The organism is Pseudoclavibacter sp. JAI123 (assembly GCF_013409665.1).
In the GTDB taxonomy this organism is placed as follows: Bacteria; Actinomycetota; Actinomycetes; order Actinomycetales; family Microbacteriaceae; genus Pseudoclavibacter.
Genome location: NZ_JACCCM010000002.1, coordinates 572040 through 628395, shown reverse-complemented (window position 1 = coordinate 628395; position 56356 = coordinate 572040). Strand labels below are relative to the sequence as shown.

Annotated in this window: 54 protein-coding genes (2 of these 54 only partly in view); 13 read left to right on the top strand and 41 right to left on the bottom strand. The window is 67.9% G+C overall.

Annotated features, from left to right (window positions below):
* From HDC34_RS15015 to HDC34_RS15005, 3 genes are all read left to right on the top strand, one after another.
* Nucleotides 1-468: the 3' portion of a glutamate ABC transporter substrate-binding protein gene (locus HDC34_RS15015; RefSeq protein WP_104311531.1), read on the top strand. 441 nt of this gene lie to the left of the window's left edge; only the last 468 of its 909 coding nucleotides appear in the window; the start codon falls outside the window, past its left edge; its stop codon occupies nt 466-468.
* Nucleotides 469-559: 91 nt separating this feature from the next.
* Nucleotides 560-1213: an amino acid ABC transporter permease gene (locus tag HDC34_RS15010; protein ID WP_104252996.1), complete on the top strand. Its 654-nt coding sequence runs from the start codon at nt 560-562 to the stop codon at nt 1211-1213.
* Nucleotides 1210-2211, top strand: a complete 1002-nt coding sequence (locus HDC34_RS15005; protein ID WP_104252997.1) for an amino acid ABC transporter permease — start codon at nt 1210-1212, stop codon at nt 2209-2211. Before HDC34_RS15010 ends, HDC34_RS15005 begins: the two co-directional genes overlap by 4 nt.
* A gap of 91 nt (nt 2212-2302) precedes the next feature.
* Here the strand turns inward: HDC34_RS15005 and HDC34_RS15000 are convergent, their stop codons facing one another.
* From HDC34_RS15000 to infC, 4 genes are all read right to left on the bottom strand, one after another.
* The gene (locus HDC34_RS15000) at nt 2303-3103 is read right to left on the bottom strand and encodes an RNA methyltransferase (protein ID WP_151424830.1); all 801 of its coding nucleotides are present in this window, start codon (nt 3101-3103) and stop codon (nt 2303-2305) included.
* Between the two features lie 197 nt (nt 3104-3300).
* The gene (rplT, locus tag HDC34_RS14995; protein WP_104252999.1) at nt 3301-3687 is read right to left on the bottom strand and encodes a 50S ribosomal protein L20; all 387 of its coding nucleotides are present in this window, start codon (nt 3685-3687) and stop codon (nt 3301-3303) included.
* A 40-nt stretch (nt 3688-3727) separates the two neighbouring features.
* Entirely contained in the window at nt 3728-3922 is a 195-nt protein-coding gene (gene rpmI, locus HDC34_RS14990; protein ID WP_068481113.1) for a 50S ribosomal protein L35, read from the bottom strand.
* Nucleotides 3922-4593 (bottom strand): translation initiation factor IF-3, encoded by a 672-nt coding sequence (infC, locus tag HDC34_RS14985; protein ID WP_104253000.1) that lies wholly within the window; start codon nt 4591-4593, stop codon nt 3922-3924. Before infC ends, rpmI begins: the two co-directional genes overlap by 1 nt.
* 292 nt (nt 4594-4885) lie before the next feature.
* On the opposite strand from infC, the gene HDC34_RS14980 reads away from it, so the two are divergent.
* Nucleotides 4886-5260, top strand: a complete 375-nt coding sequence (locus HDC34_RS14980; RefSeq protein ID WP_104311528.1) for a DUF1844 domain-containing protein — start codon at nt 4886-4888, stop codon at nt 5258-5260.
* A gap of 50 nt (nt 5261-5310) precedes the next feature.
* On the opposite strand, the gene HDC34_RS14975 is transcribed toward HDC34_RS14980, so the two are convergent.
* The 12 genes from HDC34_RS14975 to HDC34_RS14920 all read right to left on the bottom strand — a co-directional run bounded on the left by HDC34_RS14975 (nt 5311) and on the right by HDC34_RS14920 (nt 16591).
* On the bottom strand, nt 5311-6852 hold the full coding sequence (locus HDC34_RS14975; protein WP_179557571.1) for an NAD(P)/FAD-dependent oxidoreductase: 1542 nt from the start codon (nt 6850-6852) through the stop codon (nt 5311-5313).
* Nucleotides 6849-7688, bottom strand: coding sequence for a carotenoid biosynthesis protein (locus HDC34_RS14970; RefSeq protein ID WP_211891564.1), 840 nt, complete (start codon nt 7686-7688; stop codon nt 6849-6851). The genes HDC34_RS14975 and HDC34_RS14970 overlap by 4 nt, the downstream gene beginning before the upstream one ends.
* Nucleotides 7689-7770: 82 nt before the next feature.
* Nucleotides 7771-8463: a monooxygenase gene (locus HDC34_RS14965; protein ID WP_104311526.1), complete on the bottom strand. Its 693-nt coding sequence runs from the start codon at nt 8461-8463 to the stop codon at nt 7771-7773.
* A complete protein-coding gene (gene crtI, locus HDC34_RS14960; RefSeq protein ID WP_179557570.1) occupies nt 8460-10028 on the bottom strand; it encodes a phytoene desaturase family protein in 1569 nt (522 codons plus the stop codon). Before crtI ends, HDC34_RS14965 begins: the two co-directional genes overlap by 4 nt.
* The gene (locus HDC34_RS14955; protein ID WP_104311524.1) at nt 10025-10894 is read right to left on the bottom strand and encodes a phytoene/squalene synthase family protein; all 870 of its coding nucleotides are present in this window, start codon (nt 10892-10894) and stop codon (nt 10025-10027) included. The genes crtI and HDC34_RS14955 overlap by 4 nt, the downstream gene beginning before the upstream one ends.
* Nucleotides 10891-12012, bottom strand: coding sequence for a polyprenyl synthetase family protein (locus tag HDC34_RS14950; protein WP_179557569.1), 1122 nt, complete (start codon nt 12010-12012; stop codon nt 10891-10893). Before HDC34_RS14950 ends, HDC34_RS14955 begins: the two co-directional genes overlap by 4 nt.
* Before the next feature lie 99 nt (nt 12013-12111).
* Entirely contained in the window at nt 12112-12969 is an 858-nt protein-coding gene (locus HDC34_RS14945; protein WP_179557568.1) for an SseB family protein, read from the bottom strand.
* 18 nt (nt 12970-12987) lie between these two features.
* Nucleotides 12988-13731: a bifunctional 1-(5-phosphoribosyl)-5-((5-phosphoribosylamino)methylideneamino)imidazole-4-carboxamide isomerase/phosphoribosylanthranilate isomerase PriA gene (priA, locus tag HDC34_RS14940; protein ID WP_104286150.1), complete on the bottom strand. Its 744-nt coding sequence runs from the start codon at nt 13729-13731 to the stop codon at nt 12988-12990.
* Between the two features lie 121 nt (nt 13732-13852).
* On the bottom strand, nt 13853-14506 hold the full coding sequence (gene hisH / locus HDC34_RS14935; RefSeq protein WP_179557567.1) for an imidazole glycerol phosphate synthase subunit HisH: 654 nt from the start codon (nt 14504-14506) through the stop codon (nt 13853-13855).
* A complete protein-coding gene (gene hisB / locus HDC34_RS14930) occupies nt 14503-15111 on the bottom strand; it encodes an imidazoleglycerol-phosphate dehydratase HisB (RefSeq protein ID WP_179557566.1) in 609 nt (202 codons plus the stop codon). The genes hisH and hisB overlap by 4 nt, the downstream gene beginning before the upstream one ends.
* A 9-nt stretch (nt 15112-15120) precedes the next feature.
* Complete coding sequence (locus tag HDC34_RS14925; RefSeq protein ID WP_179557565.1) at nt 15121-16209, bottom strand: histidinol-phosphate transaminase; 1089 nt, start codon at nt 16207-16209, stop codon at nt 15121-15123.
* Between the two features lie 67 nt (nt 16210-16276).
* Nucleotides 16277-16591 carry a LysM peptidoglycan-binding domain-containing protein gene (locus HDC34_RS14920; RefSeq protein WP_179557564.1) on the bottom strand — a complete coding sequence of 105 codons (315 nt, stop codon included), beginning with the start codon at nt 16589-16591 and terminating at the stop codon, nt 16277-16279.
* Between the two features lie 225 nt (nt 16592-16816).
* Between HDC34_RS14920 and lexA the strand changes: the two genes are divergently transcribed.
* A complete protein-coding gene (lexA, locus tag HDC34_RS14915; protein ID WP_104253014.1) occupies nt 16817-17470 on the top strand; it encodes a transcriptional repressor LexA in 654 nt (217 codons plus the stop codon).
* 96 nt (nt 17471-17566) lie between these two features.
* On the opposite strand, the gene hflX is transcribed toward lexA, so the two are convergent.
* Nucleotides 17567-19090, bottom strand: a complete 1524-nt coding sequence (gene hflX / locus HDC34_RS14910; protein ID WP_104311517.1) for a GTPase HflX — start codon at nt 19088-19090, stop codon at nt 17567-17569.
* 36 nt (nt 19091-19126) lie between these two features.
* On the opposite strand from hflX, the gene HDC34_RS14905 reads away from it, so the two are divergent.
* Nucleotides 19127-19738 (top strand): class I SAM-dependent methyltransferase, encoded by a 612-nt coding sequence (locus HDC34_RS14905; RefSeq protein ID WP_104311516.1) that lies wholly within the window; start codon nt 19127-19129, stop codon nt 19736-19738.
* On the opposite strand, the gene dapF is transcribed toward HDC34_RS14905, so the two are convergent.
* Genes dapF through miaB form a run of 3 tightly spaced genes read right to left on the bottom strand, consistent with a single transcriptional unit; the run spans nt 19707 to nt 23107 of the window.
* Nucleotides 19707-20618 (bottom strand): diaminopimelate epimerase, encoded by a 912-nt coding sequence (dapF, locus tag HDC34_RS14900; RefSeq protein WP_179557563.1) that lies wholly within the window; start codon nt 20616-20618, stop codon nt 19707-19709. The genes HDC34_RS14905 and dapF overlap by 32 nt on opposite strands.
* 51 nt (nt 20619-20669) lie before the next feature.
* Nucleotides 20670-21587: a tRNA (adenosine(37)-N6)-dimethylallyltransferase MiaA gene (gene miaA / locus HDC34_RS14895; RefSeq protein ID WP_104311514.1), complete on the bottom strand. Its 918-nt coding sequence runs from the start codon at nt 21585-21587 to the stop codon at nt 20670-20672.
* Complete coding sequence (gene miaB / locus HDC34_RS14890) at nt 21584-23107, bottom strand: tRNA (N6-isopentenyl adenosine(37)-C2)-methylthiotransferase MiaB (RefSeq protein ID WP_179557562.1); 1524 nt, start codon at nt 23105-23107, stop codon at nt 21584-21586. Before miaB ends, miaA begins: the two co-directional genes overlap by 4 nt.
* Nucleotides 23108-23174: 67 nt before the next feature.
* On the opposite strand from miaB, the gene HDC34_RS14885 reads away from it, so the two are divergent.
* A complete protein-coding gene (locus tag HDC34_RS14885) occupies nt 23175-24116 on the top strand; it encodes a hypothetical protein (RefSeq protein ID WP_179557561.1) in 942 nt (313 codons plus the stop codon).
* Here the strand turns inward: HDC34_RS14885 and HDC34_RS14880 are convergent.
* The 10 genes from HDC34_RS14880 to lepA form a co-directional block, all read right to left on the bottom strand.
* Complete coding sequence (locus HDC34_RS14880) at nt 24078-24710, bottom strand: regulatory protein RecX (RefSeq protein WP_179557560.1); 633 nt, start codon at nt 24708-24710, stop codon at nt 24078-24080. The two genes, HDC34_RS14885 and HDC34_RS14880, sit on opposite strands and share 39 nt — an antisense overlap.
* 227 nt (nt 24711-24937) lie before the next feature.
* Entirely contained in the window at nt 24938-26020 is a 1083-nt protein-coding gene (gene recA / locus HDC34_RS14875; protein WP_104311510.1) for a recombinase RecA, read from the bottom strand.
* A 258-nt stretch (nt 26021-26278) separates the two neighbouring features.
* Nucleotides 26279-26509 carry a DUF3046 domain-containing protein gene (locus HDC34_RS14870; protein ID WP_104311509.1) on the bottom strand — a complete coding sequence of 77 codons (231 nt, stop codon included), beginning with the start codon at nt 26507-26509 and terminating at the stop codon, nt 26279-26281.
* Between the two features lie 90 nt (nt 26510-26599).
* Complete coding sequence (locus HDC34_RS14865) at nt 26600-26911, bottom strand: helix-turn-helix domain-containing protein (RefSeq protein WP_104253024.1); 312 nt, start codon at nt 26909-26911, stop codon at nt 26600-26602.
* A 170-nt stretch (nt 26912-27081) separates the two neighbouring features.
* Nucleotides 27082-27621 (bottom strand): CinA family protein, encoded by a 540-nt coding sequence (locus HDC34_RS14860; RefSeq protein WP_179557559.1) that lies wholly within the window; start codon nt 27619-27621, stop codon nt 27082-27084.
* Nucleotides 27618-28247 carry a CDP-diacylglycerol--glycerol-3-phosphate 3-phosphatidyltransferase gene (gene pgsA, locus HDC34_RS14855; RefSeq protein WP_179557558.1) on the bottom strand — a complete coding sequence of 210 codons (630 nt, stop codon included), beginning with the start codon at nt 28245-28247 and terminating at the stop codon, nt 27618-27620. Before pgsA ends, HDC34_RS14860 begins: the two co-directional genes overlap by 4 nt.
* Nucleotides 28248-28261: 14 nt before the next feature.
* The gene (locus HDC34_RS14850; protein ID WP_257023302.1) at nt 28262-31117 is read right to left on the bottom strand and encodes a DNA translocase FtsK; all 2856 of its coding nucleotides are present in this window, start codon (nt 31115-31117) and stop codon (nt 28262-28264) included.
* Between the two features lie 85 nt (nt 31118-31202).
* Complete coding sequence (locus HDC34_RS14845; protein ID WP_104311506.1) at nt 31203-32876, bottom strand: ribonuclease J; 1674 nt, start codon at nt 32874-32876, stop codon at nt 31203-31205.
* Nucleotides 32877-32921: 45 nt separating this feature from the next.
* A complete protein-coding gene (gene dapA / locus HDC34_RS14840; protein ID WP_104311505.1) occupies nt 32922-33896 on the bottom strand; it encodes a 4-hydroxy-tetrahydrodipicolinate synthase in 975 nt (324 codons plus the stop codon).
* Between the two features lie 46 nt (nt 33897-33942).
* The gene (gene lepA / locus HDC34_RS14835; protein ID WP_104253030.1) at nt 33943-35787 is read right to left on the bottom strand and encodes a translation elongation factor 4; all 1845 of its coding nucleotides are present in this window, start codon (nt 35785-35787) and stop codon (nt 33943-33945) included.
* 109 nt (nt 35788-35896) lie between these two features.
* On the opposite strand from lepA, the gene HDC34_RS14830 reads away from it, so the two are divergent.
* The 3 genes from HDC34_RS14830 (at nt 35897) to HDC34_RS14820 (ending at nt 38501) form a co-directional block, all read left to right on the top strand.
* Nucleotides 35897-37498: an ABC-F family ATP-binding cassette domain-containing protein gene (locus HDC34_RS14830; RefSeq protein ID WP_104311504.1), complete on the top strand. Its 1602-nt coding sequence runs from the start codon at nt 35897-35899 to the stop codon at nt 37496-37498.
* Nucleotides 37499-37639: 141 nt separating this feature from the next.
* On the top strand, nt 37640-37900 hold the full coding sequence (gene rpsT, locus HDC34_RS14825) for a 30S ribosomal protein S20 (RefSeq protein WP_068493103.1): 261 nt from the start codon (nt 37640-37642) through the stop codon (nt 37898-37900).
* 10 nt (nt 37901-37910) lie between these two features.
* The gene (locus HDC34_RS14820) at nt 37911-38501 is read left to right on the top strand and encodes a DUF1697 domain-containing protein (RefSeq protein ID WP_179557557.1); all 591 of its coding nucleotides are present in this window, start codon (nt 37911-37913) and stop codon (nt 38499-38501) included.
* Between the two features lie 151 nt (nt 38502-38652).
* Here HDC34_RS14820 and holA read toward each other — a convergent pair whose 3' ends face one another.
* The 8 genes from holA to HDC34_RS14780 all read right to left on the bottom strand — a co-directional run bounded on the left by holA (nt 38653) and on the right by HDC34_RS14780 (nt 51683).
* Nucleotides 38653-39666 (bottom strand): DNA polymerase III subunit delta, encoded by a 1014-nt coding sequence (gene holA / locus HDC34_RS14815; protein WP_179557556.1) that lies wholly within the window; start codon nt 39664-39666, stop codon nt 38653-38655.
* A 3-nt stretch (nt 39667-39669) separates the two neighbouring features.
* On the bottom strand, nt 39670-42225 hold the full coding sequence (locus tag HDC34_RS14810) for a ComEC/Rec2 family competence protein (RefSeq protein WP_179557555.1): 2556 nt from the start codon (nt 42223-42225) through the stop codon (nt 39670-39672).
* Entirely contained in the window at nt 42222-42896 is a 675-nt protein-coding gene (locus tag HDC34_RS14805; RefSeq protein ID WP_308807362.1) for a ComEA family DNA-binding protein, read from the bottom strand. The genes HDC34_RS14810 and HDC34_RS14805 overlap by 4 nt, the downstream gene beginning before the upstream one ends.
* A gap of 281 nt (nt 42897-43177) precedes the next feature.
* Entirely contained in the window at nt 43178-45727 is a 2550-nt protein-coding gene (gene leuS, locus HDC34_RS14800; RefSeq protein ID WP_179557554.1) for a leucine--tRNA ligase, read from the bottom strand.
* A gap of 150 nt (nt 45728-45877) precedes the next feature.
* Nucleotides 45878-47557, bottom strand: a complete 1680-nt coding sequence (cydC, locus tag HDC34_RS14795) for a thiol reductant ABC exporter subunit CydC (RefSeq protein ID WP_179557553.1) — start codon at nt 47555-47557, stop codon at nt 45878-45880.
* Nucleotides 47554-49224 (bottom strand): thiol reductant ABC exporter subunit CydD, encoded by a 1671-nt coding sequence (cydD, locus tag HDC34_RS14790; RefSeq protein WP_179557552.1) that lies wholly within the window; start codon nt 49222-49224, stop codon nt 47554-47556. Before cydD ends, cydC begins: the two co-directional genes overlap by 4 nt.
* 3 nt (nt 49225-49227) lie before the next feature.
* Entirely contained in the window at nt 49228-50256 is a 1029-nt protein-coding gene (cydB, locus tag HDC34_RS14785; protein WP_179557551.1) for a cytochrome d ubiquinol oxidase subunit II, read from the bottom strand.
* Complete coding sequence (locus HDC34_RS14780; RefSeq protein ID WP_104311496.1) at nt 50256-51683, bottom strand: cytochrome ubiquinol oxidase subunit I; 1428 nt, start codon at nt 51681-51683, stop codon at nt 50256-50258. Before HDC34_RS14780 ends, cydB begins: the two co-directional genes overlap by 1 nt.
* A 248-nt stretch (nt 51684-51931) precedes the next feature.
* Here HDC34_RS14780 and HDC34_RS14775 point away from each other — a divergent pair, with 248 nt between their 5' ends.
* Together HDC34_RS14775 and HDC34_RS14770 are read left to right on the top strand one after the other, a co-directional pair.
* A complete protein-coding gene (locus HDC34_RS14775; protein WP_104311495.1) occupies nt 51932-52663 on the top strand; it encodes a DedA family protein in 732 nt (243 codons plus the stop codon).
* 4 nt (nt 52664-52667) lie between these two features.
* Nucleotides 52668-53843: a phosphatase domain-containing protein gene (locus HDC34_RS14770; RefSeq protein ID WP_308807361.1), complete on the top strand. Its 1176-nt coding sequence runs from the start codon at nt 52668-52670 to the stop codon at nt 53841-53843.
* Here the strand turns inward: HDC34_RS14770 and HDC34_RS14765 are convergent.
* Entirely contained in the window at nt 53840-54346 is a 507-nt protein-coding gene (locus tag HDC34_RS14765) for an HtaA domain-containing protein (protein WP_104311493.1), read from the bottom strand. The two genes, HDC34_RS14770 and HDC34_RS14765, sit on opposite strands and share 4 nt — an antisense overlap.
* 53 nt (nt 54347-54399) lie before the next feature.
* The gene (locus tag HDC34_RS14760) at nt 54400-55329 is read right to left on the bottom strand and encodes an AEC family transporter (protein ID WP_179557549.1); all 930 of its coding nucleotides are present in this window, start codon (nt 55327-55329) and stop codon (nt 54400-54402) included.
* A gap of 251 nt (nt 55330-55580) precedes the next feature.
* Between HDC34_RS14760 and HDC34_RS14755 the strand changes: the two genes are divergently transcribed.
* Nucleotides 55581-55925, top strand: coding sequence for an Lsr2 family protein (locus tag HDC34_RS14755; protein WP_104311491.1), 345 nt, complete (start codon nt 55581-55583; stop codon nt 55923-55925).
* A 102-nt stretch (nt 55926-56027) separates the two neighbouring features.
* Here HDC34_RS14755 and HDC34_RS14750 read toward each other — a convergent pair whose 3' ends face one another.
* Nucleotides 56028-56356, bottom strand: partial view of a universal stress protein gene (locus HDC34_RS14750; protein WP_179557548.1) — the end only. It continues 514 nt past the right edge of the window; only the last 329 of its 843 coding nucleotides appear in the window; its start codon lies off the right edge, out of view; the stop codon is at nt 56028-56030.

The following is a 56356-nucleotide window of genomic DNA, read 5'->3' as shown; positions in this document are numbered from 1 at the left end:
ATCGACTTCGCCGGTCCGTACTTCGAGACCGGACAGGGCCTCCTCGTCGGCGCCGACTCCGAGATCACGGGTGTCGACGACCTCGTCGCCGGCGTCAACGTCTGCTCCGCGACCGGCTCGACGCCGATCCAGAACATCCGCGACAACTACCCAGAGGTCACGACCACCGAGTTCGACACGTACTCGCAGTGCGTCGAGGCGCTCCTCAACGGCCAGGTCGATGCAGTGACGACCGACGAGGCCATCCTCATCGGCTACGCGGCTCAGGACCCTGAGCAGCTCAAGGTCGTCGGCGAGCCCTTCAGCGAAGAGCTCTACGGCATCGGCCTCGCCAAGGGCGACGACGCGCTCCGCGACCACTTCAACACGACCCTCGAAGAGGGCGGCGACGTGTGGCAGTCGATCTTCGACTACAACCTCGGCTCCTCCGGAACCACGGTCTCGCAGCCAGCGGTCGACCGCTACTAATCCCACAGGCGAGCGGCGGCGAGACTCACTCTCGCCGCCGCTCGTTCGCACCTAGGGCGCCTCGCGCCCTGTCTCAGAAAGGAAGGCGAGCGTGTTCGATATCTTCACGAACCACCTCGACCTGTGGAGTGAGGCCCTCGTCGGGACGCTCATCCTCTTCTTCGGGGGCGCGCTCCTCGCGCTCGTCCTCGGCTTCATCGTGGGTGCCATGCGGGTCTCGCCGGTCCCGATCGCTCGGGCCGTCGGCGCCGCCTACGTCAACATCGTGCGCAACACGCCACTCACGCTGGTGTTCTTCATCTTCGTCTTCGCCGTGCCCGTCCTCATCCCGATGGGCCGCACCGACTACCTGCTCCTCGGCATCCTCGCGCTGGGCGTCTACACCGCCACGTACGTCGCCGAGGTGCTTCGAAGCGGCATCAACACCGTGCCTGTCGGCCAGGCAGAGGCCGCGCGGGCCATCGGCCTTCCCTTCGGGCAGGTCATGACCCTCATCGTGCTCCCACAGGCAGCACGCGCCGTCGTCCCGCCCATGATGAGCGTCCTCATCGCACTGCTGAAGAACACCACCGTCGCTGCTGGGTTCTCGGCCGTCAACCTCGGCATCATCCGCGCCAACATGAGCGAGCGGGGTGAGAACGCGATGGAGGTGCTCATCTGGGTCGCCATCGTCTTCATCGTCCTCGTGCTCCTGCTCTCGTGGGTGCAGAACGCGCTCGAACGCCACTGGAAGGTTGCCCGATGAGCCAGACCTCAGTTCTCTACGACGTCCCGGGACCCCGCGCGCTCGCTCGCAACAAGCTCCTCGGGATCATCACGGTCGTCGTCATCGTCGGCCTCGTGGCGTTCCTGATCTACCGCCTCGGCGCAACGGGCAACCTGAGCGCCAACAAGTGGCAGATCTTCGGCTACGCGGCCATCTGGACGCAGATCGCGCAGGCGCTCTGGGCCACGCTCAGCGCCTTCCTGGTCGCCGCCGTCGGCGCGCTGGCGCTCGGATTCGTCCTCGCCATCGGCCGCCTATCGGACCACGCGTGGGTCCGCATCCCGTTCACGGTGGTCGTCGAGGGGCTCCGCGCGATCCCCGTCCTCATCCTCATGATGCTCATGTACTACGGCCTGCCCGCCATCGGCATCAAGATGGAGCCGTTCTGGGCCGTCGTCATCGCGCTCATCGCGTACAACGGCTCGGTACTCTCCGAGGTCATCCGAAGCGGCGTCCAGTCGCTGCCGAGCGGACAGGCCGAGGCCGGCTACGCCATCGGCCTCCGCAAGAGCGGCGTCATGCAGATCATCCTGCTCCCGCAGGCCATCCGCGCGATGCTGCCCGTCATCATCGCGCAGCTGGTCGTGACGCTCAAGGACACGGCCCTCGGCTCGATCATCACCTACAACGAGCTCCTCTACATGGCGAAGCTCATCGGCGGCCAGGCAGACTATGGCCGCCCGTACATCCCGGTGACGATCGTGATCGGCGCCATCTACATCGCGACCTGCGTGCTGCTCTCATGGCTCGCGACCATCGTGCAGAAGCGCATCTCGCAGAACCCGAAGGTCATCGCGGGGGCGGCGCCGGAGCCGCTCACCAACGCGGGCAACGTGACCGACACGGAGCTCATCCTGGTCCAGCAGTCGGACGTCCTCGAACTCGAAGAGGACGAGCGGCAGAAGGCCAAGCACGATCTCGCCGAAGCGCAGCGGCAGAGCGATCTCCGCAAGCGCGACGACGGCGATCGCGTCTAGACGCACCAGCGACAAAACGCTCCCCGCTTGCAGGTACCGAGTCTCTCGGTCCTGCCAGCGGGGAGCGTTTCGTTACTGCGGCTCGCGGGCGCTACGCGCGCTGCGCGAAGGCGCTCTCGTACAGGCAGACGGATGCGGCGGTCGCGAGGTTCATCGACTCCGCCTGACCGTAGATCGGCACGCTCATCGTCGCGTCAGCGTAGGCCAGCTGCTCCGCATCGAGGCCACGGGCCTCGTTGCCGAAGAGCCACGCGGTCGGCTGAGCCAGCTCGCCCGACTCGCGCGCGGAGAGCAGATCCGAACCGTCGATGTCGGCGGCCACGACGCGCAGTCCCGCGTCACGAGCGCGCGAGGTCGCGACGTCGAGCGTCACCTCGACAGCGATCGGAAGGTGGAAGATCGAGCCGGTGCTCGAGCGGACGACCTTCGAGTTGTAGAGGTCGACCGTGCGACCCGTGAGGATCACGGCGTCAGCACCCGCAGCATCAGCTGCCCGGATGATCGTGCCCAGGTTGCCAGGGTCGCGCACCTCCTCGAGGATGGCGACGAGCTTCGGGGAGCCGCTCAGCGCATCCCGGATGGAGGCCGGGAACTGACGGCAGACCGCGATCACGCCCTGGGGCGTGCGGGTGTCCGCCATCGCGTCGATGGCCTCCTCGCTCGCGAAGTCGACCTCGAGCTGCGCCTCCTCGGCGAGGCCGCGCAGCTCGGAGTGACGCTCGAGCGCCGTGGGCGTGACGAACAGCTCCTCGATGAGCTCGGGGCGCGAGACGAGCGCCTCACGGACGGCCTGCGGGCCCTCGATGACGAACAGGCCAGTCTCCTGGCGCTCGGACTTCTGCGAGAGCTTCCTGACTTCCTTGACTCGCGCGTTCCGCGGACTCTCGATCATGGTGTCGACTTCTTCCTGCGCACGGGGCGCTGCTTGGCTGGAGTGATGGTTCAGGGGCCGATCTCATGCGGGGCGGCACCGTCCCGATGCGGGCGGCTGCGGAGCTCGAGGCAAAAGAAAATGCGGCCGAGAGCTGGACTCTCGGCCGCATGTTCAGACGGCCGCTGACTGCATATCGAGTCGGGCCGCGGAGTTCGCTACGCTGCTGCGCGCGGGGCCGACGTGTCGGCCGGGAGGGCCTGCTTGGCGGCCTCGACGAGACCCGCGAACGTCGCGGGCTCGTTCACGGCGAGCTCAGCGAGGATGCGGCGGTCGACCTCGATGCCGGCAAGGCCGAGGCCCTGGATGAAGCGGTTGTACGTGAGGCCGTTCGCGCGGGACCCGGCGTTGATGCGCTGGATCCAGAGGCGACGGAACTCGCCCTTCTTCGCGCGACGGTCGCGGTACGAGTAGACCATCGAGTGGATGACCTGCTCCTTGGCCTTCCGGTACAGGCGCGAACGCTGTCCGCGGTAGCCGGATGCGCGCTCAAGGATGACGCGACGCTTCTTCTGGGCGTTAACCGCCCGCTTTACACGTGCCATGTGTGTTGATTCTCCTCAGTAAGTTCGTGTGCGGGGCGGCTTAGTGGCCGAGCAGCTTCTTGGCGACCTTGGCGTCGGCCGGGGACAGGAGCTGGTCCTGGTTCAGGCGAGCCTTGCGACCGGGGGACTTGACCTCGAGGTTGTGGCGGAGGCCAGCCTGCTGCTTCATGATCTTGCCGCTTCCGGTGACCTTGAAGCGCTTCTTGGCGCCCGAGTGGGTCTTCTGCTTCGGCATTACTTCTCCTCTGTTGGTGCAGACTCTGCTGCAGACTCTGTCGCAGCTTCATTTACAGCTGGTTGTGCAGCTTCGTCTGGTGACGGCTGCCCGTGCTTGGCCGCCCGCGACGCCTCGCGAGCGGCGTTCCGCTTTGCGGAGGCATCGGCCTTCACGTCGGACTTGTTCCGGAACGGGCCGATGATCATGACCATGTTGCGGCCATCGATCATGGGGTTGGACTCGACGGTGCCGTACTCCGAGACCTCTTCAGCGAAGCGCTGGAGAAGACGCACGCCCATCTCCGGGCGCGACTGCTCGCGACCGCGGAACTGGATCATGGCCTTGACCTTGTCGCCGTCTTCGAGGAAGCCGATAGCGCGCTTGCGCTTGGTCTCGTAGTCGTGGGCGTCGATCTTCAGGCGGAAGCGGACCTCTTTCAGGACCGTGTTGGCCTGGTTGCGGCGGGCTTCTTTGGCCTTCTGGGCGGCCTCGTACTTGAACTTCCCGTAATCCATGATCTTGGCGACGGGTGGCTTCGAGTTAGGGGCGACCTCGACGAGGTCGAGCTCAGACTCCTGCGCGAGGCGCAGGGCCATCTCGAGCTTGACTACTCCGACCTGCTCACCGCCCGGGCCGACAAGGCGGACTTCACTGGCACGGATGCGGTCATTGGTACGTGGTTCGCTGATGGAAGGCTCCTGACTTCACTGAATGTGGAAAGGAGGCGTCACACCAACAGCACTGCGCTCGCAGCGTGTTTCCACCCGACGTCATGGAGTCTGCAGATCGCGCAACTCGTGCACGTCCTGCAGGCTCTGTGACCTCTTCCCGCCCAGCCGTGAGGCCGAACTGAGGAAGGGAGTGGAGCAACCCGGTAACCTACGTAGAGCGGTTTGCGCGGGTGGGACGAATCCTCTTTCGCGGTCTCTGCACAGCAGAAACCGATCGCTACATTACCAGAACTTCGCACAAAGGACCAGCGTGACCGACGCCTCACTCGAAAACCCCTCCGCCACCGATCCCGAGTACGGCGACCTGCGCCGCGACATCGGCGAAGTGCCCGCGGTGGAGCTCATCACGACCACTGCAGTCCACCTCATGAGCGCCGCAGCGGTCGCGTGCGGACTCGATGAGGACAGCGGTGAGGACGAGCTCGACCTCGACGAGGCCCGCAAGCTCATCTCAGCACTTGCCGGCCTCCTCACCGCGAGCCTCCCGTACCTCGGCGACCACCACGCGCGACCGCTCCGCGACGGTCTTCGCTCGCTGCAGCTCGCGTTCCGCGAAGCGTCGGACCACCCCGACGCCGTCGGCAAGGGGCCGGGCGAGGACCTCACGGGTCCCGTCTACGGCTAGTCGTTCGCAGCCGCCTGCCGGATCGCCGCACGTCGCGGTGGGCAGGCGGCTCAGGGAGCGGTCGAGCCTCGCCCCTCAGCCGGGCCGATCATCTCCGCCACGATGGCCGCGGAGAGGGTCACGAGCGGCAGGCCGCCCCCGGGATGCGATGACCCCCCGACCAGGTAGAGTCCCTCGACCGGCTGCCGGTTCGCAGGACGCAGGAACGACGCCTTCGCCCCGTTCGACGCCGTGCCATAGATCGAGCCCCCTGGTGAGCGCGTCTCCCGCTCGAGGTCGGCGGGCGTGCGGATGCGCATCCACCGCACGTGGTCGCGCACGTCCACGCCACGTTCGGCCATCAGCTCGAGCAGCGACTCCGCATACTGCTCGGCGAGGCCGGGCTCATTCCAGTCGACGCCGTGCTCGGGGTCGTGGCGAGGCGCGTTGACGAGCACGAACCAGGCACCGCTGCCTGGACCGGGAACGATCTCCGGGTCCTCGGGTGCGGCGATGTAGATCGTGGGCCGCTCGACCGGCTTCGGCCCCGACTGCGCCTGCCCTCCGATGCCGAAGATCGCGTCGAACTCAGCGTCGTAGTCCTCGGCGAAGAGCACCCGGTGGTGCGTGGCTTCGCCGTGTTCGAAGGCGACCTCGTCCAGCCCGTCGAGCGCAAGCAGCAGGACGAACCCGGACAGCGACGGGTCGAGCTTCGCGTGGCTCCTCGCCGCGCGCCGGGCGCCCTCGCTGCTGAGCAGCTTCCCGTAGACCGTCTCCGCGTCTGCGTTCGAGACCACGACGTCGGCGGCGATGCGCTCGCCGTCCGCCGTCTCGACGCCCGATACCCGCGCACCCTCCTGCAGGATGCGGGTCACATCCACCCCCGTCCGGATTCGCGCACCGCACTCGCGGGCCCGGTCGGCGATGGCTGCGCCCAGGCGCCAGAGACCACCAGGCACGTACCAGGACCCGTACGCCTGCTCTGCAAACGGGACGGTCGCAAGGGCCGACGGCGCCCGCCTCGGGTCCGAGCCGGTGTAGGTCGCATAGCGGTCGAGCAGCGCGCGCAGGCGCGGGTCGGCGAGGTCCTGCTCGCCGAAGCCGCGGAGGCTCCGCCACGGGGCGACCTTCGCGAGCGACAGCGGGTTCGCGGCGAGCCTCGCGATACCGGCCGCGGTGATGGGCGACTCGAGGAACGGGCCACGGGCGATGTCCCACACCTTTCCGGAGCGCTCGAGGAACCTCGACCACTGCCGCCCAGATCCTGAACCGAGTGCCGCATCCAGCGCACCGGGGATCTCCTCGACGCGACCGGGCATGTCGAGCTCGGTGCCGTCCGCGAATCGATACCTGCACGCGACCTCGAGGCGCCGGAGCTCGAGCACCGACTCGAGCGGCGCACCCGTCTGACCGAACAGCTCGGCGAAGACGTACGGCATCGTCACGAGCGATGGCCCAGTGTCGAAGAGGAAGCCATCGTGCTCGATGGTGCCGAGCTTCCCGCCGATGACGTCGGACTGCTCGAGAACCGTCACGTCGTGACCGAGCGACGCGAGGCGCGCCGCCGTGGCGAGCCCGCCGACGCCCGCGCCGATCACGACGACACGGCTCATCGCGGAGCGTCCCCGCTGCGAGCGCCGGTTGTCACGAGGTCATCTGTCGACCTGCGCGCACGCCAGTCGCGCAGCAGCACGACGACAAGCGGCACCGCGATAGCGCCCATGATGATGCCGCCGACGAGAGCGACGCTCGGACGCTCGAAGAAGGTCAGGTTGCCGACGACGCACGTCGCATAGGTCCACAGGTAGACCGTGAACGGAACCGCGTCGCCCGGTGCGCCCTCGATCCGCTTCGACCTCGCGGCCACGGCATCGATGAGCCCGCAGATGATGAGGGAGACGAGGTACCAGCCGAGGAAGTTCGTGAGCGGGATGCCGTCGACGCCGGGGATGCCGGGATCAGGGTGCTTCCAGCCCCAGTGCCCCGAGTCGACCATCTGCGGGTCGAGGAACACGTCCCAGGCGGTCAGCGCCCACGCGGCGACCGCGACGCGCGCGATGCGGCGCAGGACCCCGGGGGCCGTGCCGACGAGGCGCCGCGCGATGATGACCGCCGGGTAGGCGATCGTCACCCACGCGAGGGGCACGATCAGGGGCACCTCGAAGAGCGAGAAGCCCAGCGACGGGGTATAGATGTACTGCCCGAACGGGAAGCTCGTCGCGACGCCGACGACCTCGGCGAAGAAGCCGATCGCGGCCGCTGCGAGCAGCACGGACGCGAACTTCGGCCCCCTCGTCGCCCAGGCGTGCAGCACGCCGGTGGCAGCCAGGAGCGCGACGCTCGCGATCGTCAGCGGTATCGTTCCCCCACCCGTGAAGGCGAAGAGACTCTGCACGAACATGCCGGCGGCAAGGGTCACCCACATGAGTCGTCGTGTGATGGCGTTCATCTTGAGTCCGTTCCTCTCGGTCGTGGCTCTGGATCTTCGTCGTCTGGTCCCGTGGCCCGTGGTGGGTCTCGCCGCACGGAGCTCATCCCGTCTCGCCCGCCCACCCTTCGACCGCATCCACTGCGAATCTGGCGAAGAGCTCTTCCGCGAACCACTCGCCAGCCCTGCTGTCGAGCATCGCCGCGCGGTGCGACGGCGCACCGGCGATGAACTCCCGAAGCGCTGGCGCCGACTCCCACAGCGTGAAGGTGCCCAGCAGGCCCGCCGGGAGCTCCCCCATCCCGAATCCGAGCCGCAGACCACGCGACCTCGCCTGCATCAGCTCGGCGGCGATGGGCGGCACGGTCCCAGAGAAGCGGTGCACCGCCGAGGGACGGATCCGGGCGCGAGTGATCACGGCGACCCGCTGCCCCTCGGCTGCTTCGGCAACCGCCGGGCCGAACGGCTCGCGGCCGCCCCACAGCCCGACGGAGCGGATGGCGCGCATGCGAACCCTGACCCGCTCCCGCGCGCTCGCATCCCAGGCGGCGACCAGTGGCCCACGGTCGAAGGCATCAGCCGCCTGCTGCGACTCCCAGGAGGCGACCAGCGCCCAGTGCCCGAGGTCGGCGTCTCGGGACGAGAAGCTCGTCCCCTTCGCCGTGCCGAGGATGCGGGAGAAGCGCAGCCCCTCCGGCCTGCGGCGCCCGAGCAGCTGCAGCGTCGTCTTCGCCGTCAACCCGAGGCCGGTGCTCGCGCTACCGGTTCCCCAGAGGTGGACGGTGGCGACCGTCACCGGTTCTCGACCCCCAGCGGCCCGGCGCTGCGGTCGCCCCGCACATGCTTGAGGACGAGCTCCGCGCTGATCAGGCACATCGGCACACCGACACCGGGGTTGACCGTCGCACCCGCGTAGTACAGCCCCTTGACCTTCGGGGAGGCATTGCCCGCTCGGAGCATGGCCGACTGGGCGAGCTCGTGCGACGGGCCGAGGATGCCGCCGCGCCACGAGTTGTAGTCGTTCACGAAGTCCGCGGGCCCGAGCGTGCTCCGAACGACGATGCGGCTGGCCAGATCGGGAGCCCCGGTCCACTCGGCGAGCTGGGCGATCGCGAGGTCGGCGATGCGCTCGACCTCCGCGTCTCCCCGGCCGTCCGCTCCTCCCCCGCCGATGGCGGGATCCCCCTTCACCGGGATGAGCATGAACAGGTTCTCGTGCCCGTCTGGCGCGACCTCGGGATCGGTTGCGCTCGGCTTGCACACGTAGACGGAGACCGGGTCCGGCAGCGCAACGCCAGTCCCGAAGATGGCGTCGAAGTTCTCGCCCCACTCCTTCGTGAGGAGCAGCGAGTGGTGCGGGAGCGTCGGCAGCTCGCCTTCGACACCGAGCATCACGAGCACGGCGCCCGGACCGGAGTCGGTCTTCTGCCACACCCGCTCCGGGTAGCTGCGGTACCGCTCCGGCAGCAGCTGCGTCTCCGTGTGGTGCAGGTCAGCCGCCGAGACGACCACCTCGACGTCCTCGAAGTGCCGCTTGCCCGCCGCGTCCCGCCAGTGCACACCACGGCTCCACCCGTGCGAGACGGCGATGCCCGTGACCTCGGCCTCGAGCCTGAACTCGACTCCGGCCTCGACCGCGAGGCCGTGCAGCGCATCCACCACGGCCGTGAAGCCACCCATCGGGTACTGCACGCCCTCGACGAGATCCATGCGGCTCATGAGGTGGTAGATCGCCGGCGCGCGGCGCGGGTCGGTTCCGAGGAACACAGCCTGGTACGCGAGGATTTGGCGAAGCAGCGGATGCGTGAAGGACTCCTCGACGAACTTCTCGAGGGGCGTGGTCAGCCAGGTGAGGAGATCCGGCAGCTCGCGGCGGACTCGCTCGCCGACCAGGGACAGCGGGTTCGCGAACGTGTTGTAGAGGAAGACGTCCTCGGCCATGTCCATGGCGCGTCTGGCGGTCTCGAGGTAGTCATCGAACGCGGAGAGCGCGTCAGGCTCGAGCTCGGCGACCAGCTCACGCACGGCGTCCTGGCCGTACGGGATGGAGATGGGCTCGCTGCGTGCGCCGTCGGCGGTCGGCTCCGGGAAGACGCGGTAGCCGGGGTCGAGCATCCTGAGGTCGAGCTGCTCCTCGGTGCTCGTGCCCGCCAGTGCGAAGTAGTGGTCGAAGACGCTCGGCATGAGGTACCAGCTCGGGCCGGTGTCGAAGCGGAACCCATCGACTTCAAGAAGACCGGCTCGGCCTCCCACCCTGTCGTTCTTCTCGAGCACGGTCACGGCGAAACCGTCCCGCGCGAGGAGGATCGCCGTGGCGAGCCCCGCCATTCCAGCGCCGACGACAACTGCTCGAGTGCTCATGATCGTGTCTCCAGAAGGACTCGTGCTGCGATACGCGCCTTCTCGGCGCCGGGAACCCTGACTCGCGTCGTGCGCAACTGCTCCGCTGGCGTCGCCGCGATGCGGTCGGCCAGGGCGGAGAAGAGCGCGCTCGCGAGCGCGACACCCCTCCTGCAGTCTCGCGGAAGCAGCGGGATGCCCGCATCCGCCGTCTCGATATCTGCGCGGATGCGGTCGAGCCAGATGAGCTTGCGACGCTCGTCGAGCGGCGCCGACTCGAGCCCCTCCACCGGGAGGTAGTCCCGGCCGAGCCGATCGGCGTCATCACCCACGTCGCGCAGGAAGTTCACGTTCTGGAAAGCCGCGCCGAGCGCGCACGCAGCCGCGTCTATCCGCTCGCGTTCCTCGTCCGTGCGAGAGACGCCCGTCAGGAAGACGCGGACGCACATCAGGCCGACGACCTCGGCGGAGCCGTAGACGTACCGCCGCTGCTCCTCCACGTCGAGGGACTTCGGCTCCAGGTCCATGCGCATCGACGCGAAGAAGGGGACGACCAGTTCGGCCCCGAACCCACAGCGTCGCGCCGTCACCGCGAACGCGTGCACCACCAGGTTGGTGCTGAATCCGGATTCGATCGCCTCCAGCGTCTGCGCCTCCAACCCGTCCAGCGCAGCGTGCTGCTGTTCGAGCGAGAGGCCGGCGAGCGCTCCCACACCGTCGACGATCTCGTCGGCGACCCGGACGAGCGCGTAGATGCTGCGCACGGGCTTCACCGTGCGGCGGCCGAGCAGCCGCGTGGCCGCCCCGAAGGAACTCGAGTACGCGAAGATGACCTCTGCCGCAGACTTCTCCGCCGTGCGCGTGTACTGCTCGAGCGGAGAGATCATGAGGTGCGCCGCTCCAGCAGCATGAGCAGCCGCTCCATCATCTCCGCAAGATTCCTATCGCCCTCGCGGCCCGAGGCGCCAACGGCACGGGCCGCGGCGCTCGCCCTCGCGAACTGCGCCGCGAGCTCCTGCTCGACAGCCGCACGTGAACCGGACGCGTCGATGAGGTCGCGCGCCTTCGCTCCGTCGATCTCGCTGAGCTGCGGGTCGCCGAGCAGCGACTCGAGCTCGTTCCATACGGGTGTCCCGCACGCGAGCGCGATCAGTGCCGTGAATTTGCCCTCGCGAATATCCGAGTACGGCGCCTTCCCGAGCTTGTGCTGATCTCCGAAGACGCCGAAGAGATCATCCTGGAGCTGGAACGCCAGGCCAGCCGCATCGGAGAACTGTGCGATGAGCCGCGCGTCCACGAGGTCTTCTCCACCCGCCGCTATCAGGCCGAGTTCCAGCGGAAGCAGAACGGTGTACGCCGACGTCTTGTTCGAGCTCATGGACAGCACCTCGGCGAGCGCGGGATGGTCTGCCCGGACCGACAGGCTGACATCGCTGAACTCTCCGGCCACAGACACGGAGAGCGCACGCTCGATGGCGTCGAGCACACGGAGGCGCACCGCATGCGGCAGGTCGATGCGCGCGACGCGCAGGTGGGCTTCCGAGAGCAGGAGGTCACCGACCAGGATCGCGGCGGCCTGGCCGAGACGGTTCCCGCGTTCGTCATCGAACTCCGAACCGCCGACGATCTCCTCGACGCTCCCAAGCAGGTTCCGCACACCACGGCGCATCGTGTCGTTGTCGATGACGTCGTCGTGCGTCAGGAACGCAAGATGGAGGAGCTCGGTCGCCGTCGCCAGCTCGATCACCGCATCCGGTACCTCTTCCGCGCCCGTGTAGGCGAGGTAGCTCTGTACGACCAGGGCCGGCCGAAAGAGCTTGCCGCCCTCCGCACTCCGAGCCGTAATGCGCCAGAGGGTCGCGAGGCCTTCATCGATGACACTGGCCGCCTGGACGCGCCCGTCGAGGAACTCCTCGATGCGCCGTCGCACCTCGAGCAGCTGCTTCGCTGCAAGCTCGAAGTCCGAACCCTGGCCACGGGGGCTCGCCAGAGGCTCACGAATCACTCGGCACCACTCCCTTTAGTTCGGTTGGCTAGCTATAAGAGTATCTAATTACTTCTCGGTGAGCCTACAGGCAAGCCTTGCCCGACATGCTGAGCCAGGTCAATCCCCTCTGCGACGCCACCAGGACCGCTTAGAATCGAGGCCCGTACGGCCCTGCGCCTCCCCCGCGTGAGACCCGGCGGCACGGGAGAAGGAGATGCCGAGGGAATCGACCTCGGTGCGGAACGCTTCACTCCCCTGCAGCAGCTCACTGGCCCGCCGCGACAGGTCGGCGAGCTCATCGCGGCCGACCGCTGGCCCCACATGGAGCACCACCCGCAGCTCCGGTCCGGTCAGCCGGGCCTCCGGATCGCCAGGCACGAGGTCGACACCGAGCACCTCGACCAGCTCTGCCATGACCCGAGAGAGCTCATCGGCGACCACGGGGTTGACCCACGGAGCGACCCACTCTTGCTCTTGCGCGATCGCCCACACCGCAGGTCGACGGACGACGAACTCCGTGTCACTCGTCGCGTCGACGACGATGAGGTCGCTGCCCTCGGCCGCAGCGGAGATGGCGGCACGTTGCATGAGCGCCGGGACCGGGCGGGCGGTCGGGTTCCACCGCTTCATCGCATCAGCCGACGTGAACACGGGAAGGACGGTGCGACCATCCGGACCGGCGACGGTCACGATCGAGAGATCGGCGCTCTTGTCGACGGTGGCACCTTGCTCGTTGACACCGGCCTCGCCGAGCTTCGCGACGAGAGGGATGAGCACTCTCGCTTGACGGAGAGCGTCGACGACGGCGTCCGGCCCGGCCTCGCGTGCGCGAAAGCGCTGCATCGCGGCGAGGAACGCTGCCGGCGCAGTGCCGTCGTCGTCACGGAAGGGGTTGTCGCCGAAGCTCCGCCCCGACCAGCTCTGGCCGGCCGAGTCAGCTTCGCTCGGGTGGAAGTGCTCAGGCAGGGACGGCATGGGTCGGCGCCTCTCGATTCAGGACGAGACGTCGAGCGCTTCGACCAGCGTGAACGCCCCGGAGTAGAGGGCCTTGCCGATGATCGCACCTTCGAGCCCCTGCGGGACCAACCCACGGAGAGCGACGAGGTCATCGAGACTCGAGACGCCGCCGGAGGCCACGACAGGTCGATCGGTGCGGTCGAGGATGTCGCTCAGGAGCTGCAGGTTCGGGCCCTGCAGCGTGCCGTCCTTGGTCACGTCGGTCACGACGTAGCGAGCACAACCGGCTTCTTCAAGACGCTCGAGCACTGTCCAGAGGTCGCCGGCATCGCGCGTCCAGCCGCGGGCCGCGAGCGTCGTGCCCCGCACGTCGAGACCCACGGCGATCAGCTCGCCGTAGCGGGCGATGACGCTGGCGGCCCACTCCGGGTTCTCGAGCGCCGCCGTACCGAGGTTGATGCGGCTCGCACCGGCTTCGACCGCACGCTCGAGCGACTCGTCGTCGCGGATCCCGCCGGACAGCTCGACGTTGACGTGCTTGGCGGCCCGGATGACGCGCTTGATGACGCCGCGGTTCTCACCGCGCCCGAAGGCGGCGTCGAGGTCGACGAGGTGGATCCACTCGGCGCCCTGCTCGATCCAGTCCTCGGCCGCATCGACGGGGTCGCCGTAGTTCGTGGCCGAGTCTGCTTCCCCCTGGACCAGGCGGACGGCCTTACCACCCGCGAGGTCGATTGCGGGGAAGAGCACGAGCTCCGGTGACGTGTTGAATTCGCTCACGAGCGTTGGTTCCTTGTTCTCGTTCAGAGGCGCCTGGACGTCGACGCCGGAAGGTCAGGCCCTGGCCGTCCGGGCAATAGCGTATCGGCAGGCAGTCGCGCCGCGCGCCGAGGCGATCGGCCTAGGCCCGCGTCGGGAGCGTCTCGATCCAGTTGCGGAGCAGGCGAACGCCGGCCTCGCCAGACTTCTCGGGGTGGAACTGCGTGGCGGAGAGCGGGCCGTTCTCGACGGCCGCGATGAAGCGCTCGCCGTGCTCCGCGTATGTGACGAGCACCGGGCGGGCCTTGGGATGCGGCTCGAGCGGGAGCTCGTGCGCCGCGTACGAGTGCACGAAGTAGAAGCGCTCATCGGCGATGCCCGCGAAGAGCTTGGAGTCGGTCGGCGGCTCGACGAGGTTCCAGCCCATGTGCGGAAGCACGTCGGCGTGGAGCTCGGTCACTTCCCCTGGCCACTCGCCGAGACCCTCGGCGCGCTCCCCGCCCTCGATGCCGCCGTCGAAGAAGATCTGCATGCCGACGCAGATGCCGAGGACCGGGCGACCGCCGGCGAGGCGCCTGCCGACGATCTCGCCGATGCGCTGCCGGTTGATGGCTTCCATGACGTGCGCGAAGCTGCCCACGCCCGGGACGACATAGCCGTCGGCGTCGTAGGCTGCGGCGCGGTCGGCGGTGAGCTCGACGTCGGCTCCCGCCGCTTCGAGCGCCTTGACTGCCGAGTGCACGTTGCCTGAGCCGTAGTCGGCGACGACGACGCGCGGACGGGCGGGTCCGGTCACAGGGCGCCCTTCGTCGAGGGGATGCCGACGACCTCGGGGTCGACGCGCTTCGCAGCGCGGAACGCCCTGGCGAATGCCTTGAACTCTGCCTCGGCGATGTGGTGGGGGTCGCGCCCGCGGATGAGTTCGACGTGCACGGTCAGACCGGCGTGGAAGGTGATCGCCTCGAAGACGTGGCGCACCATCGCCCCCGTGAAGTGACCGCCGATGAGGTGGTAGACGAACGCGTCCGGCTCCCCCGTGTGCACGAGGAACGGTCGCCCTGAGATGTCGACGACTGCCTCAGCCAACGACTCGTCGAGCGGAACCCGCGCGTCGCCGTACCTGGCAATACCGGACTTGTCGCCGAGGGCCTGCCGGATCGCCTGACCGAGGACGATCGCCGTGTCCTCCACCGTGTGGTGCACGTCGATCTCCGTGTCGCCCGTGGCGCGGACCGTGAGGTCGGTGAGCGAGTGCTTCGCGAAGGCCGTGAGCATGTGGTCGTAGAACGGCACCGACGTCTGGATGTCGGCGATGCCGGTGCCGTCCAGGTTCAGGCTCAGCTCGATGGAGGACTCGCTCGTTGCTCGCGAGAGCGTCGCAGTGCGTGGCGTCGTGGTCATCCCTCCAGCCTAGGCCTTTCCGGCGTTCGTGATCTCGGCGAGAGCGTCCAGGAACGCGGACGTCTCCGCCCGTGTACCCGCCGTCACCCTGAGCGTGTTCGGGATGCCGACGTCGCGGACCAGGATGTCGCGTTCCAGCAGCCGAGCGAAGGTGTCTGCCGGGTCATCGACGCCCCCGAAGAGCACGAAGTTCGCCCCGGACTCCCAGGGCGTGAAACCGAGCGCCGGGAGCTCTGCGAGAAGGCGGTCCCGCTGCTCGCGGATGGCGTCGACCTGCTGCAGCATGATCTCGGAGCACTCGAGTGCGGCGGTTGCCGCGGCCTGGGTGATTGCAGACAAGTGGTAGGGAAGGCGGACCAACCGCACGGCATCCACGACGGCAGAGTCGGCCGCGAAGTACCCGACTCGAGCACCCGCGAACGCGAATGCCTTGCTCATGGTCCTCGAGACGACGAGCCGCTCGCGCCCGGGAAGCAGCGAGAGCGCGGTCTCCTCGCCGTCTGGGAGGAACTCGGCGTAGGCCTCGTCGACGATGAGGATGCCGTCGGTCGCTTCGTAGGCCGCGGCGATCACGCTGAGGTCGGTCGCGGTGCCCGTCGGGTTGTTGGGCGAGCAGATGATCGTGATGTCGGGCTGCTCCCGCTCGATGGCCTCGGTGACGAGCTCTGCGGTGATCGTGAAGTCACCGGCGCGCGGCACGGGCACCCAGGTGGACCCCACACCTTGGGTGAGCAGCGGGTACATCGAGTAACTGGGTGTGAAGCTGAGCACACTCCGGCCTGGCCCCCCGAAGACCTGCAAGAGCTGCTGCATGATCTCGTTGGAGCCGTTCGCCGCCCACACCTGCTCGGGAGAGATGCCGTGACCCAGGTAGACACTCAGCCGCTCCCGGAGTGCGGTGAACTCGCGGTCCGGGTACCGGTTGAGACCCGGGAGCTCGCGAGCGATCGCTTCGATGATGCGTCTTGCGACGACCTCTGGAACCTGGTGCGGGTTCTCGTTGACGTTGATGGCGACGCGCACCGGTTGCTGAGGCGCACCATATGGGGTGAGTCCGCGAAGGTCGTCGCGGATGGGCAGGTCTTCGAACGAGGTCACCGGACAAGCCTACGACGAGGCCCCCACCACGCCCCGGCCGAGGTGTTCGTCGACGACATGTACGACGTCAGTCGAGCGGGAGCGCGAGGCGCTGGCCGGCCTGAACCGTGCCGTTCTCGAGCGCGTTGAGCTTGGAGATCTCGACGATGACGTCGCGGACATCTGCGTCGCCCGCGACCTCCTCGGCGATTCCCCAGAGAGTGTCGCCCGCGCCGACCGTGACGTACTCGAACTCGACATCGGCTGTCTCGTTCGATGCCGCTGCAGAGGTCATGTGCGTGGCCCCGAGCGCGATGGCGGCGGCGACGGGCAGCGCGGCGAGCGCCAGGACGACCCGGCGGCCTCGAGTGGTGAGGCGGAGCGGTGCGGCAGTGTTGTTCATGATTCCTCCTGATTCGTCCACATCTTCGAGTGGTCGAATGTATGTACTGAATATAGCTACGAACAAAGTGTCAAGTCAAGGTCGAACGTTCGAATCTGTCGAACTTTCCTCCACAACACTCGAAGAAATGTTTCGTAGCTGCGTGCACCCTCGGTAGGGTTGGCGCTATCAGGCAGTGCATCACCTGCCACCGACATTCCGTGTCGGAGAGCGGACGGAGACGACATGGCCAAGAAGCCAGCGAGTGACATCTACAGAAAGCTGACCGAGAAGCAGGAGCGCATCCTGACCTGCATCATCGAGTCGGTTCGCACTCGCGGGTACCCGCCGAGCATGCGGGAGATCGGCGATACGGTCGGGCTGGTCTCGCTCTCGAGCGTGACCCATCAGCTCGGGCAGCTTGAGAAGTTCGGCTACATCAAGCGGAACCCGGGCATGCCACGCGCCCTCGAGGTGCTCGTGCACTTCGACCATGCCGACGATGGCGACTCGAACGACACGGCGGAGGCCGCCTTCGTACCCGTCGTGGGTCGCATCGCAGCCGGCATCCCGATCACGGCTGAGCAGCAGGTCGAGGATGTCTTCGCGCTCCCCCGCCAGATCGTTGGCAAGGGCGAGCTCTTCCTGCTCCGCGTGGTCGGCGAGTCGATGATCGACGCCGCCATCTGCGATGGCGACTGGGTCGTGGTGCGGTCACAGCGCACTGCCGAGAACGGCGACATCGTCGCCGCCATGCTCGACGGCGAGGCCACGGTCAAGACCTTCCGCAAGCGGGACGGACACATCTGGTTGCTCCCCCGCAACAGCGACTTCGAGCCGATCCTGGGCGACGAGGCTGAGATCCTGGGCAAGGTCGTCGCGGTGCTCCGTTCCATCTGATCCTCTCCACAGAAGACCCGCCTGAACGCAGAAGAGCGGCAAGCCCATCGGGCTTGCCGCTCTTCTGCGTTCAGTGCTCAATCGCGCTGCAGCGACTCAGCCCGCGACGGTGAACTCCTCGAACAGGCCGAGCTGGTCGGGATTCACTCGCGCCTTGAGGCGCGTGCCACCCTCCTCGTGACCCAGCTCGAGCACAGCACCGCGCTCGTGGAGGTAGGAGACGAGGTCGCCGCGTTCGAACGGCACGAGCACGTCGATCGTGACCTCCGGCGTCGGAAGCAGTTCTGCGATTCGAGCGAGCAGCAGGTCGATGCCCTCGCCGGTGTGCGCAGACACGAAGATGCCGTCATTCGCGAGGCCCTGCAGTTCAAGGCGTCGATCGCTGTCGACGAGGTCGGCCTTGGTGAAGACGACGATCTCCGGGACGTCGTGCGCCTCGACCTCGCCGATGACGTCACGCACGGTGGCGAGCTGGGCGGCCGGGTCCGGGTGCGAGGCGTCGACGGCGTGCACGATGACATCGGCAGCCTGCAGCTCCTCGAGCGTCGATCGGAAGGCCTCGACAAGCTGGTGAGGCAGGTTGCGCACGAACCCGACGGTGTCGGCGATCGTGTACGGGCGGCCGTCTTCCGTGGATGCCTTGCGCACCGTCGCGTCGAGCGTCGCGAAGAGCACGTTCTCGACGAGCACACCCGCGTGGGTGATGCGGTTGAGGAGGCTCGATTTGCCGGCGTTGGTGTAGCCGACGATGGCGACGGCCGGCACCTGGTTGCGCTCGCGAGTCGCGCGCTTCACGTCGCGCGCGTCCTTCATGTCCGCGATCTGGTGCCGGAGCTTGGCCATCTTCGTGCGAATGCGGCGACGATCGAGCTCGATCTTCGTCTCACCGGGACCTCTCGAGCCCATACCGGCTCCGCCGCCGACCTGCCCACCGGCCTGGCGGGACATCGACTCACCCCAGCCTCGGAGGCGCGGGAGCATGTATTCCATCTGCGCCAGCTCGACTTGAGCCTTGCCCTCTCGGCTCTTCGCGTGCTGGGAGAAGATGTCGAGGATCACGGCCGTGCGGTCGATGACCTTGACCTTGATCTCGTCCTCGAGCGCACGCCGCTGGCTTGGCGCGAGCTCCGTGTCCGCGACGACCGTGTCGGCTTCGAGGGCCGCGACGATCTCCTTGAGCTCAGCGACCTTGCCTCGGCCCAGGTACGTGGCCGGGTCCGGGTTGGGTCGCCGCTGGAGCACGCCGTCCAGGACGACGGCGCCCGCCGTCTCCGCGAGAGCGGCCAGCTCCTGCATGGAGTTCTCGGCCTCCTCGAGGGAGTTGCGACGGTAGACCCCGACCAGGACAACCCGCTCAAGACGCACCTTGCGGTACTCGACCTCGGTGACGTCCTCGAGTTCCGTGCGCAGGCTCTCGACGCGCCGCAGGGATTGGCGCGCCTCGCGTTCGAGCTGGTCACCATCGGATTCGCCGTCGTACCCCGTGCTCGCACCGTCCTGCAGTGCCTGCGCACGCCCGGACGAGAACAGGGTCATGGTGGCGCCCGGCTCTCTCGCCGCTCGCAGGATTCGGTCGATCGCGTCGTTGCTCTCGCCTGGAGGAGTTTCAGAATCTCGCATATTCGTACGATTCTACGCCGGTGCTAGCGTCTAGGGGTGACCGCTCAGCATTACTTCTCAGCAACCCCAGACGGCCCGCTCGAGCGGCGAAGCATCCAGGTCAGGCTCAGGGGGCACGCCGCGACCGTCACCACGGCCGGAGGCACCTTCAGCCCGGAGCACCTCGACCGAGGCACGCAAGCTCTCCTCGCCGCCGCCCCGAAGCCTCCAGCAACTGGCACGGCGCTGGATCTCGGCTGCGGCTGGGGCGCGATCAGCCTGGCCCTGGCGCTCGAGTCGCCCGAACTCGATGTGTGGGCGGTCGACGTCAACGAGCGAGCGCTCCTCCTGACCCGTGAGAACGCGGAGAACCTCCGCCTCGATCGGATCAGGACGTCCCTGCCAGCCGATGTCCCCGCTGACGCCCGCTTCGACCTCATCTGGTCCAATCCGCCCATCAGGATCGGCAAGGACGCGCTTCATGAGCTGCTCATGGACTGGCTTCCCCGCCTCAGCGCAGACGGGGAGGCATGGCTCGTCGTCGCGAAGAAGCTCGGCGGCGACTCGCTGCAGGCCTGGATCGCGAAGCAGTTCGGCCCGGAGCTGTCGGTCGAGCGCCACTCGACGGACGCCGGATTCAGAGTGCTGCGGGTACGGCGAGCTCAGTAGCGAGGTCGTCCTCGACAACGCCGGTGAAGGCGATCTCGGCCGGCCCGGACAGGAACACGTGCTCGACGCCGTCGACAGGTGCGACGGTGACGTTGAGGACGCCACCCGGGACTCGCACGGACCACACGTCCGGCGCGCCTGCGCCAGCCCAGGAGCGGACAGCAAGCGCCGATGCGACGGCGCCTGTCCCGCAGGAGAGCGTCTCGCCGACACCGCGCTCGTGGACGCGCATCCGAATGTGCCCGACCCCGTCCTGGACGAGCTGGTCGTGCGGCACCACGAACTCGACGTTCGCGCCGAGCTCGGGGGCAGGCTCGATGAGCGGGGCGTGGAAGAGCTCGAGGCGATCCAGCTCCTCCTCACTCGAGAGGGCCACGACGACGTGAGGGTTGCCGACATCGATGCCGAGGCCCGGGCGGGACACACCGATGTGCGGCACGGTCACCAGCGGCTCTCCGCCATCCAGACGCCACGGACCCATGTCAACGCGGAAGCCGTCGCCCTCGCGCTCGACGATCCGGAGGCCAGCGCGGGTCCCGATCTCGAGGCGCTCGCCCTCCGCGAGCGTCGCCAGCCCGGTCTCGGTGAGGAATCGAGCGAAGGCGCGGACACCGTTGCCGCACATCTCGGCGATGGATCCGTCGCCGTTGCGGTAGTCCATGAACCACTCTGCACCGGGGTTCACGGCCTGCAGCTCGCGGCCCTCTGCAAGGTGGGCGGAACGGACGGCGCGGATGAGCCCATCGCCGCCGACGCCGAAGTTGCGATCGCACAGCCGCGCCACCCGCTGAGGCCCGAGCTCGAGTTCGCCATCCGGGTCGGAGACGAGGACGAAGTCGTTGCCGGTGGCCTGCGCCTTGGTGAACGCGAGTTGTGTCATGGCGTCAATGCTACGGACATCTGACCCGGCCCGTGCGCAGCGGACACGGCGTCAGAGTCCGGCTGCTTCGATGATGCGCTGGGCGGCGAAGCTCTCGCCGCTGTGCGCGCGGACGGCTCTGCTGTAGCGACGGAACCACGAGACCTGTCGCCTCGCGTACTTCCGAGTGAGCAGCTGCGCCTCCGCGATCGCCTCGGCCCGAGACGACTGGCCTCGAAGTTGCGCGAGCGCCTGCTGGTAGCCGATGGCTCGTCTCGCGGTGGTGCCGCGTTCGAGGCCCGCTTCCGCCAGCATCTCCGTCTCTTCCAGGAGTCCGCTCTCCCACATCCGCTCCACCCTGGCGTCCAGCCGCGGCGTGAGCACTTCGCGGTGCTCTTCGACGACGGCGAAGGTCACGTCCCGCCAGGTCGCCTCCTGGTCGGGCAGCTGCGCGCTGAATGGCTCGCCGGTGACCTCGATCACCTCGAGCGCGCGGACGAGACGACGGCCGTTCCGCGCGTCCATCGTGGCTGCGGCGGTCGGGTCCAGCTCGCGCAGACGTGCGAACAGCGGGCCAGGTCCGGCACTCTCCAGCTCGGCCTCGAGTCGCGCGCGGACCTGCGGGTCGGTTCCAGGGAAACGCAGATCGAAGCACACGCCGGCGATGTAGAGACCGGATCCGCCGACGAGGATGGGCACGTCCCCCTCGGCCTCGATCTGCTCGATGAGCGCCCGCGCACGTTCCTGGTACCAGGCGACGCTCGCGTCCTCGGTCACCTCTAGGACGTCGAGGAGGTGGTGCCGAACTCCCTCGCGTTCCTCGAGGCTGAGCTTCGCGGTGCCGATGTCCATGCCGCGGTACAGCTGCATGGCGTCGGCGTTGATGATCTGCGCTCCTCGACCCGTGGCGCGAAGCCGCGCGGCAACTTCGAGCGAGAGCCGCGACTTGCCCGTACCGGTCGCTCCCCCGATCGTGATGAACACGGTCAGGCTCGCCGGAGCGTCGGGAGACCGAGCGAGACGCGGCTCTGGGCACCTCCCGGCGCGGGTACCGAGCAGCTCTCCGCGAGCGAACGATCCCAGGCATCCCCCGCCGTCGTCCGGCGGACGTCGAGGTGGGATGAGCGAGCGTCGGCCACGAGATGGAAGGAGGCCGCGGCCGTGATCTCGGCGGTCACGACGTCACCGGGTCGCGGACGCTCCACACCAGTCGGCACAGAGAAGTGCACGAGCCGGTTGTCTTCGGCTCGCCCGGACATGCGGTGTGTCTCGCCGTTCTTCTTCCCCTCGCCGGCGCTGACCAGGATCCGCTGCACCGAGCCGACGAGCTTCTCGTTCTCCTCGCGGCTGATGCGGTCCTGCAATGCCATCAGCCGCTCGTAGCGCTCCTGCACGACGGCCTTCGGCACCTGATCCGGCATCGTCGCGGCGGGCGTGCCCGGCCGGATCGAGTACTGGAATGTGAAGGCGCTCGCGAACCTCGAGGCCTCGACGACGCGCATGGTCTCGGCGAAGTCCTCTTCGGTCTCGCCCGGGAAGCCGACGATGATGTCGGTGGTGATGGCAGCGTGCGGCATCTGCTCCCTCACCTTGTCGAGGATGCCGAGGAACTTCGTGCTGCGGTACGAGCGCCGCATGGCTTTGAGGATGCGGTCCGAGCCGGACTGCAGGGGCATATGCAGCTGAGGCATGACGTTGGGCGTCTCCGCCATGGCATCGATGACGTCCTGCGTGAAGGCGGCGGGGTGGGGGCTCGTGAAGCGCACGCGCTCGAGGCCTTCGATCTGGCCGGCAGCGCGAAGGAGCTTGCTGAATGCCCGGCGGTCGCCGAACTCGACCCCGTAGGAGTTGACGTTCTGCCCGAGCAGCGTCACCTCGATCGCGCCGTCGTCGACGAGCGCACGCATCTCGCCGAGGACGTCGCCCGGCCTACGGTCCTTCTCTTTGCCACGGAGAGACGGGACGATGCAGAAGGTGCAGGTGTTGTTGCATCCCACAGAGATGGACACCCACCCGGAGTAGGTCGAGTCGCGCTTGGTCGGCAGGGTCGACGGGAAGACATCGAGTGACTCGAGGATCTCGAGCTGGGCCTCGTCGTTGTGACGTGCCCGCTCGAGCAGGCTCGGCAGGGCCCCCATGTTGTGTGTTCCGAAGACCACGTCGACCCAGGGGGCCTTTTCCAGGATCGTTCCGCGGTCCTTCTGGGCCAGGCATCCACCGACGGCGATCTGCATGCCTTCGTGTTCTCGCTTGATGGCCGCCAGCTGCCCGAGGTTGCCGTAGAGACGGTTGTCCGCGTTCTCTCGGACGGCGCACGTGTTGATGACGACGACGTCTGGTTCGAGGCCGTCGGCTTCGACGTACCCAGCAGCTCGCAGCGAACCGGACATGCGCTCGGAGTCGTGCACGTTCATCTGACAGCCGAGCGTGCGCACTTCGTAGCTCCTCGGCGACCCGTCTGGTCTGCGTGCAGCTGGGGAGGGTGCGATGGGTGTGGCTGTCTCGCTCATGATCCGCCAATTCTACGTTCGCTTCACGATGGCGCACTGCCACCGCTACGCTGGCGGGATGCGAGCCATGACCACTGATGACGGCGTCACACCGGCGACTTCTCTTGCTCTCCAGAGGGGGCTGCTGCAGACCGACGCTGGCCGCGTTGAGGCGCGCGGGGACCGTTCGGCTGTCATCTCGGCGCCGAGCGGGGCCCTGTATGTCGGTCCGGCGGGCGGTGAGAACGGAGTCGACGGCCTGGTGCTGAAGGTGGGCGGCGGTCCGCTGCAGGCCGTGACCACGGTGGTCATGGATGAGTTGGGAGCCTCGCGCCTCGAGGCTCTGACGATCTCGATGCATGACGAACCGGAGCGCTGGAGGGACGCCCCTCGCGATGAGGCGTACTGGCATTCCCTGCCGAGTGAGCTCCAGGGCGAGGTCCCGGTTGTCGAGCCGCGGCATGGGCTGCTGATCGTCTGCGACGCGGGGCTGCGCGATCAGTACCGGCAGAGCGAGTTCGCGTGGGATCGGTGGGTGGACGAGGTGGTCGCTCCGGCCGCGGCGTCGGACGGGGGGCCCGTGACGGCCGTGGAGTTCGCTGGGCGGACCGAGATGCTCCTGGCCCTCGGGGCGACGTCGTTCCCGTCGGGTGCTGCGGTGTTCGCTGGTTTCGATGCCAACCTGCAGATCGCGGCACTGCACCTGGCGCCCGTTGCCGAGCGGGAGCAGGAGGCCGCGATCGTGGCGGTACGCCGTGCTCGCGCGGCGCTTCGGGACGGCGAGCCGTCACGTGCGGCGACGCAGGCGATGGCTGCCATCTCGGCCCTGGAAGCGGAACGCGACTTGCGCGCGGCAGGTCGCGTGGGCTTCGTGCTGGCTGAGGCACACGATCGGGCTGGTGCTCCAGCCGCAGCCCGGCGAGCCCTCGAGGAGGCTCTGGTCCGCCTCGAGGTCGCCCGCGACGCTGAGGGGCAGCGCGTTGCGCTGGCGCTACTCGACGGGAGTGACGCCGAAGAACACGCCGGCTGAGCCGCTCGACGGGCGGCGCGTCCTGGGACCTCCCTGGACGGCTTCCCTGGCGGCGGTGAACGCGACGCCTGCAGAGTAGCCGCGCCTGGAGAGGAACCCGGCGATGCGTCGGATTGCCGCGTCGGGCTCGACTCCCGTCACCCTCCTGGCACGCTCAGTGGCGAGTTCGGTGGCACGTTCGAGTTCATCGTCGCGATCGATCTCGGCGAGCGCCTCCTGGATCGCTTCCGTGGAGAGGTGCCGGTCGCGAAGTGTCCGCTCGACGCCCTGGATGCCCGACCGCTTCTTGTCTCTGGCCTTGTGCACGAGCAGCTCGGCGAGCCTGAAGTCGTCGAGGTAGCCGAGCTCAGTGCAGCGTTCGATCACCTGCTCGGTCTCGTCGTCGTCAAGACGAAGCGACGCCTCATAGTCGGCGGCCTCCTCGGAGCCGTCCTCGGGAGCCTGCGCGCCCTGAGGGTCCTCGCCCCGCCAGTCGCGGAGCAGGCGCCGCGCCTCCTCGATGGACCGGTCGCTGCGAGCGAGCGCTCGGACCAGTGTCTCCTGTGCCTCCTCGACCAGCCGTTGCCGGGATTCCGCGTCCATCCCAGCGGGCACGACGGCCGTGAAAGCCTGTGTTTCGCCTTGCCCGCCTGGGATGGAAACGAGTCTCGGGGCTCCGCCGGTCGAGGGGCGGGACTCTGCCGCAGAGCTGGCAGCGTCTCGCCTCCCCGGACTCGACGGAGCTTGCTCTGTGGCCGGGGCCACCACGTCAGCCTCAGACGCTGACTGGTCGCTCGCCGGTGACGACCCGAAGAGCGGTGTCACCGGAGCGAGCTCGTCGGTCATGCGCCGCGCCGCTGAGCGACCTTCGCCTCGGCGGCGACAGGCGCGAGCGGTGCCTCGACGGCCTCGGCAGGCGAGTCGGCTGGCTGGCCGACACCGAGCTTGGCGAGGATCTTGCGCTCGATCTCCTCGGCGATCTCGGGGTGCTGGATGAGGAAGTTGCGGGCGTTCTCCTTGCCCTGCCCGAGCTGGTCGCCCTCGTAGGTGTACCAGGCGCCCGACTTGCGCACGAGGCCGTGCTCGACCCCGAAGTCGATGAGCGAGCCCTCACGGGAGATGCCGACCCCGTAGAGGATGTCGAACTCCGCCTGCTTGAAGGGCGGTGCCATCTTGTTCTTGACGACCTTCACGCGGGTGCGGTTGCCGACGGCGTCCGTGCCATCCTTCAGGGTCTCGATGCGACGGATGTCGAGGCGGACCGAGGCGTAGAACTTCAGCGCCTTTCCACCGGCGGTCGTCTCGGGGCTGCCGAAGAAGACGCCGATCTTCTCGCGGAGCTGGTTGATGAAGATGGCGGTGGTCTTCGTCTGGCTGAGCCCACCCGTGAGCTTGCGGAGGGCCTGCGACATGAGGCGCGCCTGGAGTCCGACGTGGCTGTCGCCCATCTCCCCTTCGATCTCAGCCTTCGGCACGAGGGCCGCCACGGAGTCGATGACAACGAGGTCGACGGAGCCAGAGCGGATCAGCATGTCCGTGATCTCGAGCGCTTGCTCACCGGTGTCTGGCTGGGCCACGAGGAGAGCGTCGATGTCGACGCCGAGCTTCTTCGCGTACTCGGGGTCGAGCGCGTGCTCCGCGTCGATGAAGGCCGCGATGCCACCGGCACGCTGCGCGTTCGCGATGGCGTGGAGCGTCAGCGTGGTCTTCCCCGAGGACTCCGGCCCGTAGATCTCGACGATGCGGCCGCGAGGGAGCCCCCCGATGCCGAGCGCGACGTCGAGTGCGACGGATCCGGTTGGGATGGTCTCGACGGGTGCGCGCTCGTCGCTCCCGAGGCGCATGACCGACCCCTTGCCGAACTGGCGGTCGATCTGGGCGAGTGCGGCGTCAAGAGCCTTTTCGCGGTCTGCTGGGTTTGGCATGGTGGTGGTCCTCTCGGAATGTGGCGGTCGCCTCTCGGCTGTCGCGCGCTGATGGAGAGCGCTGACGACAAGGCGGATCGGGTTCCTTGGCTACTCGACAATCACGCTAGAGGCGACCACCGACATTCCGTGATCGAGGTCCCTCATCTGTGGACAAGTCTCCGAGGAGTCCGACATGAACACCCTACGCGCTTCGAACACGACTTCGAACATCCGACAGGCGTGTCGGATGGAAGGCAGTGGCTCAGGAGGTCGAGGTCAGTCCCGAGTCCGGGGATCTATCGTGCCGACGCCGTGACGCCTGGACTCTGGCACTCCCGTGTCCGCGCAGAGCGCGAGCCAGATGTCGCGCGGCTCGACTCCGTCGTCAAGCGCCTGCAGCGCCGTGCGGTCCCCGACAGCCCCGAGCACCAGGTCGCGCATCAGGGAGCGCCCGTAGGCGTCACCGAATTCATCGACCACGGCCCTGTCGAACTCGCTTTTGCGCATCCCCCAAGCGTACGCCGACGGCGCCGCAGCTGATGCTGCGGCGCCGTCGGTCGCTTCTCTCGACCAGGAGAACCCTGCGAGAGCGTCGCGCTAACGCGTGACGAGTGGCTTGCGAACTCCGAGCAGGAGGTCGTCCGGAACGGTGTCCGGGATGCTCGTGTCGAAGCGTTCGTGGACGGCCAGACGGTCGCCCACTTCGCGATAGATGGTTGAGAGGGGGGTCTCGAGGGCTTCCGCCACCGACGCGAGAATCTCGCTCGAGGCTTCCTTTTGCCCGCGCTCGACCTCACTCAGGTAGCCGAGTGCAACCGAGGCGCGACCCGCGACCTGCCGGAGCGTGTGCCCCTTACGCAGGCGCACATCGCGCAGGACTTCACCGATCTCTTGACGCGCTAGGACCATAGCGGGGTCCTCCTTACTGCCGTATGCCAAGAACTGTAACTTACGAGACTTCGTGGAGACTTCGTCACGCTGAGAACAACCAAGCAAACATCGATGGTATTCCTGAAAGAAAGCCGAATGTTGAGGCGATTCGACTCAACCTTCGAGGAAGCTTCGCTCACGATACCGCGTCAGTGTTCCACGAGCATTTCCAGCACGTTGTGAACGGCTGCCTCGACGGTGGCGCCGCGGACCCGCTGCCGGCTGCCGGCGGGGTCGTCGAGACGGACCAGCGAGGAGAAGTCGAGTTCGACGACCTTGTCGCCGAAGAGCGAGGAGATGCCGACGAAGACCACGCCGGGAGCTCGGCCGGCCTGCGCCTGCGGGCCTGCGACGCCCGTGGTCGAGAGTCCGATGTCGAGGCGCTCGCCACGACCAGCGGCAAGAGCGGTCCGCGCGCCGAGTGCCATGGCGGCGGCGACATCAGGGTCGACCGGTCCCCGCTCGGCCAGGAGGTCCTCGTCGACCCCGAGCAGCGAGTGCTTGAGCTCGGTGCGGTAGGCGACGATGCCGCCCGCGAGCGATGCGGAGATGCCAGGGATCTTGACGAGCTCTGCGACGAGTGCGCCTCCGGTGAGGGACTCGGCGACGCCGATGCTGAGGCCGGCCTCGAGCAGCACCCGCCCCAGCTCGATCGTCTGCGGCAGTGCTGGGGTGATTCCGCCGGTCATCGCTGGGTCCCGTCGTCGGCCCGAAGCTCGGGCGTTTTCTTGTTCTGCGGCCGGTAGGCCTGCCAGAGGTAGTCGATCCCGGACCACACGGTGAGGATGAACGCCGCCGACATGAAGACGATGTTGACCCAGTGCACCCAGTCCCCGAAGACGACCCAGAGCGGGAGCAGCGCAAGCGAGATGGCGAACGCCTGGACAAGCGTCTTGAGCTTGCCGCCTCGCCCGGCCGGCAGGACGCGCTTCTTGGCGACCGCCAGTCGCCAGAAGGTGATACCCAGCTCGCGCACGAGGATGATGATCGTCACCCACCACGGGAGCTCGCCGAGCACGGAGAGCATCACCAGCGCGGTGCCGGTGAGCGCCTTGTCGGCGATGGGGTCGAGGAGCTTGCCGAGGTCCGTGATGAGGTTCCGGCTGCGGGCGATGTGCCCGTCAAGGCTGTCGGTCGCGATAGCCACGATGAACAGCACGGCGGCCGCCCAGCGCCAGGCACCATCGGTGTTGCCGTCCAGCAGGAGGAACCACACGAAGACGGGCACCAGCAGGATGCGCGCGATCGTGATGAGGTTCGGCACGCACCAGTTGCTCACCGGCCCGTCGCCTCCACGGAGTATTCGACCGGTCATGGTGCTGCCTCTCGCTAGTCGCGCCCCGTCAGACCCCAGGCGTCTTCGTCGCCGCTCTCGCCTTCGACTTCTTCAAGCCCATCGTATTGGGCGGCGACTGCGTCGAACGACGCAGCCATGCCGTCAGGCTCGGCCAGGGGCGCTGCGGCCGCCGGCGCGGCGGCACTCATGGCCGGGTCCTGTCCACGGATGCGCGCGAGGACACCGGGCAGCTCTTCGGCCGTGACGAGCACGTCGCGGGCCTTCGAGCCCTCCGATGGCCCGACGATCTCGCGGGACTCCATCAGGTCCATGAGGCGTCCGGCCTTGGCGAAGCCGACGCGCAGCTTGCGCTGCAGCATCGAGGTCGAGCCGAACTGCGAGTTCACGACGAGCTCCGCCGCCGCGAGCAGCAGCTCGAGGTCGTCCCCGATGTCGGCGTCGATCTCCTTCTTCTCCACGACCTGCGCCACGTCGGCCCGGTACTCGGGCTGCGCCTGACGCTTGACGTGAGCGACGATCTCCATGATCTCTTTGTCGTTGACCCACGCTCCTTGCACTCGAGCGGCCTTGTTCGCCCCAGACGGCAGGAAGAGCGCGTCACCCTGCCCGATGAGCGACTCGGCACCGACCTGGTCGAGGATGACGCGTGAGTCGGTGGAGCTGGTCACGGCGAACGCGAGGCGGCTCGGCACGTTGGCCTTGATGAGTCCCGTGACGACGTCGACGCTCGGACGCTGCGTGGCGAGCACGAGGTGGATTCCCGCGGCGCGGGCGAGCTGGGTGATACGGACGATGGAGTCCTCGACGTCGCGAGGGGCGACCATCATGAGCTCGGCGAGCTCGTCGACCACGACGAGCAGATACGGGTAGGGCTTGAGCTTTCGCTTCGACCCTTCAGGCAGGATGATGCCGCCGGAGCGGATCGCAGCGTTGAAGTCGTCGACGTGCCGGTAGCCGAAGCTCTCCAGATCGTCGTAGCGCATCTCCATCTCCTTCACGACCCACTGCAGCGCCTCCGCTGCCTTCTTGGGGTTCGTGATGATGGGCGTGATGAGGTGGGGGACGCCACTGTATGGGGTCAGCTCGACCCGCTTCGGGTCGACGAGCACCATGCGCACCTCGGCAGGCGTCGCCCGCATCAGGAGCGACACGATCATCGAGTTGACGAAGCTCGACTTTCCGGCTCCCGTGGCACCGGCCACGAGAAGGTGCGGCATCTTCGCGAGGTTGGCGAGCACGAAGCCGCCCTCGACGTCCTTGCCGACGCCGATCGTCATGGGGTGCCTGGCGGCGATCGACTCGGGCGACTGGAGGACGTCGCCGAGGGACACGACCTCGCGGTCGGAGTTGGGGATCTCGACGCCGATGGCGCTCTTGCCGGGGATCGGAGACAGGATGCGCACCTGATTGCTCTTGACCGCGTACGCGATGTTGTTCGAGAGCTGCGTGACTCGCTCGACCTTGACGCCGGGGGCCACCTCGACCTCGTAGCGCGTCACCGTCGGGCCCCTCGAGAAGCCGGTCACCTTGGCGTCGACCTTGAACTGAGCGAAGGTGGAGTTCAGCGCTTCCACGATGAGGTCGTTCGCCTCGGTGCGGGCCAGCGCGGGCGCACCCCTGGACAGCATCGACTGCACTGGGAGGCTGTACCCCTGGCCGGACGAGTCGGCGTCGCGGGAGTCCCACTGCTCACCGTCATCATCCGCGGCTGCGGGAGCAGCCTCCGGGGACGGGGTCGTCACGACGGCCGCCGCAGAAGCCGCCGGCGCCCCGAAGAGGTCGGCGAACTCGTCCGGGTCGGTCGGCGTCGAGTCGTCCTGGATGCCGGTCGCGGAGAAGAGGGTGGGATCGGCGACGTCGATGACATCGGTCGCGTCGTCCATACGCAGGCCCGGGAGCACCGCGGTGGGCTGCGGTCCGGTGACGGCATTGTCGGGATCTTCCGAGGTGAGCCCTCGCAGCACGGTCGTCGTCGCCTCTGGATCGATGCGGTGGTGCTCGTGCTTCTTGGTGTCGGCGACCGCCGTCTCGTACGGCTGCTCCTCGTAGTCGACGTCGTCTTCACGGCCGGACTCGTTCCGGCGCCACCAGGGAAGTCGCTCGGCGTCGGCGGAACGCGAGCGGTCGTCGTCACCGAGCAGGCTCTCGTCGTCAGCACCGACTGCCTTGCCAGGCTTCGCGGAGCGTGCGTGCGCCGCGGACTCCTCGTCGATGCCGAACATCCACTCCCAGAGCTCGCGCAGTCGAGAGACGACCTTGTGCGGTGGGGTCTTCGTGATGATGAAGACCGAGAGCAGGACAAGCAGGCCGGCGACGATGGCCGCGCCGATCGGGGTGATGATGACCCCGAGGGTGCCACCGAGGAGCCACCCGAACACCCCGCCGCCAAGCGCAAGCGCGGGCATGCCGTTGGCCGGGTCCGGGTTGTCCGCGATGACGTGGCAGATCGCGGAGCTCGAGACCAGGCCGAGGAACAGGCCGACCCCGATGCGTCCGTTGTCGCTGACCGACGAAGGGTGCCGGAACAGCCACAGCGCGAAGAAGGCCAGCACCACCGGAAGGGCATAGGAGATGCGGCCGAAGAGCCCGCCGAAGGTGAAGTCGTTGAGGGCTGTGGCGACGCCGTTGCCCGGGAAGAACCAGACGACCACGCCGCCGATGACCGCGAGCAGGAAGAGCAGGAACGGGAATCCGTCGCGCCGCTGATCCTTCTCAAGCGTCTCGGGCCCCAACGCACGAGCTGTCTGGCCCGCGACGTTCGCCGCTGCCATCCAGGCGCGGGTGGCGATGCCAGGCTTCTCGGTCTCCACCGGAGCCTTGGCAGCTGCCGCGCTCGCCCGCTTCTTGGGCGCGGGGGTTCGCTTCGTGTTGGACGAGGTTGTGGCCATGGTGCCCAAGGTACCTGCGGCCACCGACAGGATCGAGGATGACGCCCCGAGAGCCGCCGAGATCGGCGGCCCCCGGAGCATGACGTCAGGCTTCGATGACCACCGGGATGATCATCGGGTGACGGCGGTGCTTCGTGTTGACCCAGCGGCCGATCGTGCGACGCACGACCTGCGAGAGCTGGTAGGAGTTCGAGTTGCCTGCCTCGACGGCCTCCTTGAGCGCCTTCTGGATGCCGGGGATGATGTCGTCGAAGACAGCCTCATCCGGAGCGAAGCCTCGCGCGTGGATCTCAGGTCCGACGAGGATGTTGCCTGTCGCCGCCTCGACCACGGTGAAGATGGAGATGAATCCTTCTTCAGCGAGGATGCGGCGGTCCTTGAGGTCCGCGTCGGTGATCGTCCCGACGGTCGAGCCGTCGACGTAGATGAAGCCGATGTCGAGCTGGGCGACCTGACGAGCGACGCCGTCCTTCATGTCGATGACGGCACCGTTCTCGACGATCAGCACGTTCTCGTCGGCGATGCCGGACTTCTTCGCGATCTCGGCGTTGGCGACGAGGTGACGGATCTCACCATGCACGGGCATGACCTGACGCGGCTGCAGGATGTTGTAGCAGTAGAGCAGCTCGCCCGCCGCGGCGTGGCCCGAGACGTGGACGTTGGCGTTGGCCTTGTGCACGACGTTCGCGCCGAGCTTGATGAGCGCGTTGATGACGCGGAACACCGAGTTCTCGTTGCCCGGGATGAGGCTCGAGGCGAGGATGACGGTGTCGTCCTCCCCCACCTCGATGGCGTGCGTCTTCGACGCGATGCGACTGAGGACAGCCATCGGCTCGCCCTGCGACCCCGTCGACATGAAGACGATCTCGTTGTCGGGGAGCTTCAGCGCCTTCTTGTGGTCGATGAGCACACCCTGCGGCACGTTGAGGTAGCCGAGCTCGGACGCGATGCCCATGTTGCGCACCATGGAACGCCCCATGAGCGCGACGCGGCGACCGTTGGCCGCCGCCGCGTCGATGACCTGCTGCACGCGGTGCACGTGGCTCGAGAAGCTCGCGACGACGACCTTGCCCTTGGTGCGCGAGATCACGTCCTCGATGACCGGGCCGATGTTGCGCTCCGTCGGCGTGAAGCCCGGAACCTCGGCGTTCGTGGAGTCGGCCATGAAGAGGTCGATGCCCTCTTCGCCGAGTCGCGCGAACGCGCGGAGGTCCGTCAGGCGACCGTCGAGCGGCAGCTGGTCCATCTTGAAGTCGCCCGTGTGGAGCACGGTGCCCGCGTCCGTCGTGATGTGCACGGCGAGCGCATCCGGGATCGAGTGGTTGACGGCCACGAACTCGAGCGAGAACGGGCCGAGCTCCTCGACCTGCCCCTCCGCCACCGTGAGCGTGTACGGCTTGATGCGGTGCTCTTTGAGCTTCGCCTCGACGAGCGCGAGCGTCAGCGTCGAGCCGATGAGTGGGATGTCCGGCTTGAGGCGGAGGATGTACGGCACCGCTCCGATGTGGTCCTCGTGGCCGTGGGTCAGCACGATGCCGACGACGTCGTCCAGACGAGCGCGGATCGAGTCGAAGTCCGGGAGGATCAGGTCGACGCCGGGCTGCGTCTCTTCGGGGAAGAGCACGCCGCAGTCGACGATGAGGATCTTCCCGTCGATCTCGAACGTCGCCATGTTGCGGCCGACCTCGCCCAGGCCTCCGAGCGGGATGATCCGCATGGAGCCTGCAGCGAGCTTGGGAAGGTGTTCGGTCTTTGTCATATGAGCCTTAGAGAAGTCAGCGTTGCCGCTGGTGAGATGGTCGAATCAGCGGGTTGTGCCTGGGATGCGCGGGAGCGCACCACCCGCGGCCGCGTTGCGGTCAGGCCGGAAGTTCGTGAAGCTCGCGCCTTCGACGTCGCGAACCAGGTCGAGCTCGTCCTCGATGAGGGCGGCTTCCCACTCCTCCGGACCGACAAGCGGCAACCGGACTCGCGGGGACTGGATACGGCCGAGGCCGTGCAGGATGTACTTGGTCGCCACGGTGCCCGGAACGTGGGTCATGGTGGCCCGGACGAGCGGCTCGAGGCGCTTGTGCGCATCCGTCGCCGTCCGGAGGTCGCCCGCGTTGACGGCGTCGACCATCGTGCGGTACGGCTGCGACGCGATGTTCGCGGTCACGCCGATGAGGCCGGTCGCGCCGATCGAGAGGAGCGGCAGCGTGTTGGCGTCGTCGCCCGAGAAGTAGAGCAGCTCCGTCTGGTTGAGCACACGCGACACCTGGGCGAGGTCGCCCTTGGCGTCCTTCACCGCGATGATGTTCGGGTGCTTCGCGAGGCGCAGGATCGTCTCGTACGTGATCGGGATGCCGGTGCGGCCCGGGATGTCGTAGAGGATGAGCGGCAGGTCGGTCGCGTCCGCGATCATGCGGAAGTGCGTGAGCACACCCGCCTGCGTCGGCTTGTTGTAGTACGGGGTGACGGCCATGACGCCGTCGGCACCCGCATCCGCCGACTGCTTGGCGAGCTGGATGGCGTGCGCGGTCTCGTTCGACGGGCCACCGGTGATGATCTTGGCGCGCCCTGCCGAGACCTCCTTGCCGACGACGACGAGCTTGAGCTTCTCGGCGTCGGTGAGCGTCGACGTCTCGCCGGTCGTCCCGGTGACGACGATGCCGTCAGCGCCAGCCGAGATGACGTCGTCGATGTGCTTCTCGACGCCCGCCCAATCGACTTCTCCGTCGTGCGTCATCGGGGTCACGAGTGCGACGAGCACCTGGCCGAAAGGGTTGTCCTGTTCCATCACGTCTCTCAGGCTACTTCCACTAGGTAAAGACTGCGTCTTCTTGCTACTTCTTCTTCTCGACATCGCCGCTCAGGGCGGCGATGAACGCCTCCTGCGGCACTTCCACGCGGCCGACCATCTTCATGCGCTTCTTGCCGGCCTTCTGCTTCTCGAGCAGCTTGCGCTTTCGCGAGATGTCGCCGCCGTAGCACTTGGCCAGCACGTCCTTGCGGATGGCGCGGATGGTCTCGCGGGCGATGATGCGGGCGCCGATCGCTGCCTGGATCGGCACCTCGAACTGCTGGCGCGGGATGAGCTTGCGCAGGCGCTCGGTCATGAGGAGCCCGTAGGCGTACGCCTTGTCCTTGTGGATGACGGCGCTGAACGCGTCGACGCGCTCACCCTGCAGGAGGATGTCGACCTTCACGAGGTCGGCGACCTGGTCGCCCATGGGCTCGTAGTCGAGGGAGGCGTACCCCTGCGTCCGGCTCTTCAGCTGGTCGAAGAAGTCGAACACGATCTCGCCGAGCGGCATCGAGTAGCGCAACTCGACGCGCTCCTCGCTGAGGTAGTCCATGCTGATGAGCGTTCCGCGCTTGCCCTCGCAGAGCTCCATGATCTTGCCGACGTAGTCCTTCGGCGCGAGGATCGCCGCGCGCATCATCGGCTCCCGCACCTCGAGGATCTTGCCCTCCGGGTACTCGCTCGGGTTCGTGACCGTGTGGAGCTGCTTGTCCTCCGTCTTGACCTCGTAGACGACCGACGGCGCGGTCGTGATGAGATCGAGGTCGAACTCGCGCATGAGGCGCTCGGTGACGATCTCCAGGTGGAGGAGGCCGAGGAAGCCGACGCGGAAGCCGAAGCCGAGCGCGACGGACGTCTCCGGCTCGTAGTTGAGGGCGGCGTCGGAGAGCTTGAGCTTGTCAAGCGCCTCACGCAGCTCCGGGTAGTCGCCGGCGTCGATCGGGTAGAGACCGGAGAAGACCATGGGCTTCGGCTCGGTGTAACCGGGCAGCGGGTCCTCGGACGGCCGCGTGCTTCCCGTGACGGTGTCGCCGACCTTCGAGAGGCGGACGTCCTTGACGCCCGTGATGAGATAGCCGACCTCGCCGACGCCGAGGCCCTTGGCCACGGTGGGCTCTGGCGACGAGACGCCGATCTCGAGCATCTCGTGCGTGGAGCCGGTCGACATCATCTTGATCTTGTCGCGGGCCTTGAGCTCGCCGTCGACGACACGGACGTAGGTGACGACGCCGCGGTAGGCGTCGTAGACCGAGTCGAAGATCATCGCGCGCGCCGGTGCATCCGCCACCCCGACGGGGGCTGGGATGCGCTCGACGACTCGGTCGAGGAGCTCCTCGACGCCCATGCCCGTCTTGCCGCTCACTCGCAGCACGTCGTCGGGGTCGCCGCCGATGAGGTTCGCGATCTCGGCCGCGAAACGGTCGGGGTCGGCGGCAGGCAGGTCGATCTTGTTGAGGACCGGGATGATCTCCAGGTCGTTCTCCATCGCCAGGTACAGGTTCGCGAGCGTCTGGGCCTCGATGCCCTGCGCGGCGTCCACAAGAAGGATGGCGCCCTCGCAGGCGGCGAGCGAGCGGGAGACCTCGTACGAGAAGTCGACGTGGCCGGGCGTGTCGATCATGTTCAGCGCGAAGGTGTCGCCCTCGACGGCCCACGGCATGCGCACGGCCTGGCTTTTGATCGTGATGCCGCGCTCGCGCTCGATGTCCATGCGGTCGAGGTACTGTGCACGCATGGCGCGCTCATCGACGGAGCCCGTGAGCTGCAGCATCCGGTCGGCCAAGGTGGACTTGCCATGGTCGATGTGGGCGATGATGCAGAAATTGCGGATCCGGGCGGGGTCGGTCTGAGCCGGCTCGAGCGGAGTGGAGGCGCGTGGTGACATGGTGTCGCCTATCCTCCCATGAGCCGCGAGTCCGCCGCTCATCGCCCGGTGATCGCGCGCGCTGCCAGCGGCACGCACCGCCCGAGAACGCCCAGGAAGGCACCACTGCATGAGTCTCATCCGCCTCAACGACGTCGAGGTCGGCTTCGGCCCCTCCCCCGTACTCAAGGAGGTCTTCCTCACGCTCGACCGGGGCGACCGCATCGGGCTCATCGGCCAGAACGGCTCGGGGAAGTCGACGCTCCTCAAGCTCATCCTCGAGCAGGTCTCGCCCGACAACGGGACCGTGTCGATCGACGACGGCGTGCGCATCGGCTACTTCTCGCAGTTCTCCGAGCTCGACGGCTCCTCGACGATCCTCGAGACGCTCGAGACGCTCTTCGCTCACGTCCACGAGATGGAGGCGGAGCTCGCGCAGATCGACGCCGCCATCGCGGCCGAACCGGACGCCGACTCGCTCGACCGCCTCATCCTGCGTCAGTCCGAGCTCTTCGAGGAGATGGACCGGGCGGACGGCTGGGACTACAAGCGCCACATCGACACCGCCCTCACGAAGCTCGGCTTCAACGACGACCACCGCACGAGCCCCATCGAGAAGCTCTCCGGCGGCTGGCGCAACCGCGCGGCCCTTGCCAAGCTCCTGCTCGAGCAGCCAGACGTGCTGCTGCTCGACGAGCCCACGAACTTCCTCGACGTCGCCGGCGTCGAATGGCTCGAGACGTGGTTCCGCTCGTTCCGCGGCGCCGCGATCATCGTGTCGCACGACCGCACGTTCCTGGATGCAGTGGTCACGCGCATCCTCGAGGTCGAGAACCTGCACCTGCACGAGTACCCGGGTGACTTCGGCGAGTACGTCATCCAGAAGCAGTTCAGACTCAAGACCCTCCAGGCGCAGTTCGTGCACGAGGCGGAGCTACTCGCCTTCGAGGCCGAGGGCATCTCCGACCGGCGCGAGGCCGCGAAGGCGGGCGGCAAGGGGCTCGGCAAGCGCCTCTCGAGCATCAAGAAGAAGCGCGCGCCCCGGCCGGTCGACGAGATCGTCACCGAGATCTACGGCTCACTGCACGTCAAGGATGTGCTCGCGCGCGTCTCCGGCCTCGGCAAGAGCTACGGCGAGCGCACGCTCTTCGACGACGTCACCTTCGAAGTGCACCGCGGCGACCGCATCGCGGTCATCGGCCCGAACGGCAGCGGCAAGTCGACGCTTCTGCGCGTGCTCACGGGAGAGGAGAAGGCCGATACCGGGCGGGTCGACTGGCCGAACGGCGTCAAGGTCGTCTCCTACAACCAGGTGCTCGCCGAGCTCGACGAGTCGGACACCGTCTCGCACTCGGTCAACGCCATGCCGGACAGCATCGCGCTCCGAGCCACGAAGAAGTCCGTAGCCCGGTTCCTCAGCATGTTCCGCTTCAGCGAGGCGGAGCTGAAGTCCCGGATCGGGACCCTCTCCGGTGGCCAGCGCGCCAGAGTCGCGATGGCCCAGTGCCTGCTCTCCGGCGCCTCCGTGCTCGTGCTCGACGAGCCGACCAACCACCTCGACCTGCCGAGCACGCAGGTCATGGAGCGCGCGCTCGTGCACTTCCCCGGCGCCGTCATCGTCGTCAGCCACGACCGGTTCTTCATCGACAAGGTCGCGACCGGTACGGTCGTGTTCGGCACGAAGACGGATGCGCCAGCCGAGCTCGAGATCACCATCGCGGATCCGGCATAACCACTGCCGGGTACCGACGTCGCCTGAAGCCTGGTAGAGTTTCTGTTTGGCTTACGCGTCGCCCACTCGGCGCGGATTGGCGGCACGGCCCTCTTCCGTGCGGCACCGTTCCAGTACACCTTCCTGTAAGAAAGAAGCAACGTGGCAAATATCAAGTCGCAGATCAAGCGCATCGGCACCAACCGCAAGGCGACCGAGCGCAACCGCGCCTACAAGAGCGAACTCCGCACGGCTATCCGTCGCGTGCGTTCGGCTGTCTCCGAAGGCAACAAGGAGCAGGCTGAGCTCGCGCTCACCTTCGCTGCCAAGAAGCTCGACAAGGCCGTCTCCAAGGGCGTCATCCACAAGAACCAGGCAGCGAACCGCAAGTCGGCCATCGCCAAGACGGTCGCAGCGCTCTAAGCCTCCCGTCATGCCGACATCGACCCCCGCATCCTCGTCCGAGGTGCGGGGGTCGATTCGTCGTATCGCCCTGCTGCAGAGCATCAACCTCGGTCAGCACCGGAAGCTCCCGATGGCGGACCTCAAGGCCGCGCTCGAGGCCGCCGGGCACACCGGTCTCGCGACGATCCTGCAGACGGGCAACGTGCTGTTCAACGCTCCGCCAGCGGAGTCGAACGCCGAACTCGAGACGAGGCTCCGCGCAGAGATAGCGGCTGCCTTCGACCTCGACGTGCCGACGCTCGTGCGCGACGCGGACGAGTGGCGAGCGGTGGTCGAGCTGGACCCGTTCAGGCATCTCGACCCGCATCCGAGCCGCTACGTCGTCGTGTTCTGCGCGGAGCCACCGGAGAAGCGCGTCGCGGCCGCGCTCGACGGCGTCGACCTCGAGGACGACCGCTGGGCCGTGCACGGTCGCGAGATCTACGTCTCCTGCCCCAACGGGCAGATCCAGTCGCCCGTGCTGCAGCGCCTCGGCCGGCCGAAGAGCTCGGACCCGTCGAGCGGACCGGCCACGGTCCGCACCTGGGGCACCGTGCTGCGGATCGCCGCGAAGCTCTAGGGGCCGCCTCTCGGGCCTGCCCTGAGGCGACGGTCCGGCCTCGTGACCAACTTGCGTGCTCAGAGTCACGCCGCAGAGCACTGTTGGCCCGCGGGCGCGGTTCGATCACGGAAGCTGGTCAGCCGAAGCCGGCCAGGGTACGCGGATGCGGTCAGACGTCGCGAAGTGCGATGCAGCGGAGCATCCGCTCCACGGCGAACTGCGGGTCCTTGCCTCCGCCCTTGACGGCGTGGTCGGTCTCGGCGACGAGCGTGATGGCGCGTCCGAGCGACGAGTCATCCCAGTCGCGCAGCTCACGACGGGCCTGGCCGACTTGCCAGGGGGATGCCCCGGCACGGCTTGCGATCTGCGCGTCCGACCCGCTGATGCCCTGCACCTTCGCCATGATGCGCAGCTTCGAGGCGACGGCCGAGACGATGGGCACGGGGTGCAGCCCGGTCGAGAACCCGTGCCGGACAAGCGCGAGCGCATCGCGGACTCGCCCCGCGAGCGCCGCATCCGCGATCTTGAAGCCGGTCGTCTCGACGCGGCCTCCGAAGTACTTGTCGACGTGCTCGTCGGTGATGGTGTCGCTGGTGACCGTCAAGAGCTGACGGGCGGCTCCGATGAGCTCGGCGAGGTCGGTGTTGAAGGCGGCGACGAGCAGCGCGGCCGCCTGCGGCTCGATGCGACGGCCGGCGCCGCGGACCTCGGCGACGACGACGTCGACGAGCTCGCTCGGCTTCGGCTTCTGGCAGTCGATCTCAACGGCGACGTCCTTGGCGGCGCGGACCGCGTCGAGAAGCTTCTTGCCGCGGACTCCCCCGCCGTGCCTGAGCACCAGCGTTGCGCCGTCCACGGGGATCTTCGTGTAGTCGACGACGTCTGCGATGAGCGCGTCGGTGCACTGCTGCACACCGCGGATGATGACGAGGCGCGGCTCGAGGAACAGCGACGGGCTCACGAGCGTGGTGAGGTGGCCGCTCGAGTAGCCCGAGGCGTCGATCTCGGTGATCTCGAGATCGGGCGACTCGGCGCGGAGCACATCACGCAGCCGCGTGATCGCGGTCTCGGCGAAATAGTCTTCCGGGCCGCTGACGAGGACGATGCCAGCTGGCCGCACCTCGCGATGGGTGAGGACGGGGATCGCCCTCTTGGGGGTGCTCGCCCGCTTCGCCTGTGCCATGGGTCAATGGTAGCGACGACCGGTGCGGGCTCGGGACCAAGCGCTCCGGTGCCAGCGCGGTCGAAGCCTCGTGCGTGCGACCGTCTCGATCCCGGCGACCACCGGCTCGTCCAGACCGCCGCCGGCCCCGACCGTGCCCCCGACCACGATGGTGCCGAGCTCGTCGGTGCGCAGCGGCTGCGTGCCAGCTGCGGTGAGCATCGCGAGCGCGGCATCCGTCGGATGCCCGTAGCCGTTGTCGGCGCCGACCGAGACGAGCCCGATCGACGAGCCGAGCTCCTGGTACAGATTGGCGCTCTGGTCACGCGAACCGTGGTGCGCCATCTTGACGATGTCGGCTCGCGGATGCGGGTGCTCGCGAAGGAGGTCGCGCTGCGCCTCCTCCCCCAGGTCGCCGAGGGCGGCCAGGGACAGGCAGACGGACACGCACGCCGTCGTCGGCTCGAGCACCGTCACGAGGCTGCCATCGTTGCCACCCCCGCTTGACGGCTCTCCACTCCGTCCACGCTTTGGCCAGAGCGCGTTCCAGGTGAGGTCGCCGAGTGCCCACGAGTCGCCGCTCGCCGCGTACGTGACCTGAGCCCCGGATGCGCGGAGGTCCGCGACGAGCGGCTCCTCCCGGGCCTCGCTCGTGTCAGGGACGACCAGCACCGCGACGGTGACTCCAGACTCGACCATCGCCATCGCGGCCCCGGTGTGGTCCAGATCGAAGTGCGACAGCACCAGCATCGACAGGTGGCCGACGCCGAGCGTCTCGAAGCAGGACAGCAGCGCCTCGGGCTCGGCACCGGTGTCGATGAGCGCCGTCCCGGCATCCGTGCGCACGAGCAGCGCATCCCCCTGGCCGATGTCGCACGCCGCATACCGCCAGTTGCTCGGGATGCTCCGCCTCAGGTGGACAGCCTGCCCCACGACTGTGCCGAGGTAGGCGACGAGGGCCACGCAGAGCAGGAGCGCGAGCCACGTTCGCCAGCGCTGGATGAGCAAGACGAGCGCGAGGACCGCGAGGAGGCAGAGGAGCGCGCCGAGAAGACCGCCTGGCCACGGGAGGAGGGCGCCCGGCCAGGAGCTGACCGCGCCGGCCACGAGCCCGATCCACTGGGCCGGGACCCACGCCGCCCAGAGCAGCGCATGACCCAGCCAAGGAGCGAGCCCGAGCAGGAGACAGCCGACGAGACCGATGAGCGTCGCGGCGGGCGCTGCCGGGGCGGCGAGCACGTTCGCGACAACGCCGTAGAGCGGGAGCTGTGGCGCGAGCAGCAGGAGGACGGGCTGACAGGCGAGCTGCGCCGCTGCCGGCACCGCGAGGACCAGGGAAAGAGCTCGGGGCATGAACCTCGCGAGGCGGTCGCTCATCGGACTCGCGAGGGTCAGCAGCCCCAGCGTCGCGAGCGCCGAGAGCGCGAAACCGTAATCGCGGCTGCGCCACGGATCTGCCACGAGCACGGTGAGGACCGCGAGTGAGAGCAGCGCGAGCCCGCTCGCGCGACGAGACGTGGCCTCGAGCGCCAACACGACGCCCGCCATGACGCTGGCCCTGACGACGCTCCCCTCCGGTGTCACGAGTGCCACGAAGGCGGCGAGGACCACCGAGGCGAGGGCCAGTCTCACCCCGCGCCTGGCTCCGAGCAGGCGCCCGACCACCAGCACGGCAGCGACGACGATGGCGCAGTTCGCGCCGGAGACGGCGGTGAGGTGCGTCAGGGCGGCGGCCTTCATCTGGGCGTCGAGCTCGTGCGTCACGAGGCGGGTGTCTCCGACCGAGAGACCGGGCAGCAGCTGCGCACCCGGCCCCGGCAGCCCTCGCGCAGCACCCACGAACGCATCCCGCGCGCCCGCGGTGACCTCAAGGAGCCCGCCGGGGCTCTGCACGACCTCGGCGGGACCGTCGAGGAAGACCAGGGCTGCCACGCCGTCACCTGCCTCCGCCGGACCCAGTTCGCCGCGCAGCGCGACCCGCGAGCCGATTCCGGGGATGCGCGCGTCCGCGCCCTCCGGCATGCTCAGCTGACCGAAGACGAGCAGCGAGGCCCCACCCCCTCCGGAGCTGCCCGCAGCCGTGAACGAGTCGAGGAGCACCTCGAAGTGCGGTGCTTCCTCGAGCTGCACCCCGGCCCAGTCGCCGCGCTGCTCACGGTCGTCGACCCCGCTCTCACCCACGAGGGTTGTGAGCGTCCCAGTCGCGCGGAGCGTCGCCCCCTCGGCCGCTGCGGCCCGCAGCGTCTCAGGCGCTCGGACGGGGAGCTGGGCAGCAGCGCTCACCGCCACGAGCGTCATCGCCGCGGCCAGGACAGCCAGGGTAGCCAGCACCCCGCTCGAGGAGGTCGATCCGGGCTGACAGACGAGCGCCGCCGCCAGGCAGCAGAGGGCGAGGAGCGCCGCCCCGACCGTGATCGCCCAGGCGGTCCCTGGGAACGTCACGCACAGCCAGGCCACACCCCAGACAGCGCTCGCCGCAGGGACGAGTCGAGCATCCCTGATGCCGAGGCGCTCGGCCTGCAGAGGAGGCAGAAGCGCACCGCTCTGCGCCGGGTCTCGCTCGACGCCGCCGCTCTTCACACCGTGACCAGGTCGACGAGACCCTCATAGGTCGCGTCGCCGACGCCCGCGACCTCCTTCAGCTCTTCGACGGCCGTGAACCCGCCGTTCTGCTCGCGGAAGTCGATGATGCGGGCAGCCATCGCCGGCCCGATCCGAGGCAGTTCCTCGAGCTCTGCCGCCGTCGCCGTGTTCAGATTCACGACCCCGCCCGCGGCGGGGCCTCCCCCTGCGCCCGGCGGCTCGGCACCCGCCCCGACCGGCACCACAGGGGCCTCGCCGACGCGAGGGATGTGCAGCTGCTCGCCGTCGACCAGCAGGCGAGCCATGTTGAGGAGCGAGGGGTCGGCGTCGGCCGCCAGACCTCCGGCGGCGGCGATGCCGTCGACCACGCGTGCGCCTGGCGGAACCTCATAGACGCCAGGGGCCCCGACCGCCCCGACGACGTGCACCAGCAGCGTCTCGGTGGTCGCCCCCTCGCTGCCAGCGGGCGCCTCCGTCGAGTCGAGCTCGAAGCCGGCCGACGGAGATGGCACTCCGACAGCTCCCAGGGTCGGCGTCGGCCGGAACGCGGCGATCGCGATCGCCCCCGCGAGCACGACGAGCACGAGCACGACAGCGGCGCCCACCCCGATCCGCAGGCGCGGTCGGGGCGGACGCTCGAAGAGGTCGGCCAGCTCGGATTCGGACACGCTCGCACGCTACGACCGCTCGGGCATCCTGGTGCCTTCGAAGTCGCATCCTGTGGAGAGCTGATTCCCCTCAGCGGACATGTCTGCAGAGTCGCCGAGCGACTCGTGACCGACTCTCGGGATGGCTTTCTCGCTTCGGGATGGGAAACAAGCCATCCCGAAGCGAGAAAGCCATCCCGAAATGGAAGAAGGAGTCGGAGTGAGGAAGGCGGTCAGACACGCAGACGCGCCCCCGCTCGGGTGAGCGGGGGCGCGTCGGGCGCCTCTCAGCAGGGGTCTTGCTACCCCTTGACGGCGATGTTCACGAGCTTCGGGGCCCGAACGATGATCTTGACGATCTCGCGCCCGTCGATGGCGGCCTGCACCTTCGGCGACGAGATCGCGAGCTGCTCGAGCGACGCCTCGTCGATGGTCGGGGGCACGTCGAGGCGGTGCTTCACCTTGCCGTTGACCTGAACGACTGCCGTCACCTGGTCCTGCGTGAGCAGCGAGCGGGCGGCCGTCGGCCACTTGACGTGCGAGATGCTGCCCTCGTGGCCGAGGCGCTCCCACATGTCTTCCGCCGTGTGCGGTGCGTACATGTCGAGCACGACCGCAATGGCTTCCGCGGCCTCGCGCACGGCGGGGTCGGCCGGGCCTGCGCCCGAGTCGATGGCCTTGCGGGTGGCGTTGGTGAGCTCCATGAGCCGCGCGATGACGACGTTGAACTTGAACCCGCTCGCGAGCTGCGGGACGTCGGCGAGGAAGCGGTGCGTCTCGCGACGCAGGCCCCGGTCGCCCTCACCGAAGTCGACGCCGAGGGGGCTCGTGACCTCGCCGGAGATGCGCCAGGCGCGCGCGAGGAACTTGCCGGAGCCCGCGACCGACACGTCGGCCCAGTCGACGTCGTCCTCCGGCGGGCTCGCGAAGAGCATCGTCAGGCGGACGGCGTCGACGCCGTACTGGTCGAGCTCCGCCGAGAGGCTCACGACGTTGCCCTTCGACTTCGACATCTTCTTGCCGTCCATGACGACCATGCCCTGGTTGAGCAGCGCGGAGAACGGCTCCGTGAAGTCGACGTGCCCGAGGTCGTAGAGCACCTTCGTGATGAAGCGCGCATAGAGCAGGTGCAGGATGGCGTGCTCGACGCCGCCCACGTACTGGTCGACGGGCGCCCAGCTCGAGGCGGTCTTCTCGTCGAAGGCCGCGAGCTCGTTGTTCGGCGACAGGAAGCGCAGGAAGTACCAGGAGCTGTCGACGAACGTGTCCATCGTGTCCGTGTCGCGCAGCATGGGCTCGCCCGTCTCGGGGTCGACCGTGTTCACCCAGTCGGTGGCGCCGCCCAGCGGCGAGGCACCCTTGGGTCGCAGGTCGAGGCCCTCGGCCTCGGGCAGGCGCACAGGCAGCTGGTCGAGCGGCACGGGCACCTCCTTGCCGTTCTCGCCGTGCAGGATCGGGATGGGCGTGCCCCAGTAGCGCTGGCGGGAGATCAGCCAGTCGCGCAGCCGGTAGTTCTTGGCGGCGCGACCCGTACCGCGCTCGTCGAGGAGCTCGATGGCGGCCTGGATGCCCGAGCGCTTCGAGAGCCCGTCGAGCGGCCCCGAGTTGGTGAGTCGGCCGTCGCCGGACAGCGCCTCGCCCGTCTTTGCGGGGTGCAGGTCCTCGAACTCTGGCATCGAGCCGTCTTCGGGGATGATCGGGATGACGCCCGTGACGGCCTGCGTGACGTCGACGACGACCTTGACCGGGAGGTCGAAGGCGCGCGCGAAGTCGAGGTCGCGCTGGTCGTGCGCGGGCACGGCCACGATCGCGCCGGTTCCGTAGTCGGCGAGCACGTAGTCGGCCGCCCAGATCGGCAGGCGCTCGCCGCTCAGCGGGTTGATGGCGAAGCGCCCGAGGTCGACGCCCGTCTTCGGGCGGTCGCTCGACTGGCGGTCGATGGAGTCGAGCGCGCGCGTGTCGGCAAGGTACTTCGCGAAGCGCTCGCGCACCTCGTCGCTCGCGCCTTCGGCCAGCTCTGCGGCGAGGTCGGAGTCTGGGGCGACGACCATGAAAGTCGCGCCGTAGAGCGTGTCTGGTCGCGTGGTGAAGACCGTGACGGGCTCATCCCGGCCCTCGACGACGAAGTCGACGTCCGCACCGAGCGAGCGCCCGATCCAGTTGCGCTGCATCGTGATGACCTTCTGCGGCCAGTGACCCTCGAGCTGGTTGAGGTCGTCGATGAGCCGGTCTGCGTAGTCGGTGATCTTGAAGTACCACTGGTTGAGCTTCTTCTTCACGACGATCGCGTCGCAGCGCTCGCAGTGCCCGTCGATGACCTGCTCGTTGGCCAGCACGGTCTGGTCGTTCGGGCACCAGTTCACGTCGGAGTACTTGCGGTAGGCGAGGCCCCGCTCGTACATCTGCAGGAACAGCCACTGGTTCCAGCGGTAGTACTCGGGGTCGGAGGTGTGGATGACGCGGTTCCAGTCGAAGGACGCCGCGTAGCGCTTCATGGAGGCGCGCTGCTGCCCGATGTTCTCGTAGGTCCAGTCCTTTGGGTCGCCGCCGTTCTTGATGGCGGCGTTCTCGGCGGGCAGGCCGAAGGAGTCCCAGCCGATGGGGTGCAGGACATTGAAGCCCTGGTGTCGCCAGTAGCGCGCGACGGCGTCGCCGAGCGCGTACTGCTCAGCGTGGCCCATGTGCAGGTCACCGGAGGGGTACGGGAACATGTCGAGGACGTACTTGCGCGGGCGGTCGTCGCCCGCGAGGTTCGTCGCGAAAGGCTGAAGCTGATCCCATTCAGCCGACCACTTCGCCTCGAGAGCCTTGAAGTCGTAGTCCTGGGGCTCAGCGCCTGTCGCTTCGGTCACAGATTTCCTCTTCCATTTTCTTGCAGGTCGCTCGGCGGTGAGGAGATCTCATCGCGTTGCCGGTTGCTGCACGGAGGGTGGGTCTCGCCGCGAGCGACGGGATTCCACGCGAAGCACGGGGCTCTTCGCGTTGCACACCAACGCCCAAGACTACTCGCAGCCGAGGCGAAGCGCGCGAGTCACGAGGGATGGGTCGACGGGGGTGTGCGAGATGATCACGACCGAGCGTTCGGCACCGGATGCGTCGAGCAGCTCTGCCACGAGCCGGTCGGCGAGCGCTGGGTCGACGTTGGCGGTCGGCTCGTCGAGCACGAGCACCGGGAAGTCTGCCAGGATGCCGCGCGCGAGGGCGATGCGCTGCGCCTGCCCGCCGGACACGAGCGAGCCGTGCTCGCCGACTCTGGCCTCGAGTCCGCCCCGCTCTTCGAGCCATGCTCCGAGCCCCACTCGGCGGAGGACGGCCTCGAGTTCGGCGTCGTCGGCGTCCGGCTTCGCGAACAGCAGGTTCTGTCTGATGGTCTCGTCGAAGATGTGGGGCCTCTGCTCGATGAGTCCGACGACTCCCCGCACCTGCACGGGCGCGTACTCCTTCGCCTCGACGCCGTTGAGCTGGTACGAGCCCTCGTAGTCCAGGAACCGGACGAGCACGTTGGCGAGCGTCGTCTTGCCGACACCAGACTCGCCTTCGACGAGCAGCCGGTCGCCGGGTGCCAGCTCAAGGGAGATCTCGCGGATCGCGGGCTCGGGGTCACCGGGCCAGAACGCGGAGACGCCGTCGAGTGCCAGCGTCACCGGTCGGGTCGGCCCCTGGCGCGGTTCCGGAAGCAACTGGGCGTCCGGCAGGCTCTTCGGCGCATCCCCCGGTGCCACGTCGGCGACACGAACCGCGCTCGCCCTGACCTGACGCCAGGCGGCCACCGCCTGGGGCACCTGCGCGAAGATCTCGAAGAGGGCCATCGGCACGAGGGCGATGAGGGTGAGCATGGGCGCGAGCAGGGTGCCGTCGACCGTCGGGTTGATGCCGACGGCGAGGGCGCCCGCCGTAGCGAGACCCGAGAAGAGCATCACGGACCCTGCGACCGCACCGCTGCCCCTGGCGCGGGAGACCAGCGCGTCGCGCAGGCGCGCGTCTGCCGCGTCGACCTCCGCGAGCTTCGCGTCGAGGGCTCCGTATGCCTCGAGCGTCTCGAAGTTGGAGACGGTCTCGTAGATGCGGTCGTTGAGCGCCGCGCGCAGCGGCGCGGCCTCCCGGTCGGCGCGGCCGGAGATGGCCAGGTTCGTCGTTGTCGCGACGATGCCAGCCAGCAGGAGGCAGAGCGCGAGCATGATCGCTGCGGGCGCGCTCACGAGCCAGATGCCGACGACGGCGAGCGTCGACGTGAGCCCCGCGATGATGAGGGGCTGCGCGACTCGGAGCGGCAGGAACTGCAGCTCGTCGACGTCGCTCACGAGCCGGGTCAGCAGGTCGCCGCGACGATGCGTGGCGAGGCCGGCGGGTGCGAGCGGGATGAGCCGCTCGAGCACCCCGACGCGCAGTTCCGCGAGCTGCCGGAAGGAGGCGTCGTGTCCGAGCAGCCGTTCGACGTAGCGGAAGACCGCACGCCCGATGGCGAACGCGCGGACTCCCACGATGGCGATGCCGAGCAGCAGGATGTGGATGATCTCCGAGGCCCGCGTGAGCAGGTAGGCGCTCGTGGCGAGGAGCGCCACGGCGCAGATGGCGCTCAGGAGCCCCATCGCGATGGAGGGCCACAGGCGACGCGCAGACGGCATGGCGAGGCGCAGGATCCGGCGCTCATCGGCGGACGGGCGCTCCTGGAGACGGGTCATGAGCTGACCACCGCATCGATGCGTTCGACGGCGTGGACGGAGTCCGCGGACGCGACGAGCGCTCGCCGGTGGCTGACGACGAGGACGACGCGCCCTTCGTCGGCGAGGGCCCGGAACGCCGCCGCGATGCGACGCTCGGTCTCGGCGTCGAGCGCCGAGCTCGGCTCGTCGAACAGCACGACAGGGCAGTCGAGGCGACGCGCTCGCAACAGCGTGCGGGCGAGGGCGACGCGCTGGGACTGCCCGCCGGAGAGACCCGCGCCGGCGACGCCGAGCATCCGATCTGCGTCAAGGGACGCGAGGCCAGCGGCGCTGAGCGCGGCGCGCACCTCTTCCGGGCTCGCGTCCGGTTGGCCGAGGGCCACGTTCTCGGCGACGCTTCCTTCGATCAGCGACGGCGACTGGCCCATCCACGCGATGGCCGCCCGACGCGCCTCACCGGTCAGGTGCTCTCCGCCGACACTCACGGAGCCGACCGAGTCGACCGTGCCACGCACGACGGCGAGCAGCGTCGACTTGCCCGCGCCAGACGGGCCGACGATCGCCGTCACTTCCCCAGCCGGGGCGACGAGGCTGTGATGCCGCAGCACGGACCGACCCTCGTAGCCGGCAGTGACATCGTCGAGCACGAGGTCTCCCAGGGTTCTGCCCGAGCCCGGGCGTCCCGCGTCGGATGCACCCCGCGCAGCGGTCTGCGACTCACCGGGAGCCGCGTCGGCCTCCTCGATCACCGCGAACACGTCCTCGGACGCCGCGACGCCATCGGCCGCCGCGTGGAACTGGGCGCCGACCTGGCGCAGCGGAAGGTACACCTCAGGCGCGAGCAGCAGCACGAAGAGTCCCACCTCGAGCGACATCTCACGGTTGATGAGCTGGATGCCGATCGTGACGGCGATGAGCGCCACCGAGAGGCTCGCGAGGAGCTCGAGCGCGAACCCGGACATGAACGAGAGGCGGAGGACCTTCATCGTCGCGACCCGGTAGTCGTCGGTGACCTGTCGTATACGCGTGGGCTGCCGCTCGGCTCTGCCGAAGATCTTGAGCGTCGAGAGCCCCTCGACGACCTCCAGGAACCCCGTCGCCAGCGTCGAGAGCGCCGACCACTGCCGCTGCTGCACCTTCTGCGTCGCCCACCCGATGAGGATCATGAAGACGGGGATGAGCGGCAGGGTGATGATGACGGTGATGGCGGAGGGGAGGTCCCAGATCGCCATGACGACGATCAGCACGGGCGCTGCGATGGCCGTCAGGATGAGCTGTGGAAGGTACTTCGAGAAGTAGGTGTCGAGGGCGCCGAGCCCCGGTCCGGCCAGTGTCGTGAGCCGGGAGCTCGACGTGCTGGCCAGCCAGGCCGGGCCGAGCTTCGCGATGGATGCCAGCAGCTTCGAGCGCAGCTCGCTCTTGACCTTCGCGGCGGCACGGGCGGAGACCGCCTCCATGCCCCAGGTCGCGGCGCTGCGCACCGCGATGACCGCGAGCAGCGCCCCGAACCACGGCAGGAGCTCGTTGACGCGCTCGCCCGCGATCGCCGACACGATGAGGTGGGTGACCAGCCAGGCGAAGGCAATGATGGATGCGGTCTGCACGACACCGAGGGCCGCGCCGAGCACGAAGAAGCTTCGTGCCGACGCGGCGTGGCTCAGGAGTCGGGGGTCGAGGGGCTTCACAGGCTAGGCGGCCACGGCCGCTGACTCCTTGGGCGCTTCTCCCGTGATCATGGTGCGGCTGATGCGCTTCCGGAAGACCCAGAAGGTCCACGCCTGGTACCCCAGCACGAACGGCACGATGATGAGCGCGGCCCAGCTCATGATCGTCAGCGTGTAGTCGCTGGAGGAGCCGTTGATGATCGTCAGCGGGTTGGCCGGGTCGAGCGTGTTCGGGATGAGGTTCGGGAAGAGCGACGCGAACAGCGTGAGCACGGCCGTGGCCACCGTCAGAGCACCGAGCGCGAAGGCGATGCCGTCGCGACGCAGCAGCGTGCCGACGTACGAGCCGACGAACGCGAGCACGGCGACCATCGCGAGCATCATGCCCGCGATCGAGAAGTTCGCGGTGACCGTCCAGCCGAGGAACGTGATCGCGAGCACCGCGACGAGCACGCCTACCTTCAGGGCGAGCGCGCGAGCACGGTCGAGGATCTCCCCCTCGGTCTTCCTCGTGATGAACACCAGCCCATGGTAGAAGAACAGCGTGAGCGTCGTGAGCCCGCCGAGCAGCGCATAGGGGTTCAGCAGGTCGAAGAACGAGCCGACGTAGTTGAAGTTCTCATCGAGCGCTAGCCCCTGGGTGATGTTCGCGAACGCGACGCCCCAGAGGAAGGCGGGCACGATCGAGCCGACGAAGATCATCCAGTCGAACCATCTCGTCCATTCGACGCCCTTGCCCTGGTGCCGGTACTCGAACGAGACCCCTCGGACGATGAGCGCCAGCAGGATGAGCAGCAGGGGCAGGTAGAAGCCGGAGAAGATCGTCGCGTACCACTCGGGGAACGATGCGAACAGCACGGCCCCGGCGACGATCACCCACGTCTCGTTGAGGTCCCAGATCGGGCCGATCGTGTTGATGAGCACTCGCCGGTCGGTGTCGTCCTTGCCGATGAACGGGAGGGCGATGCCGACGCCGAAGTCGAAGCCGTCGAGCACGAAGTACCCGATGAAGAAGAACGCGACGATCCAGAACCAGAGGACGGGCAGATCCATCAGTAGACGCTCGCTTTCACCTTGACATCGGCAACGTCGTCGACGGTGCCATCGGCATTCGAATCGAAACTCGGCGGCTCGGACTGAGCCGCCTTCAGCAGCAGCTTCACCTCGACGATCGCGAGGATCGCGTAGACGACCGTGAACGCGATGAGCGAGATGAGCACGCTCAGGCCGCTCACGTTCGGGGAGACTCCGGACTCGGTCTTGAGCAGCCCGAACACCAGCCAGGGCTGGCGTCCCATCTCGGTGAAGATCCATCCGACCGTGATGCCCAGCGTCGGGAACAGGACGGTGAGGATCGCGACGTTGAACATCCACTTCCTCGGCGGGTTCTTCGCCTTCTTGCGCGTCACCCAGAGGCCGGCCATGGCGACCGCGATGGACGCCATGCCGAAGCCCATCATCCAGCGGAAGGACCAGTACGTGACCCAGATGATCGGCGCGTAGTCGCCCGGACCGTAGAGCGCCGTGTACTGCGCCTGCAGATCGTTGATGCCCTCGACCGTTCCGTCGAACGTGTGCGTCGACAGGAACGAGAGGAGGTAGGGGATGCGGATGGAGAAGAGCTCGGACGAGCCGTCCGGGGTTCCCCACGTGAAGACCGAGAAGGATGCGTCCGCGCCGGTGGCAGTCGTGTACAGCGCCTCGGCGGCCGCCATCTTCATGGGCTGCGCCTCGACCATGGCGAGGCCGAGCTGGTCGCCGCTGAGCATGGTGCCGACGCCGCCGACGAGCATGAACCAGAGGCCGAACTTGAGGGCGGGCCACATGACGTCGTGGTTCTGGTCGCGCTTGAGGTGCCACGCGGCGGTCGCGATGATGATGGCCGCTCCCACCATGAGCGAGGCGAAGATCGTGTGCGGCAGCGCGGCGAGCGCAACCGGGTTGGTCAGCACGGCACCGAAGTCGACGAGTTCAGCTCGCCCGTTGGCCTCGTTCATCTCGTACCCGACCGGGTTCTGCATGAACGCGTTGGCGGCCAGGATGAAGTAGGCCGAGGTCCACGTTCCGATCATGGTCATCCAGATGGTGGCGAGGTGCAGCTTCGGCGGCAGCTTGTCCCAGCCGAAGATCCACAACCCGATGAAGGTCGCCTCGAGGAAGAACGCCACGAGTCCTTCGAACGCGAGCGGGGCCCCGAACACGTCGCCGACGAAACGCGAGTAGTCAGACCAGTTCATGCCGAACTGGAACTCCTGCACGATGCCGGTCACGACGCCCATGGCGAAGTTGATGAGGAACATCTTGCCGAAGAGCTTCGTGAGTCGCAGGTACGTGACCTTGCCCGTGCGCACCCATGCCGTCTGCCAGATCGCGATGGCGAGGACCAGGCCCAGCGTGACGGGCACGAAGAGGAAGTGGTAGATCGTCGTGACACCGAACTGCCACCGCGCGAGAATGAGTGGATCCAGCAGGGCGTCCACGGGGCCTCCTGATGCGTCTCGGGTTGGGCGCGAGGCCCTGGAAGCGCAGCGCGATTCCTGAACTCGATGGTACGCCGACTTCTCCTACATCTTGTCGAATAGGAGCCCCTAAGTTGGCGCCCTTCCTCCCCGCGACCAGGCTTTTCTACATTATGTAGTAAGTGTAACGAAACGGTAACGGTGGAGAATCCCCAGGGACGCCAAACTTCTGGCTCTAGAGTCGCGGACATGAATGCGGGGACGAGAGCATGAACGAGCTGATCGAGACCGCCCTCGAGTACATCGAATCCGTGCCTCCCGTCTGGCGGATCGTGCTGGTGGGCGTCGCGATCCTGCTCGAGACCAGCGTGCTCATCGGGCTCATCGTTCCCGGCGAGACCGTCCTGCTCGCACTCAGCACGGGCATAGACGCCCCGCTCCCCTGGGTCCTGACGATCGCCGCGTCGATCGTCGGTGCGCTGCTCGGCGAGTCCTTCGGGTTCTGGCTCGGCCGCACGTTCGGACCACGGATCCGCGCCTCGCGAGTGGGCCGTTGGCTCGGAGACGAGCGCTGGCAGCGAGCAGAGCTCCTCATCCAGCGTCGCGGCGGCCCCGCGGTCCTCATCTCTCGATTCCTCCCGGTCCTGCACTCCCTCGTGCCGCTCACCGCAGGCATGGGCGGCATGCGCTACCGACGATTCCTCGCCTGGACCATTCCGGCCTGCGTCATCTGGTCGACCGCCTACGTGAGTGCCGCGGCTGGGGCTTCGGCCGGCTTCAGGGAGCTCTCCTCGTCGCTGCACTGGGCCGGCTACCTCTTCGTCGGCGTCATCGTCGTGTTCCTCTTCATCATGTGGCTCGTGAAGCGATCCATCGGGAAGGTCATGAACCGCGACCTCGACGAGGCGACAGCTCGAGCAGCCGACGAGCAGGCCGGGCCGGATGGCGGCAACACGGACGCGGACAACTCAGACGCCGAGACCGCCGGCGTGCGAGGATGAGCGGGTGACGCCGACCTCCGACGCCCAGTCCCCGCTCGAACGCTGGCTGCTTGGGCTCAGGCCCGTGCGGGCCGTCATCGAGAACGCCTTCCGAATCGAGGACCGCGTCCGCCTCGTGCGAGTCAAGCTCGTACGGAAGCGCGGCTACCTCACCGTCCTCGAGCCCTACACGGGGTACGGGACCACGACGTGGGTCAGAGCGCTCGCGCGCGTCCACATGGCCCCTCCCGGCAGCAGGCGCCGCTTCAGCCTCTCGAGGCTCCTCAGGCGCAAGCGCCGTGAATCGGTCGTCCGCGGCTGGCGGAGCTTCGCACGGGTATCCGCCGGGAATGTGCCCGCGACCGTCATCATCGATGGCGTCCGGCACGCGGTCAAGGCCGACCGGGGCGGCATCATCGACATCAACCTGCCCGCGAACCTCGCGCCGGGCTGGAACACGATCACCTTCGAGAGCTTCGACCGGCAGACGAGCACGGCCCCGGTCTTCATCGTCGCCGACGAGCAGCGCGTCGGACTCCTGTCCGACATCGACGACACGGTCATGGTGACGGCACTCCCCCGCCCCATGCTCGCAGCGTGGAACACCTTCGTGCTCGATGTGCACGCGCGCACCCCGACGCCCGGCATGAACGTGCTCTCCGAGCGCATCCTCACGTCCTTCGGGCGCAGCGAGACGCCCGTCGTCTACCTGTCGACCGGTCCGTGGAACGTCGCTCCGACGCTTGCTCGCTTCCTCGGTCGCAATCTCTACCCCGCCGGTCCCCTGCTGCTCACCGACTGGGGGCCGACCCCGGAGCGCATCTTCCGGTCCGGTCTCGACCACAAGGTGTCGAACCTCGACCGACTCGCCCGTGAGTTCCCCGACATCAAGTGGATCCTCGTGGGTGACGACGGCCAGCATGACGAGCAGATCTACGGCGAGTTCACGAGCCGCCACCCTGACCGCGTGCTCGCCATCGCCATCCGGCAGCTGTCGACGAGCGAGGCTGTGCTCGCGGGCGGCCGCGCGGCAAGCGCGCACTGGCGCAAGAACGCGCCGGTGCCGTGGGTGTACGCGCCGGATGGCGCTGGCCTCGCCAAGCAGCTCACGGAGGCGGGCATCCTGCCGGACCTGACGCAGGCGCCGGGCACGACGACGGACGAGGCCCCGGAAGAGACCGTCGTCGCACCCGTGGACTAGGCGCGTTCCTCTCGAGGGGACTGCGTGCGCCCCAGGGCGAGCGTGAAGTTCAGCGAGTCCATCTCCGAGTACGGGCGGTACATGCCGTTGAAGACGCTCGAGCCCGCCGGGGTGAGGATCACGCGCACCCCGAGCCATTCGGCCACGTCATCGCGGATGAGCGGCGTCCCGACCTCGCAGCTCGCGAAGTCGATCAGCGCACCGTCCTCACCCTGCACGACGAGCCTCGCGCCATCGCCGTCGAAGACGAGCTGCGGGTTCCGGAACGTCACGTCGAGCATGCCTCCGTGTCCCGTGAGCCTCACCGAGCCGACGAAGCTGGCGCTTCCCACCGGCGATTCTCCAGCCAGCCACGCCGAGTCGGTGGCGCCTCGCGGATAGGCGAACTCATCGTCGTCGACGAAGGCTCCACCCTCCACGCGCACGTCGCCACCCGAGCGACGCACGTACTCCACGAAGGACGACTTGATCGGCCATCGCAGTTCTCCACGCCAGAGCTCCATGCAACAAAGCTAGCCCGCCTCGAATTCGAAGCGCCAGCGGCAATCTGCGCGCGCTACTTCGAGAGCAGCAGGGTCACGACGAAGATGACCGGAACCGAGAGGAAGGTCGTCGCCAGAATCGTCTCGCGCGCGACACGCATCCCGACCCCATAGTTGCTCGCGTAGGTGAAGACGTTCTGCGCGGACGGCAGCGCCGCGGTCACGACGACGATGAGCAGCGCCGCACCGTCGAGACCGAACAGCCACGCTCCGATGAGCCAGGCAAGAGCCGGGTGGACGAACACCTTGAGCACGGTGGCGACGATCGCGGGCGCACGGTCGGGCTCACGGAAGGGGATGGCGTTGCCCCAGAGGGACATGCCGAACGCCAGGAGCATCGCGGGGACGCTCATGCCTCCGAGGAGCTCGATGGGGTCGAGCAGGAACCCAGGGATCGTGACGCCGGACGCGCTCACTGCGATGCCAGCCAGCGCTCCGATGACGATGGGATTGCGGAAGGGCCGGAGGACGATCTGCCACCACCGGAGTCGGGGCGCGTCGTCGTCCCTGGATGCGATGTCGAGGAGCGTCATGAAGACCGGACCCATGATGAGCTGCTGCCCGAGCATCACGGGTGCGACCAGTGTTGCGTCGCCGAGCACGTAGACCGCGATCGGGATGCCGAGATTCCCGGCGTTGACGTAGCTGGCCGCCATGGCGCCGGACGTCGTCGTCCCGAGTCCCCATCTGCGGAGGGCGCCGACGGCGGCGTAGATGAGCGCCACAGCGGTCATGGCGATTGCCGTGACGACGAACTGCCTGGAGTAGAGCACCTCGAGGTGCGCGTCGGCCATGAGCGTGAAGAGCAGAGCTGGGGTCGCGACGTTGAATGCGAGCTTGGACAGGCCGGTCTGCCCGGTCTGCCCGAGTACACCGCTGCGTGCCAGGAACACGCCCACGGTCACGATGACCGCGATGACCGCGAATCCCTGAAGAACATTCATAGCTTCCGCGATCGTATCCTGCCCGCCGCTCTCGGGTGACGCTGGTGAGTGCGACCGCGCGCTCACCGACGAATTCACGAGGAACTCGGAAGCGAACCGAAATGACTTCGGGAGACTTTTTCTCTCATCGTGTCGCCACCTAGCTCACGCAGTGCATAGGGCGCAAACTCCCCAGCCAGAAGAAACCTGGATTCAAATCACCGGATAATCATCTAACATGTCCTCGGTCTGCAATTAACGAAGGGGATCCCATGGCTCGGAAAGTCATCTACCAGCTCGTCGACGACATCGACTCGAGTTCACTCGCCGAAGGCGAAGGCGAAACGGTTCAATTCGCTCTCGACGGAACCGACTACGAAATCGATCTCTCGGACGAAAACGCCAAGAAGCTCCGTGACGCACTCGCCGACTACGTCTCGGCCGCCCGCACGGTAGCCAAGTCGCGCAAGTCCAAGTCGGCCGGTTCCACCTCGAACCGCCCGAAGAAGGACCTGGCCGCTATCCGCGCCTGGGCTCGCGCCGAGGGCCACAAGATCTCCGACCGGGGTCGCATTCCCGGTTCGATCATCGAGGACTACGAAGCAGCCAACGCGTAAGCACGAACCCGAGAGGTCTCGTGGGTTCACCTCTCGAGACCAGACGCAGGAAGAGGGCCAGACGGCGGAAGCCGTCGGGCCCTCTTCCTGTACCGGCCGTCGCTATCTGGCGACGATCGTTGGCGTCTCGAGGTGCGCGAGGACTCCATGACTCACGGAACCGAGCAGGAGCCTTGCGAAGGCACCCCGCCCCCGGCTGCCGACGACGACCAGGGACGCCGAGTGCGCGGCGTCGAGGATGGCCATGTCCGGAATGCCCTCGACGACAACCGGGGTGATCTCGAGGTCTGGGTAGCGGCCCCTCAGGCCCGCAAGGGCGAGCGAGAGTGTCTCCTCCGCGGCGAGACGCAGCTCGTCGAAGAAGTCACCCGTGACGATGACGCCCCCTCCGTAGACATTCGGGGCATGCCAGGCGTGCACGGGGATGAGAG

What these genes read in the sequence shown, in the direction of transcription:
- rpmI (WP_068481113.1), bottom strand. Translation starts at nt 3,922, where the DNA reads ATGCCGAAGCAGAAGACCCACTCGGGCGCCAAGAAGCGCTTCAAGGTC.
- hisB (WP_179557566.1), bottom strand. Translation starts at nt 15,111, where the DNA reads ATGACCACGACGCCACGCACTGCGACGCTCTCGCGAGCAACGAGCGAG.
- miaB (WP_179557562.1), bottom strand. Translation starts at nt 23,107, where the DNA reads ATGAGCGAGACAGCCACACCCATCGCACCCTCCCCAGCTGCACGCAGA.
- HDC34_RS14850 (WP_257023302.1), bottom strand. Translation starts at nt 31,117, where the DNA reads ATGGCCACAACCTCGTCCAACACGAAGCGAACCCCCGCGCCCAAGAAG.
- HDC34_RS14860 (WP_179557559.1), bottom strand. Translation starts at nt 27,621, where the DNA reads ATGACCGGCGGAATCACCCCAGCACTGCCGCAGACGATCGAGCTGGGG.
- HDC34_RS14870 (WP_104311509.1), bottom strand. Translation starts at nt 26,509, where the DNA reads ATGCGCAAAAGCGAGTTCGACAGGGCCGTGGTCGATGAATTCGGTGAC.
- hflX (WP_104311517.1), bottom strand. Translation starts at nt 19,090, where the DNA reads ATGCGAGATTCTGAAACTCCTCCAGGCGAGAGCAACGACGCGATCGAC.
- HDC34_RS14865 (WP_104253024.1), bottom strand. Translation starts at nt 26,911, where the DNA reads ATGGTCCTAGCGCGTCAAGAGATCGGTGAAGTCCTGCGCGATGTGCGC.
- HDC34_RS14755 (WP_104311491.1), top strand. Translation starts at nt 55,581, where the DNA reads ATGGCTCGGAAAGTCATCTACCAGCTCGTCGACGACATCGACTCGAGT.
- crtI (WP_179557570.1), bottom strand. Translation starts at nt 10,028, where the DNA reads ATGAGCACTCGAGCAGTTGTCGTCGGCGCTGGAATGGCGGGGCTCGCC.
- HDC34_RS14820 (WP_179557557.1), top strand. Translation starts at nt 37,911, where the DNA reads ATGCCGACATCGACCCCCGCATCCTCGTCCGAGGTGCGGGGGTCGATT.
- HDC34_RS14760 (WP_179557549.1), bottom strand. Translation starts at nt 55,329, where the DNA reads ATGAATGTTCTTCAGGGATTCGCGGTCATCGCGGTCATCGTGACCGTG.
- HDC34_RS15000 (WP_151424830.1), bottom strand. Translation starts at nt 3,103, where the DNA reads ATGATCGAGAGTCCGCGGAACGCGCGAGTCAAGGAAGTCAGGAAGCTC.
- HDC34_RS14920 (WP_179557564.1), bottom strand. Translation starts at nt 16,591, where the DNA reads ATGAACAACACTGCCGCACCGCTCCGCCTCACCACTCGAGGCCGCCGG.
- HDC34_RS14970 (WP_211891564.1), bottom strand. Translation starts at nt 7,688, where the DNA reads ATGAACGCCATCACACGACGACTCATGTGGGTGACCCTTGCCGCCGGC.
- lexA (WP_104253014.1), top strand. Translation starts at nt 16,817, where the DNA reads ATGGCCAAGAAGCCAGCGAGTGACATCTACAGAAAGCTGACCGAGAAG.
- dapF (WP_179557563.1), bottom strand. Translation starts at nt 20,618, where the DNA reads ATGACACAACTCGCGTTCACCAAGGCGCAGGCCACCGGCAACGACTTC.
- HDC34_RS14775 (WP_104311495.1), top strand. Translation starts at nt 51,932, where the DNA reads ATGAACGAGCTGATCGAGACCGCCCTCGAGTACATCGAATCCGTGCCT.
- holA (WP_179557556.1), bottom strand. Translation starts at nt 39,666, where the DNA reads ATGGCACAGGCGAAGCGGGCGAGCACCCCCAAGAGGGCGATCCCCGTC.
- HDC34_RS14885 (WP_179557561.1), top strand. Translation starts at nt 23,175, where the DNA reads ATGACCACTGATGACGGCGTCACACCGGCGACTTCTCTTGCTCTCCAG.
- lepA (WP_104253030.1), bottom strand. Translation starts at nt 35,787, where the DNA reads ATGTCACCACGCGCCTCCACTCCGCTCGAGCCGGCTCAGACCGACCCC.
- HDC34_RS14830 (WP_104311504.1), top strand. Translation starts at nt 35,897, where the DNA reads ATGAGTCTCATCCGCCTCAACGACGTCGAGGTCGGCTTCGGCCCCTCC.
- cydB (WP_179557551.1), bottom strand. Translation starts at nt 50,256, where the DNA reads ATGGATCTGCCCGTCCTCTGGTTCTGGATCGTCGCGTTCTTCTTCATC.
- HDC34_RS14845 (WP_104311506.1), bottom strand. Translation starts at nt 32,876, where the DNA reads ATGACAAAGACCGAACACCTTCCCAAGCTCGCTGCAGGCTCCATGCGG.
- recA (WP_104311510.1), bottom strand. Translation starts at nt 26,020, where the DNA reads ATGCCAAACCCAGCAGACCGCGAAAAGGCTCTTGACGCCGCACTCGCC.
- HDC34_RS15005 (WP_104252997.1), top strand. Translation starts at nt 1,210, where the DNA reads ATGAGCCAGACCTCAGTTCTCTACGACGTCCCGGGACCCCGCGCGCTC.
- rplT (WP_104252999.1), bottom strand. Translation starts at nt 3,687, where the DNA reads ATGGCACGTGTAAAGCGGGCGGTTAACGCCCAGAAGAAGCGTCGCGTC.
- cydC (WP_179557553.1), bottom strand. Translation starts at nt 47,557, where the DNA reads ATGACCCGTCTCCAGGAGCGCCCGTCCGCCGATGAGCGCCGGATCCTG.
- pgsA (WP_179557558.1), bottom strand. Translation starts at nt 28,247, where the DNA reads ATGACCGGTCGAATACTCCGTGGAGGCGACGGGCCGGTGAGCAACTGG.
- HDC34_RS14945 (WP_179557568.1), bottom strand. Translation starts at nt 12,969, where the DNA reads ATGCCGTCCCTGCCTGAGCACTTCCACCCGAGCGAAGCTGACTCGGCC.
- dapA (WP_104311505.1), bottom strand. Translation starts at nt 33,896, where the DNA reads ATGGAACAGGACAACCCTTTCGGCCAGGTGCTCGTCGCACTCGTGACC.
- HDC34_RS14765 (WP_104311493.1), bottom strand. Translation starts at nt 54,346, where the DNA reads ATGGAGCTCTGGCGTGGAGAACTGCGATGGCCGATCAAGTCGTCCTTC.
- HDC34_RS14975 (WP_179557571.1), bottom strand. Translation starts at nt 6,852, where the DNA reads ATGAGCCGTGTCGTCGTGATCGGCGCGGGCGTCGGCGGGCTCGCCACG.
- HDC34_RS14955 (WP_104311524.1), bottom strand. Translation starts at nt 10,894, where the DNA reads ATGATCTCTCCGCTCGAGCAGTACACGCGCACGGCGGAGAAGTCTGCG.